Origin of the sequence: Flavobacterium sp. HTF (genome assembly GCF_003105115.1) — a bacterium.
Classification (GTDB): Bacteria; Bacteroidota; Bacteroidia; order Flavobacteriales; family Flavobacteriaceae; genus Flavobacterium.
This window is the reverse complement of record NZ_QETH01000002.1, coordinates 57,672-115,342: the sequence shown is the minus strand read 5'-3', so window position 1 is coordinate 115,342 and position 57,671 is coordinate 57,672. Positions and strand designations below refer to the sequence as shown.

The following is a 57,671-nucleotide window of genomic DNA, read 5'->3' as shown; positions in this document are numbered from 1 at the left end:
GATTTTTTTAGAAGTTGACGATGTGGATCGTTATTATGCAGAACTTTTAGCTTTGAAACTTCCCGAAAAATATTCAGAATCAAAATTAATCCCTATTCAAAATTTAGACTGGGGAAGAGAATGTTTTTTACACGATCCGTCGGGTGTTTTATGGCATTTCGGAGAATTCAAAAAATAAGTTTCAATTATCTCAAACCAAATTCCCCCAGGATTTTGGTATTGCTTTTTCGCTGATACCAGTCATTATAAACGAGTTCCATTTTTTTTACAACCAATTCGCCAAAATCATAATCGCGGAATTTTTCTGTAATCTGCATCAGCTTTTCAGGATTCTCTGGTTTTTCCTGAAAACGCATTACAGTCGAGTGTGCAGCAGAAATGGTGTATCGGCTGTCTATACTTTGTTGTAATGCTGAGTTTTTAAAATTCTCACGCAGCTTATTTCTAAAATCATTGAGAGTTTCATCCGTTGGAAATCCCTGAATCATAATCGCAGACGGAGAAGCGGTAACGCCTCTAAACTGGATTCGGATGCTGTCGATATCAACCATACTTTTGCAGATTGTTTCGATATAGTCATTTGGTGAAATCTGATCCAGACTAAACTCCTCCGAACAGGAAATGATGGACATAACGGTAATGTGAATATCAGAATCCGGATAATAATATTGTGTCGGGTCAGCCTCTTTTAATTCCTCCAAAAAAAGGGCAATATTTGCTTTTATTTCTTCGCTCGGACGAATAAGCAAGGTTATGCCGAACCTGGCATCAGATTCGTTTTTGATGTCAGAATCAATAGTATAATTTCCGGCTAAAATTGCACCGGAAGATTTTTTGTAAAGCTGATCGTAATGTTCGGTTAAGTTCATTGGGATTATTTCTTTTTTCCTTTTTCTAAATTTTCATTGACCCTGAATTTTACAATTTTGGTAATCAGTTCAAAAGGCATTGGTTCTTTTAAAGGAAATTGTACGGAACCTTTTCCTGATTTGTATTTTGAAAGTTCTGCTGCAAAAGCTTCATGTCCTGTTGGCAACGCATATAAACCAATATGGTTCTTAAAAGCCGCAAAATAAACCACAATTCCGTTTTGATCAAAAGCCGGCATCGAATAGCTGATTTTTTCTTTGGCATCCGGCGCCGCTTCCTGAATCGTCATTCTGACCTGTTCCAGAATTTCCTGAACATCATTTGGAAATGTGCCAATATATTCGTCGATATTTTCGGGTTTTCTGATATCCATGATTGTTGTGATTTTGTTTTTTTTGTTTCAGGTTTCAGGTTTCAGGTTTCAGGTTTTTGCTGATGAAACCTGAAACCTGAAACTTGAAACTTGAAACGTGAAACTTTCCCTTCTAAGCAATCCCTTTAGGAAAACGGTCCAAAACGAGATTAAGCTGGATATTATGTTCTAAATAAGCTTTTGCTCCGGCTAAAACCAATGTAAAACCTTCGGTGGAATTTCTTACCTGATCTATAATTTTATCGGTATCGCCTTTTAAACCGGAGTTGGTTATGCTCACAAAAGTTTCATTTTCGTTTAATGGTGTAAAAACCCATTCGACCAAAGTGATTTCATCGGAGTTTCCCCATTCAATAACAATCTTCTGATTTTCTTTGAGCACTTTTGTAGTGACCGTTAGCGAAAAGCCATACATTTCCCAAGTCCATTCAGTAGATTTGTCTTCTTCTAACTTTCCTGAACCTTTGGTAAACCAAAATTTACTGGTGATTTCCGGATCTGTAAAAGCCTGAAAAACTTTTGAAACAGGTTTTCTAATCAGCATTTCGGCTTTTGCGAATTTATTGTTTTCTATTTTCATCTTTTTTCGGGTTAGATGTTCAATAAAATGTGCAGATTTTAATTGTTCCGCCTCAAAATATTTAGAGCTGTAATTTACGAAAAAATGACTGAATAAAACTGAATAAAAAAAGAACTAAGTTTAAAATATACTATATCCAAACACCAGAGAAACAGACTGGTAATTAGATTCCCAATAGATATATGATCCCAGAATTTCTTTTGGTAAATTTATCCTTGCCTCGACGCTGTACTTTTTTTTATAATTATATCCCAGACCGAAAACACAACTATTTCGGGGTTTGATTTCTATTTCGTTATTTCCATACTTCTCTTCAAAAACACCTTTTGAATTTATGGCTTTTTCGAAAACATATTGAGCATTAATAAATAATTTTGAGTTAGTACTCAGGAACATATTGTGTCTGAATCCGATTGGAAATTCGATTGTATTATAATCGAATTCAACGCTTAATCCGTTCGCTCTTGTTTTTTCAGATTTATAAATCTGATAAGTTGGTTCTATAACTATGGCCCATTTGTTTTTATTGAACGGTAAAATAAATTCAGCTTCCAGACCTAACCTAAAACCTATCTGGTTATCAAATTTTGTATTATAGGAAGAGGCTACAGCATTTGTGATATTTAATTTATTACTTGTTATGCCGGGTCTTATTGCTAAATTAAATAAGTCTCTTTTTTGTTCTGTTTTGAAGCTGCTGGATTCTGAATTCTGGCTTGTGTTATAAATTTTGAAGATTTTAATAAGAGGATTTCTTTCGTATTTAAGTCTTGCCAGTTGATTATTTGTACTCTGGTCCCATTTCAAACCTCTTGCCAGCTGTTGTTTATAAAAATTGTTTTCAGCGATTTGTTGTTCCGAAATTTTATATGTTTTATAAATCAACTGATTCGTCTGTATTGTATCGGTTTTGAAAAAGAAAAAAGTTTCATTTTGTTTAGTATATTCAAATAATGTTGCTTTTCCTTCCAGTAAAACTTTCAGTAGAATAGTTTCTTTTTTAAATTCAGGATTTCTGTCATACCCTAAATCGTCAATTGTTTGCGTTGACTGATCTACATCTACAGTAAACTTTTCATATTTGGATTCGTTTTCAATTTCAAACATTTTGAATTGCTGCATTGAAACTGTAATGGGCTGATCTTGTTCATCCAGCTTGTATTGAATTTCAGACGGATTGTTTCTCCAGTCGAGATTTTTGATTAAGCAATTGATTTTCTTATCGTTGTTGTCGATAAAATACCCTTTTTCAAACTTAATTTGTGAATGTACTGTAAAACTTAAAAGAACGATTAAACAAGTAAATAATTTTTTGTGCATTTTTAGATTTATATAATTGGCTATAGAAAAATTTCAGCAAATATATATGGTTTCTATTGTTAAAAAACTTTTTTATTTAAAAGTTTTTTATTTGTTCAGAGTAGTTTAAACTTCCTTTTTATCAATCCATTTTCCAACTGTAGGAGCGACATAGTTTTTCATTTTATCCAATAAATCTTCAATATTATCACTTACCAAAAGCATTTCCTGATTTACACTTTTCAGAAAACCTTTTTCAACCATAGTCCGGGTTAATTCGATTAAGGAATCATAAAAGCCATTGGTATTTAAAACAGCAATTGGTTTTTTATGTAAACCCAATTGCGCCCAGGTAACCATTTCAAAAAGTTCTTCCAGCGTACCAAAACCACCCGGAAGCGCTATCACGCCATCGCATAAATCATTCATTTTGGTTTTTCTTTCATGCATGCTTTCTACCAGAATCAATTCGGTCAAACCCAAATGCGCGATTTCTTTAGAACGCAGAAAATCCGGCAAAACGCCAATTGCTTTGCCTCCTGCATCTAAAACGCCATCTGCCACAGCGCCCATCAAACCTACATTTGCGCCACCATATACCAATTCTATATTTTGCTTTGCCAATGCTTGTCCAAGCAATGTTGCCTGCTCTTTATAAATATCTTCGGTTCCAAAACTGGAACCACAAAAAACGGTTATTCTTTTCATTTTTATTTTTCTATTTCGTATACAAAATTATAACGGGAAGGCTCATTATAATAGGCCACTTCCTGTTCATCTATTTTCTTTGCTCCCAATTTCCCTATAGCTATCTGCGAACGGTAATTTTCTGCTCCAATGTGAAACCTGATTTTATCAACCGCTTTAAAAGAATAATCAAACATCATTTTCTTTACCTGCGGATTAAATCCGGTGCCCCAATATTTTCTTCCGTAAAAAGTATAGCCAATAAAAACACTTTTGTTTTCGGGCTCATAATCATAAAATCGTGTGCTTCCGGCAACTTCATTTGTTTTTTTATCAATGATCAGAAAAGCACCTTTACTTTCCATTGCACCTTCAAAAAAGTTTTTAAAAACCTCTCTTTCATAACGGTTTTTATTCGGATGCTGTTCCCAGATTAAAGGATCGGAAGCAACTTTATATAGGGTTTCAAAATCAGTTTCCTTTAGGGGAACTAACTTTACAGACTCATTTTCCAGTATTTCAGGCTGTAAATTTAAAATTGATGTACTCATTTTTTAGAATTTAAAATTAGATTTTTCTGATCTGAACACAGGAAACATTTTCCATTTTGATTTGTTTCCCTGTCTTTTTAAGTAATCCGGTTTTTGGATTTCGTTTAAAAACGACAATATTTCCCGTAGTGACATTTGTTGCGATTAAAAAATTCCCGCTTTCATCAATCGCAAAAATTCTTGGATGTTTTCCTAAAGTAGATTGATAACCAACGTTCGTTAAAAGGCCGTTTTCAGCAATCGAAAAGATAGCAATATTGTTTTCTTTTCCTCTGTTGGTAGCGTACAAAAACTTTCCGTCTGGCGAAATATGGATATCAGAACTTTCAAAACCTGCTGTTATCTTATCGGGATGCGTATTGATCCTCTGAATCTTTTCTAAAACTCCGTTGTTATACTGATAAGCACTTATCGATCCGGACATTTCTTCAATACAATAACTAAATTTTTGATTGGGATGAAAGGTAAAATGTCTCGGGCCGGCTTCCGGATCTGCTTTTGTAAAGGGAATTTTTGCTTCTGTCAAAGGCTGTTTTTGTGTTTCGTCAAATTGATAACAGCGTATTTTATCGGCTCCTAAATCGGGTAGGAATAGATAATCAAACTGAGGTGAAAATACAGCCGAATGAACATGTGAACGGGTCTGTCTTTCTTTGTGAACGCTTCCGTCCAGATATTGGAAATTCTGCGCAATCGAGTCAATTTTTCCGTTTTCCAAAAGCGGATGAACCGAAACACTTCCTTCTGTATAATTGGCGTTTATAAGCCACTTGCCATTTTTGTGGACAGAAACATAAACGGGATTTTCTCCGCCGCTTGATTGTTTGTTTATAAAAGTCAGGCTTTTTTGCTGCGGATTAAATTCAAAACTGCTAACGCTTCCTGCATTTGGTGTTTTGGTATCGGTACAGGCGTAAACATATTTTCCGTTTGGAGAAACGGTTAAGTAAGACGGATTAATAATATTTTGAATCCCGGTTACCTTATTCAATTTTCCATTTAAAGTATCCAACTGATAAATCTGAACAGATTCGGCTTTTACATCACGATTATATGATCCCAGAAAGACATAAGTATTCTGTGCACTTAAATGAATGCAAAACAGAAGAGTAAATAATAATATTGTTTGTTTCAAAGTTTTTCTTGTTTCAGGTTTCAGGTTTCAGGTTTCAAGTTTCAGGTTTCAGCAAATAAACTCTGAACCTTCACCTCTTTATATCTTGAATAAAATTTATTGCAATCTTTCCCACCATTTCTGGAATCTTTGATTTTCATTTTTCAGTTCGACCAATTCACCAATCATAGGTGTAATTAATGGAAAAGGGTTTGCTTCATTTTCATTCAGTTTTGTGATTCTTTTTAAAGGCTCGTCCCAGGCATGGTTCGCTAATGGGAATTTAGAAGAATGAACAGGGAATAATCTTTTGGTTTTTAAATCTTTAGCGGCCTGAATTACATCTTCCGGTAAATTGTGAATGTATTTCCATTTAATATCATATTGACCGTTATCGATTAGGGCAACGTCAAAAGGGCCGTATTTTGCACCAATTTCAGCAAAATGTGTATCATAACCGGTATCTCCGCCCAGGTACATTTTAAAATCACTGGTTTCTAAGATAAAAGAAAGCCAGAGCGTATTATTACGAACCAGGCCACGACCCGAAAAATGACGTGTTGGCGCTGTATAAAGCGTAATATTCTGATCCAGTTCTATTTTTTCATACCAGTCTTTCTCAATGATATTCTGAACCGGAAAACCCCAGGATTCAAAATGTGAACCAACACCAAGACCGCAGACAACTTGTTTTGTTTTGGGCTTTAATTTCAAAATGGTTTTATAATCCAAATGATCATAATGATCGTGTGTTATCAATAAGTAGTCAATTTCAGGAAAATCTTCAACGGTATAAACATCAGAACCTTTAAAAGATTTTGTCGTTCCTGCAATCGGAGAAGCGTTGCCGCTAAAAACCGGATCTACAAGGAAACGTTTTCCTTCAATCTGAAAATAATAAGAAGAATGTCCAAACCAGACCAAAATATCCTGATTTACATCCAGCTGTAGTAAATCTGTCTTAACAGAAGGAATTGTATTGAGGGGCACTCTGTGCGCTGTTTTTTTAAACAAAAATTCATATAAAACTCCCGGCATCGAGTATCCTTCGGTAAGTTGCGGTGTAAAATGAATGTTTTCAAATTTTCCGTTTTTGTAATGTGGTGATTTCTGAATTTGAGCTAGTCTTTCTCCGGCTGGTGCTTTGCCGAATCTCGGATCTTGCAGAAAAATATAAAGGGCTAAAATAATAAGTATTATAAAAGTTATAGTCATGATTTATTGGGGTGGATATAATTTGTTTAAATTTTTGATTGAAAGTGAAATCAGTTTCTTCAGGATTTCGGTATCAACATCAGTTAGTTTTTTGATATAAATACAGCCTTTAGAAGCTTTGTGTTTGCCTAATTTTGATAGTAATTCGTCTTTGTCTTCTGTTGTAGTATAGCAATAAAGGGAGATCGCGGCTTTTCTGGGCGAAAATGCGACAAGCGGCGCGTCTCCTTCGTGACCGCTGTCATATTTATAATGATAACTTCCGAAACCAATAATAGCCGGCCCCCACATTTTGGGTTCAAAACCAGATTGTTCCTGCATTATTTTTACCAGCTCAAACGAGTCGTTCCTTTTCGTTGTTTCTTCGACAGCATTAATAAAATCAGTAACACTGCTTTCGGTTTCTGTTGTTTTATTTTTAGCCATTGTTTCTTTATTTTTGAATTAGATCACTTTTCAAAAGAAGATTTTTGATTTTAATTCCCGTACTGTAAAACAATTCAGGATTTGCATTCATATTATTTTCCAGTACAATCAAACTCAAATCGCTTTCCGGAAAATACAAATTTAAAGAAGAAAATCCATCGCCCAGACCTGTGTGTCCAATATATTTTGGAGTTTCTTTATCTACAATTCTAAGTCCGTAACCGTAACCTGCTTTTTCCTTTCCGAAAACATTGTGCTGTGCCAGAATATTGTACTGAAGCATCAATTTATAGGTTTCTGGCTTTAAGATTTTTCCTTTATGTAGATTATTATTCCAGACGTTTAAATCATTTACGGTTGAAATAATTCCGCATGACGGTAATTTGTATGGGGATATTAAAGAGTTTTGTGCCTTTTCTAAAGTATTATTATCATTGATATAACCTGAAACCAAATCTCTGTTGTGGTCTTTTAAATAGCAAAAAGTAGATTTCATTTTAAGCTTTTTAAAAAGTGCAGCTGCCATTTCCGGATACGGTTTTTTAGAAACAGCTTCTATGATCTGGCCTAAGACGGGATAACCTTCATTGCCATATTTAAAATCACTTCCGGGTTTAAAAAGTAAAGGTTTTTCTAAATCAACAATTCCATGAGTGTGATTTAATAACTGATGAACCGTTATAGTATCTGTCCAGGTGTGTTTTAAATCGGGCAGGTATTTTTTTATTGGAGCCTGAAGATCAATTTTTCCTTGTTCTACTTGCTGTAAGATCAAAACGGCTGTGATTTGTCTGGTATTCGACATAATTTCAAATTCACTATCCATTTTTAAAGGCGTTTTTTTCTCATAATCAGCAAACCCCACAGCTTTACTGTATAATATCTTTCCTTTTTGGGAAATTACAATAGCACCATTAAATTTTGGAGAAGAAACGGCCAGTAAACTATCTGTCTGAGCAGAAAGAAGAGCTGTTTTTTGTGCAAACGAATTACAATTGGAGAATAAAAAAAGAACAGTTAATAAGGCAGAGAACCTGAAAATTGAATTCATTTATGAAATTTATATTTGTGATTTGATTTTTATTTAAAACATTCCATTCTCGTTGATCATTTTGGCCGGAACTGTTTGTCCTAAATCCCAAAGTTCAACTATTTTACTTTCTTCAAACCTGAAAATGTGAACCACTGCAACTCCCAAATCTGTTTTGTTTTGCTTGACATGCGAATGTATAGCCACAAAATCTTTGTCTCCGATTGCATGATGTATTTCAATAACCTTGTTGGGATTTAATCTGAACGCTTCTTCCATAGCAAGCATTAAAGTATTGGCATCTCCCTTAAAATAAACATTATGATGCTTAAAGTTACTGCCAACATAAAGACGGAATGCTTCGTGTGAATGGCCTTTGGCGGCAAGTTTTAAAAAGTCCTTTGCGATATATTTCCTTGTCATGATTTTAAAATTTTAAAAGCTAACTAAGGTAAGAAATTGTCGCTATCTTTTTTCGTAAAAAAATCCTAAAACGACTGAATTATAAATCTTCTGATTTTATCTGACTGATATCAATGCCCAGTTTTGTAAATTCTTTTTGTCCCAATTCTGTAATGTAAAAATGCTTATCTGTCGGAGTTTTTTTGGCAATCCATGCTTTATCTGCAAAATTTTCCAACAGGAGCTGACCCAGTTTTCCGCCAATATGTTCGTAGCATAATTTTGCCGGTTTTAATTTTGTTGATTTTGTGTTCATCCTGAAAAAAATAAAAAATTTATACTTTTTTACGAAATAGCTTCACTGCCAGATAACTCATTGGTATATAAGCTAACACAAGATCTGTAATAGTAAACCAAACAGGAGAGGGAAGAATAGTAACCATAATGATACCGGCCAATAAAAAGAATGCACCCACAACAAAAGCTAATTTGGTCTGGTTGCTAACTGCAATTTTTATGGCTGTTCCCGATCCGGCAAAAGTGCCTAGTGCATGTGCTAAAAAAGGAAAAATAAAATTCTTTGGTTCAAAAAAAGGCATAGCTGCCAGCAATCCTTCTCTTGTAGAAACGTCTGCGCCATTTGGAGCAGGAATTATGGAGCCGCTTATTAAAATAAGAATATTATTTACAACACCTCCAATAAAAAGGCCGGCAATAACGGCAAGGATATTTCTTAAAATGGGATTCATAATTTTTCGTTTTGTTGAAACGAATTTATGAAATTATTGCACATGAAAATACTTCTTTAATTAAAAGATTGCCTGAATTCTAAAGGCGAAATATTCGTTTTTGTTTTGAATAATTTACTAAAAGACTGATGATGCTCAAAACCGAGTTCAAAAGCAATTTCACTAATGGATAAGTTCGTTACGGAGAGTTTTTCTTTTGCTTTTTCAATTAGTTTATTGTGAATGTGCTGTTGCGTGCTTTGCCCTGTAAGTGATTTTAGCAAACCGCTTAAATAATTTGGGGAAAGGTTCAAAGTTTCGGCAATATATTGTACTGTCGGTAAGCCTTTTTTTGCTAAAGAATCACTGCTGAAATAGTCTTCCAGCAGTTTTTCCAGGCGTGATAAAATCTCGTGACTGCTGATTTTCCGGGTAATAAACTGTCGGTTGTAAAAACGTTCAGAATAGGTTAGGAGCAGTTCTATCTGGGCAATTATAACATCCTGACTGAATTTGTCAATATTAGACTGATATTCTTTCCGGATATTCTGAATGATATCGATAATCATTTTTTCTTCTTTGTCAGAAAGGTGTAAGGCTTCATAAACCGAATACCCAAAGTATTCATATTGTTTTATTTTCTGCGCAAGGGGAGTATTCCACAGAAAATCAGGGTGAATCAATAGCGACCAGCCTGAGTGCTGCAATTCGGCATTTCCTTCTATCGAAAAAACCTGACCGGGAGAAAGAAACAGTAAAACACCTTCTTTAAAATCATATTCCTGCTGACCGTACCGCATTATGGCATTTGCATTTCTCTTAAGTGCAATCGTATAAAAATCGAGAATGAGGCTTTGCGGCTCATTCTCGTTTAAATATTTGATATCTGCAAAATTATAAACGCTGACAAGCGGATGCTCCGGTTTGGGCAGATCGCGAAACTCGTGAAATTCACTGATACTTTTTATCCGGTGCGGTTGAGAATTTGCCATAGCACAAGGTACTTATTTCTGATTATAAATTAAGGCAAATTCTTTTGCATAATCTGCCATTTTTGTTTTTCCAAATTCAGCCGGTTTATTACGATTATAATCTTCGGCCAATAAACCGTTGTAAAGTCCGGCGTACATTTCGATTAGACCTGCTGCAATTTTTGGCTGCATTCCGGCATTTAATAATCCGTTTAAGGATTCTTCGTCAGAGGTTAAAATCCATTTTAAATCCGGTTTTCCGATTGCGTTTCCTAAAATTTGTGCTGTTTCATATCCTGTCAGTTCTTCACTTGTCACATAGCGAATTTTTCTTCCGTCAAGCGGAGCAGTGATTTCTTCGGCAATCGCAGACGCAATATCCAAAGGAGAAACCCACGGAATTGTTTTTTCAGCACCATAATTAACAGCTATAGCACCAATATTCTTAATCATCGGAATATAAGCCAAAACGTTATAAAAGAAAGAGGTCGGTCGCATAAAAGTAATTGATACATCTGTTAGTTTATTCAGTACGGCTTCGATTTCATTATAACGCTGAATAATACCTGAATTTTTTTCTAAATGTGCCCCAATGCTGCTTAAAAACACCACTTTTTTAACACCTGATTTTTTGATGGCTTCGGCATAACTGTTCCCGATGTTGCGGGTAAAAGCGTCTAAATCCATATTAGGGTCAAAATAATTCGCTCTTGGAATCATGCAGTACACAGCGTCTGAACCTTTAAAAGTATCGGTTAAAAACGTAATATCTTCTACAGAACCTATAGCTGCTTTTGCACCTAATTCTTCAATCTCTTTTTGATTTTCAGGATTACTCGAAATTATGGTAATCTCATGTCCTTTCTGCACTAACTCCTGAGCCAGTGGCTTGCTGATGTTCCCTAAAGAACCTGTAATTGTAATTTTCATATATCTATTTTTTGATGATACAAAGTTGTGCAACATCAATATAATAGTTGTAGCCAAATCTACTATTGTCTTAGTCTAAAGCGGGGATGAAGGTTTTTAGATTGTAGATTGTAGACTTTAGATTTTAGATTTTAGATTTTGCCAAACTGTGTCATTGCGAGAAACTAAGAAATCTCACTACCAGGATCCACAAAGTAATCGCAATCTTGTCATTCTGAGGAACGAAGCAATCTTACTAGCAGGATCCACAAAACAACCGCAATCTTGTCATTGCGAGGAACGAAGTAATCTCACTAGCAGGATCCACAAAGTAACCTCAATCTTGTCATTCTGAGGAACGAAGTAATCTCACTAGCAGGATCCACAAAGTAACCTCAATCTTGTCATTCTGAGGAACGAAGTAATCTCACTAGCAGGATCCACAAAGTAACCTCAATCTTGTCATTCTGAGGAACGAAGAATCTTCGTTGCAGGATCCACAAAGTAACCTCAATCTTGTCATTCTGAAGAACGAAGAATCTTCGTTGCAGGATCCACGAAGTAACCTCAATCTTGTCATTCTGAGGAACGAAGTAATCTCACTAGCAGGATCCACAAAGTAGCCTCAATCTTGTCATTCTGAGGAACGAAGAATCTTCGTAAGCAGCTACGCAATCTAAAATCATTTCTTTGTCGATCCTGTAACGAAGATTCTTCGTTCCTCAGAATGACAAAAAAAGAGAACTAAACAAAATAAGTCCAATCCTGTCATTAAGAGTAAATTTTATTCTTTCTCAATTACTCCCAATTATAAAACGATTATAGCAACAGCCCAGAATAAGTGATAAACTCTAATCTTATTTTTTTTCATTTTTAGTAACTCTGTTTAATTTTCTCCACCATATTTTCAATTTCCTTCATATGTTTTTCCATCACTTTTTCCAGTTCCAGGGTTCCGCCCAGAATAAGCATCTCTTTATTGTCGAAACGTTTGCCGAGTCTGTCATCGAGCATAATGTTTTGCATGCTTTGTGCAATTCCGATTTCTTCTAAAAATTCGTTTGGATGTCCTGCTGTACAGATTACGATTCCATTTGGTATGGTTTTCATTTTTTTATAGTTCTCGGTTTGTCCGTAAGCATATCCAACCGAATAAACCCTGTCAAACCAGCCTTTGAGTTTGGCCGGACAATCGCTCCACCAGACCGGATATAAAAAGATAATGCAGTCTGCGTTTTCAATTTTCTGGTGCTCTGCCAGAACATCTTCAGAAACAGGAAGTTCTCTTTTTATAAAACCTTCTCGTTCATATTCATTTTCAGACATATCACTTTCGAAATTCATTTCATACAAATCCGAAATTTCAAGGTTCCAGTTTTGTTTTAGAATTAAGGATTTCAATTGTTTTAAAACCTGAAAAGTATAGGATTTCTGACTTGGATGACTGTAAACTATTAGAATATTCATGGCAATTTTAATAGAAATGTTCCGGAAATTTTTTCTTTGTCTTACGAAAATAAGAAAAATCCCGGTACTAATTATTTTGCCTTATTGAAAGCTGATGTCAAATGGGTTACAAAAGCATTCGTGTATTCTCCGGTTTTGTCTAAATCCGGATCGAGAATCGTTATTTCAAGTCCGGCAAGTTTATTGCTTTTGAACAAGGCTAAAGTCAGTTCATTAAATTCATTGTAAGTTAAACCATCGGGAGTCCGGCTGTCAACGCAGGGCATTATTTCATCATTTAGAACATCAACATCGATATGAAGCCAGAAACCATCCAGATTTTTGTTTTCAATTTCAGAAAGAAACGATGCTGTACATTTTGAGATTCCTCTTTTTCTCAATTCATCAAGGCTGATATACGTTGCGTCTGAGTTGCGAATTTCATTTTCATATTCGTCATCGTACTCTCGGTTGCCCACGCACCAGAGGTTTTCTTCTTTGATGTAAGGAATCAAACCTAAAATATCGGTTAATTTTTTATGACCGTTTCCGGTTACAATTGAGGCTGCCATTCCGCCAACGCCGCCGGTTTCAGACAAGGAAATGTCCATAAAATCGGTATGTCCGTCAAGGTAAAATAATCCGTAATTTCCTTTTTGTTTTAAGGCAATTGCTGCTCCCAGAAGTATGCTGCAGTCTCCGCCAAGAATAAACGGAAATTGATTATTATCAAATGTTTTGCTAATTAACCCGGCCTGTTGAATTGAATATTCGATTAAGGAATCTGAATTAAGAATCTTTGTTTCAGCATCTCTTACATTAGAATAGTCCGGGGCATCAAGCCGCACAATATTCTCCGGATTGAGAATACTATGCAGGTTGTGTTTTTGCAAAAAATCCGGTAAATATTTTACTCCGGGTTCTTTTCCCGGTTGCGGTTCTTTTAAGCCCAGATTAGACGGAAATTCAATAATACAGACTTCCATATTAATTTTATTTTACACGAACATATTGTGACTGATAACAATCGTGGCATTCATCGTTTAAATATAAAACATTGTCTTTAATCTCAAAAGATTGCTTAGGAGCGTCGTTTTTGTAAACGATCATTTTTTTGTCATTGCCGTAAATTGAATTTCCGGTTTCTACAGAAAAGTCATTTTCAGAAATCAGTTTTCCGTTTTCAAATCTTTTAATCGTTGATTTGGAAATCTCAATTGTCATTGTTTTTTTCTCTGAGGCAGGCGTAAGGGTTGAACCTATAAAGCCGCCAGTCGAGCTGACCCAGTTCCATTTTCCGTTTAATGAATTTTCAGAAGAAGCAACAGTCTTTGTACTGCTGCAGGAAACCAAAACAAATAGTGTCAATATATAAGCAAAATTTTTCATGAAGTCGGACTGGATTATAAGTTCGTGTTCTTTTACAGATAACAACTGAAGTAAAAGGTTGCTTAAAATTAAGCATAATTCGTACTGTTTTTGAATAAAAATTTTACTATTTCAAAACTGGAATTTCTTTATAAAAAAACTTTCTTTCCTGTTTCTGCAGCTTTGTAAATGGCATTGATCACTTTAATGTCCTTTAATCCTTCTTCGCCGGTAATGTGATTGGGCAGTTTTTTATTTTCCAATAAGACTTTGCAAATTTCATCGAGTTGCGTTTTTTGCTGATTTATTACCGGAAATTTTAATTCCTTTTCAGATGTTTTACCTTCAAAAGGGCCATAACTTAAGGCCGGACTCAATTGAAAAAAACCTTCATCTGCAGTGGCATAAAATCGATCAATATAAAAACCGCAGGAAGTATTACAATTGGCGGTCGCTCCACCAGGAAATTCCATTTGCCATGATATACTTTCTTCTGTTTCCGAAAACCTGTTTTTATCATTTATATGCCCAAATTGGGCCGTAACTGCAATTGGTTCTTCTCCCAAAACATATCGGCTGGCCTGGATGCAATAAATCCCTAAATCCATTAAAGGACCACCGCCGGATAATTTTTTATTCAATCGCCATTCACTGCGATCATTTTTATCGACAATGGTTTTGGTATCCAGAGTGTCATATGTTTTATAACCAACTGAAGCTTCAATAAATCGTATTTGGCCGAAAACTTTTTGTTGTCCTAATCTTTTTAATTCCAGGTGATAAGGTTCGTAGTGTAAACGATATCCAACTGCCAGTTGTACATTATTGTCATTGCAGGCTTTTATCATTTCTTCGCAGTCTTTTACAGATACTGCCATTGGTTTTTCTGTGATAACATTTTTTCCCGCTTTTGCCGAACGAATGGTATATTCTTTATGCAAACCGTTTGGCATCACGATGTACACCAGATCAATATCGGAATTGTTTTTTATTTCGTCAAAATTCTCATAATTGTAGCTATTTTTTTCGGGGATATTATATTTGGCTTTCCATTTTTCTGCTTTTGAAGGAGTTCCGGTAACGATTCCGGCGAGATGGCAATATTCAGATACTTCAATCCCTTCGGCTAACATTGAGGCATAATTTCCCAAACCGCAGAGCGCGATGTTTATTTTTTTTCCGGTATAAAGCTTTTTAGAACTTTCCGGTGCTGTCAGAAAGGAGGGAAGTGTGGTTATAACAACAGATGCTCCTAATCCGACTCCGAATTTATTAACAAACGAACGTCTTGAAATTTTTTTCATGAATTGCTTTTTTTGTTAAACTAAATAGTTAGTAGCCAACTTCATAAAAAGTTACATACCTAAAAGCAAAGATTGTATTTTCGGAATAATTTTACATATTTATTTATCAGGAACGTATTCCAGAATGTCACCGGGCTGACAGTCCAATACTTTACAAATAGCTTCGAGTGTACTGAAACGAACTGCTTTTGCTTTTCCGGTTTTCAAAATTGACAGATTCGACAAAGTCAGATCCACTTTTTCTGAAAGTTCATTTAATGACATTTTTCTTTTGGCCATCATCACGTCCAAATTTACTATAATGGGCATATTGTATGTTTAAATGGTTAATTCGTTTTCTGACTGAATCTCAATTCCTCTCTTAAAAATCTGAGCGATTACTAACAATACGATCCCCATAAAAATCCAGACATCTGCACCGCCAATATGAAGGTTTTCTATATTTGGCATTTTTACATTTTGATTCACCAACCATTTATTAAAGCTCACAGTCCAGTAAGAAAATAAGCCAATACCAATAGCGAGATAAGAGAGATTAAATATAAAACGCCCCATTTCACTATTAAAGGGCTGTAATACGTTTAGTTTTTTATTGTAGAGGATTTTTACAATCTGATAGAACATTACAGCTTTTATTACTGCTATGATAGTAAGAAGAATCAGTTCCTGTACATAACGTCCGGCATCAAATTCATAAAGATGTAATAACTCTAAATATCCTGCATTCTGCGGATGTACTGTCAATGTAAAAATACCATTAGAGATATAAGATCCGGCTTCGATACACAAGCCTATGAAAATTATCCAGGAAAGGATATGCAATACCATAAGTATTTGCTTGGTGGTAATTTTGATTTCCATGATTGATAAGTTTAGATAATGAAATCAAAAATAATAAAAATTTATTGATAAACAATAAAAATAATTCTTTTATCAATAAAAAAATCGGCTAAGATTTATTCTTAGCCGATTTTACACAGAATGTTTTAATCAAATTAGAATTCTACATCATCAGCGATATTACCGCCTTGCTCGGCAGCAAATTTAGCAGCATATTCTTTTTGTTTTTCCTGCTGATAGTTTGAAAACTCTATAATTTCTTCTGAGTTCCAGTTTTGGTTTTGTTCGGTCATCCATTGCATCGCAACCGATTGAAAATCTGCCAGATTGATTCCGTAGTTTTCCAAAATCCATTGTGCGCCATCGATTCCGTATTCGTAAGCAGCCTGTCTTGCTCCGGCAAGTTCTTCATAGAAATAACGGTCAGTTTTGATTCTGTCAAGATTTGCCTGTCCTTCTGCTGATATTTCTGCTTTAAGGTTTTCTAATTGCGGAACGGTTACGTTCTCTGCATAATACTGACCAAATAAGGTTGTTACGGTAAAAGAAGTATCTTCTCCCATACGCTGAGGCCAGATTGTGTTTAATTCTTCCCAGATTACCGGTTCAAATCCCATTGCTTTACAAACCTCAAGATAATCAACTCCGGCACTTATTTTAAGGCATAATGCGGTGTAAGTTCTTAAATCTACTCCGTGAACCGGTTCTAAAAACGGATTGTTTTCATCTACTTTTACAAATCCGGAAGTTTGTATGCCGGTATATTTTAATGAATTAGCATGCTCAAATCGGATCATTTGGTCAGAATCGCAGTTATTCCATTCTTTATAAACGTCTCTTCTGTAGTTAAAATAGATGTTTTGAATGTCTTTTTCATCCAGGTTTTCACCATTGTCACTTTCGTCCTGAATCCATGCTTCGGCTCTTCTGGCTACTTCATTATCAAAATCTTCTACTTCATAATGAGTTCCGTGAAGTGTTTCAGGATCGTATTCTGCTTCCTGATATTCGTTTTCATAATCATCTTCGTAACTATCGTTTGATGTTTGTGGCTGCTCGTAATTTTGATTTTCCTGTTTATTGTCTCCTGTTAGAGATCCAAAAAGTTTTTTAAACATTTGTTGATTTTTAAGATTAATAAATTATAAACTGTGTAATTGATTCTGATACATTTTTTCGTTGTGTTCTTTTAAATCCGGTGTGATTTTGTTCCACTCGTCATACATTGCCCTCAGATAAATCTGTTTTAATTTTGGAGCATTTTTAATAGCAAACTGCCTTTGCTCTTCGAGTTCATCCATTTTTGCCTGAATTTCGCTCAGCACTTTTTTGTCAGATTCGCGAATTTTGCTCAGGCTTAGTTCATGACGCTGGTGGTACAGGTCTCTTTCTTTGTCGTTTTCGGTTTCAAATTCTTCATACAAATGTGCCGTTCTTTGTTCAGCAAGGCCCCGTGCAATATTTTGTAAATTTCGGCCCTGGGTACTTGGAGCAAAAGTATTTTGCGTCTGGCAATATGGACACGTAATATAAGTTTCGATTAAAAAGATCTTTTCTATTGTAATATTTCCACTGCATTGTGTACAGTTGAATTTGTCTTTAATAGTTTCAAATTCGTTTAGGATCTTTTCATATTCGATTTCAAGATCTCGTTCCTGCGTTTTTTCGATCTGCTTCCTCCAATAGTCATATTTATTTTCAAATTCATCATGATAGCGATCTCCGCAGGCACTTCTAAAATCCGATAGTAAACTGTGATGTTTGCTCAGGACAGAAACCTGAGAATCGTATCTGTAATAAACGTCATTGATTTTTTCTTCGTAAGTGTCCCTGGCTTTTTCCCTTATATTGTTCAATTGACCATTGACACCGGAATATACTTTATGAAAGGTTCTTTTATAAAAATCATCGTCGTCCTCTAAAAGCTGTTTTAACTCCGGAATTGCCGCCGTTGCCAATTCTTCCATTTTAGATTCCAGCTTTTCTAAGAAAGTAAACCATCTTTGCTGAGATTCCTGAAGCTCCGGGTACCATTCGGGAAAAGCTTCTTCTTTTTCATTTTTTTTGTTATTGAATAATCCGAACACGTTATATGATTTTTAAATTGAATTATCTTCTTTTTTAATATAAACTCCGTCTGTAAGTTTTACGTTTAGAAACTCATATCCACAGTAAGCGCAATGCGTTACACCATCTTGCTTGGCTCTTCCTGCGCCACAGCCGGGACAGTCCCTTACATTTATTTTGGCCTCGTTAATTTCTATGGCTCCGCCATAATTTTCCTGTTTTTTGGCGCTTTCTTTTAATTTATCCAGAAAAGAGCTGACTTTCTTATTTTCCATTTTACAACTGACTTAAAATTTCTGATTTCTTTGTTTTAAATTCATCTTCATCAATCAGTCCGGCATCAAAAAGGGATTTTAATTTTTGTAATTTTAGGGTAAGATCGTCTTTGACTTCTTCTTTTGCCTGAGTATTATTTTGTTGCATTTGGTTCATTATAATTCCCAGACCCAGAGCATTTTGGGTAGCATCATGTGCCGCAGTTCCTTTCTCTGAAATGGCATTTGCGGTATTAAATCTGGTAAACTTATCCATATCAGTAACCATATTCATACCGGTGATTTTGTCATAATGTGCCAAAACTTCTTCGGGAAGGGTAACGCTGGTAATGATAAACTGGGTCAGTTCAATTCCTAACTGCAGGAAATAAGGTTTTAATAAAGGCTCAATTTTTTTGCTTAACTCAGAAATACTTCCGGCCACTTCTGTTACAGGAATGTGTTCATTTGCAAGGATTTCTCCGAATTTCGGAGCAATAAAATCTCTTAGCTGTTGTTGTAATTCAAAAATGGTCAATTGCTGGTAGGTACCGGCATATTCTTTAAAAAAGGCTGCGGGATCTGTAATTCTGATATCAAAACTTCCGAAAGCACGAATTCTTATTTGTCCAAATTCCGGATCCTTCATTAATATCGGTGCCGGAGTTCCCCATTTGTTGTTAATAAACTGATGGGTATTAAAAAAATAAACATCAGCCTTAAACGGGCTTTCAAATCCATATTTCCAGCCTTTGAGACTACTTAGGATTGGAATATTTTGTGTTGATAATGTATGAAGCCCGGGTGCATAAATATCTGCAAGCTGTCCTTCATTCAAAAGCATTACATGCTGGCTTTCGCGGACTGTCAGTTTTGCACCGTTTTTTATTTCTTTGTCTTCATCAGCAAACTTCCACATCAGTAAATTTGGATCGGGAGTTACTGATTCTATTATTTCTATAAAAGGTAAGGTCATGGTTATGTATTTTTAGCTTTATGCAACAATTTGATTTTAATCGGTTATCCAATCAAAAATATAGCTTTTTTAGTATTAAATACAAGATTACGATAAATTTGATAATAAGAAAACATTAAATTTTTATTTTATCGGTTCCGGTTTTTATTTGGTAAAACAAAAAATAAATAATGGGTATAGGAAATAAAAAAACCGATTGTTATAGCCAACAAACGGTTTAGAATATCTACAAAAAGTATAGTAATAATTATTTGAGCCGGATTAAAATTCCTTTTCGTTTAACAAGATTTTTATAATCCCACTGAATGTCTTTTGCTTTTTCGAGCCATCTTTTTAAATCGTCTTTATTAATTTGCTCTGCGGCTGTATAATGCATTTCTGCAGCCTTAAATGATCCTTCGTTCAGAAGTTTTTCTTCGTCAAAAGACTGACCGCTCCAAAACAGTAATCGCACATCTTTTTTCAATTTGCTGTATCCAACAATCGGATTTCCGTCTAAAAACCAAACCGGGTGCGCATGCCAGATTTTACTTTCTGCTTCAGACAGGTTTTCATTTATAAAATTATAAAGCTGACTGCAGATTTCTTTATCTGTATCTGACTGCAAATTATTATAGGTTTCAATATCCTTGTTCATACTATTTTGAATTTAATTTGCTAAAGATAAGATAATTACAAATAGTTTTTATTTTCTGTTAAGGTCGGTAATCAGTAAAGGATTGTTTTCTTTTAATTTAGTTACAATTTCTTCAACCGATTTGCGGCCTTCTTTAATATCCTCAAATTCAGCAGAAGTTATTCCGACTATCTGTAGAAATGAAACTTCACCATGAGGCGTTTGTTTTTTTTCGATTTCAGGATCTGCTACCAAAACCAAAGCGGTAATTTCAGTTTCTGTATCCAGGCGGATTGGCCCGTTTGCGGGCATGTAATGAAATTCTTCAAACCAGTTTCCGCTGCTGAAAACATATTTGGCAATGTTTTGTAAAAGAGCAATTGCCCAAGCGGGATTTCCGTTATCTTCTTCAAAAGGTTTTAACCTGAAAGTAAGTTCAAATCCCCATTTGCTAAATTCTCCGTTTACTTTTTCTTCATCATAATACAATTCAGAAAAACCATAAGTTATAAAATGAAAATGTTCTTCCTGTTTTGTACTGTCATAAATGCTTACCCCGTCAAGCGGATGTTCTCCTCCGAGCATATAACTGATGGCTGGGGCAAAATGTTTGGGTTCCTGATCTGGATAAAGGCGTTCAAATTCGGTATCGATCGATAACCAGCCAACGGCATCATCTTCTGAAAATTGTTTTTTATATTCTTCTACTGTCATCTGTTTTTATTTATGGGTAAAACAAACTACAATATAGCGTTTTTTGGTTCAAAAAATAAATCTTGTATTTATGTAATTGTAAATTTTCAGGAAGTTTTGCAATTACAGTTAAGTGTCAACTGAAGTGTCGGGAATAGTATGTTTTTATTTTTGGCAAAAATTTAGAAACGCATGAAAAAATACAAAATTCTAATGGCAGCTTTTTTCCTGACATTTTTCCAGACAAATTCACAGAATGCTAAAATTACAGCAAATACAATAAATGATATGGAAGTTATAAAAACCCAAAGTCATATTGACAATTTAAATATTGCAATACATTATAAGCAAGCCATAAAAAAGTCTGCTGATTATCCTGTTCTTTTTCTTCATGGTTCTTCATTTCCGACGGCGCTTTCTTTTGGTTTTAAAATGGATAATTCATCCTGGATGTCAAACTTATCAGAAAATGGATTTGATGTTTTTTCATTGGATTTTTTAGGTTACGGAAATTCAGACCGATATCCGGAAATGGAAAATAATATTACAAACGGCAGACTAACGGGCAGGGCAGAAGAAGTGGTTTTGGATGTTGACAAAGCCGTAAATTTAATTATGGAAAAAACAGGCAAAAATAAAGTATATCTAATTGGTCATTCCTGGGGAGGAAGTGTGGCAGCCGCTTATGCTTCAAAATTTCCTGAGAAAATAAAAAAGCTGGTTTTGTTTGCCACAATAACCGTTAGAAATGAAAAATCAAAACGGGAAGAAATGGAAGGCTCTTTTGTGGAAATGACATCCGGACAGAGAATCGATGCCATGAAAATGCTTACTCCTGAAGGTAAATCATGCGAGTTAGAAAAAGAGATTTTTACAAATTGGGGTAAAATTTGGGAAGAGAGTGATCCGTTGTTTAAAAAAGAAAATGGAAATGTCCGTTTCCCTTACGGGCCAAATCAGGATGTTGAGGATTTATTGCACAACAAACCTTATTATAATCCCGAAAAGATAAAAACGCCAACATTGATAATAAGAGGCAGCCGGGATCAATATCCTAATGATACAGATGCCAAAACATTATTGAAATCACTAAAAAATGTAAAATCGAAAAAATATGTAATTCTTGATACGGGCACGCATGTTGCCCATTTAGAAACCAGCCGAAAACAATTGTATGAGGAAACGTTGTTTTTCCTGAGAAGTAAATAAATTAGTTTTTGCTTTCAGGATACGATTTCCATTTTGACAGGATTTCTGTAAAATCCTGTTGCATACTATCAAAATCATATTTAAATTTTTTCTTTTTTAGTTTGTCAATAACAGTATTTAGTGATTCTGAAATATGTTCGCTGATTTTTTCTTTTTGACTGATAAAATCCAGATCTGCCAATTCTTTTTCAAAATGAATAGTTATTTTAATTACTCCGGTATCCAATTTAAAAGGACCGTATTCATATCTGTTTCTTAAAAAATAGCCATTTGATTCAATTTCTTTTTTGGAATACATTTTAAGGAGTTCCGGATAAAAATCTTTTGATTTTAAGTTTTGTTTTTCGTCAGCAATAATGTAATTTGTTTTGCATCCAAAATCATCAAAACTATAAGAACAATTAAAAATCATGCGATTAACAATTGTCCCGTATTTTTCCGGTTTCATTTTTGTATCCAGCTCCGGCTGAAGTTCTTTTTCGATGCTTTCAATAACTGATTTTGAACTTTCGTAACAGTTGCTTATTGATCTTGTAATTAAGATTGGGTTTCGTGGTATCCAGTTTCTTTGGTTGTTTAAAGTCAAATCCTGTATGTCTTCTGTAACGGGATAATCATGAAGGATTGTGTTTTTGCTCGGAAATAACGGACTTTGATAGTAGGTTGTTCTTCCCGGTTCCATTGTATATCCGTTTTTTCTTTTTGACCATATGGCATCAACAAAAAAGGGTTTGCGAAACTTATTCACAAATAGAGTGGTTGGATTTCCGTTAAAAAAGATTCCTTTTACAGCCTGCAAAGGTTCATGTTCGCCCCATCCGATTATGGTTAGGCTTTCACAGATTTTTACTGCTTTATTCCATTCACTTACATTTTTATAATCTACATAAATTAAAAGATCAGAAAACAGTTTTTCCCTTAATGATTTCTGATCTTGTTTGCTGAGATATTCTTCCAGTTTATCTAAGGTTTCTATGTCGAATATTTGATTCATTATGTGATTTTTATAAGTACTATTTGCAGAGTAAATATAGTTGTTTACATTTTAAAATAAAAAATCCGGCTTGTTTTCACAAACCGGATTTAAAATAAAAATGGTAATAAATTATTTTTTAGGACCTTTTACATTTTTATCAGTATCCATCATTTCCATTAGTTTTAATCCTAAAAGTCCACTGATAGAACCATCAGAACCACCATTTCCGGTAATTAATACATCAGGAATTACTTTGATGTTTCCTTTACCGATTTCTTCGGTTACTTTGTATTTGGTGAAATTATCACCACCCATCGCAGTAACTTGTAATTGATAAGCCTCGGCAGTTGATTTACCAATTGCCATGATTTTTTCAGCTTCTGCCAAACCTGTTTTAGAGATTCTTTCGGCTTCGGCACTTGCAGTAAGTTTTGTAGCTTCTGCCTGCGCCCCCGCTCTTGCTTTTGTAGCTTCTGCTTCTGCATTTGCACGCATTTTTGTAGCTTCCGCTTCTGCATTTACGTTTAGTTTTAAACTGGTGGCATCACCTTCTGCTTTTTTAACGGTTGCATCTGCAGTACGTTGTGCGATTTCAACACTTTGTGAAGCGCGAACAATTTCTTTCTGCATATCGGCAATGGCGGTTTCTTTTTCCATTCCCTGACGCTGTTCCTGCGCCATTCTTTGGGTTTGATATGTTTTTTGCTCTTCTTCGGCCAGTTTTCGGTCTGTCAGAGTTTTCATTAATGAATCCGGCGGAACGATATCTCCAATCAGGGTATCTACAGCATTTACGTTATATTCATCCAAAACCAGTTTGATATGGTTTTTAGCTGATTCCTGACGCTCTTTTCTGGTTGATAAGAACGAAATTACATCGCTGTCCTGAGCTGAGTTTCTGAAATAGTTACCAATAGTTGGCTCCAGAACCTGAGAAACAAGATTGTTCATGCTTCCGAAACGCGCAATTACTTTTGGTGCTTCATTAGCAGGGACGTGAATAATTTGCGCAACATCCAGATTAAACGGGAAACCATCTTTAGAACGAACGGTAATTGTAGACAGATTTTTATCTAAATCGTGCGATTCGCTTCTGGCATTTGCCCAGTTCAGAACTAGGTTTGTTGTCGGAACGGCTTCCAGTTTGGTTGTATATTTGTTTAATGCATATTTTCCGGGACCGAAAGGTTCCATCCAAACACCGCGTTGTCCTTTTGAAACGATATTTCCGTGTTTAAATGTATCTCCGGTAACGTCTTGTCCGTCTTCACCAATATATGAAATGACAACACCCACGTAACCAATTGGCACATCTGTCATTGGATTTTGTTCAATAAGGATTCCCCATGTATTGATGTAATAAGAACCGGCAAGCATAACCTGAGGCTGAAGACCACGGTTTCCGCCTTTGTCCAGAAATTTATCAAAATCCTGAAAGTTATTATGTCCTTCAACAAATTTTCCGGCAATCTGACCCTGCGGAATTGGTTCACCATCAAGAGCGGTAACAATACCAATCATGTTTTCGTAAATCTTAATCTGGTCTGCAATTATAATTTCAAACAGGAAGGTATTTATACGATAGGAACCTGTTGTGATAAAGGCAGTCTGACGACCTTTCTGACCTCCATTGTTTAAGAAAGCGGTTGCGTCCTGAAAGTTGTCACTGTCAACTTTTCTCGCAAGGATTCGTCCGGTAGGAATTTCTTTTCCGTCTTTACTCAGGACTAGTCCGATTTTGCCTTCCGGAATAAGCGTAAAACTGGTCATGTCAACAGTATACTGCCAGATCCACATTCCCCAGTATAATCCCGGAGCAAGAGTTTGCGCCTGATAACCGGCTTCACCTTTTGTAGCGATAATTCTGCCATCCGGTAGTGATTTATCGGCACCAAACAAAACGAATTTTTTGGTCACAAGACCAATTTTGTCTTCGGGAACGATTACCATTCCGAAGAAAACACGAAGTACAAATTTGTAAAATAAGATGGAAAATACAATCAGTATGATCCACCAGTAAGAAGTAATTTCAGTCATAGGTTTTATAGTTTATACTACAAACGTAATAGAAATGTTTCGTGTTAAAATGAAATATTTAAAAAATTAACATTTGACTGATTTTGATTGAAAATGTTAAAAAATACCTCGATTTTAAATCGTTGGAATTGTCAGTTTGTGACACGATTTTTTGCTGTGTCAACTATGATTGGTATTTTGGGTTTTAACAATTTAAAAGGGCAATTGTTTAATTTTGGATGAGGCTGGGAGGGAATTGCCTGGTGTGAAATAAAAAAATCCGGCTTGTTTTCACAAATCGGATTTTGTCTTATTTCTATTCCAGTTTTTTTATGATCTGGGCTGTTCCTGTTTCCAGGCCTTTATAATAATCGCCTTTTTTTAATTCAGGAACGACAAAGGTGTTTACAATATTTTCTATTTCCTGATTGCTTAATTTATCACTTATTTTATTGTCTCCAAGAATTTGTATCTGCCTTAAATCTTTACTTATGACAAATAAAATGGAAGGCTCTATTTTTAAACCAATATTTAAATATCGGTGCAGGTCTTCAGAATAATTTGATAAATCCCTGTACGAAGGAGTAGAAGATATAGTTACGACAATAATTTTTTTTCCTGTTTTGGTTTCAAATGATTTTAAAGTTCCGTTTAAGGTTTTTACCTGATTTGGATTCAGGATTTTTTCAAAATCATTTACGTTGTCGTAAGAGTTGGCAAAGATGTTTTTTGCTTCGGTTTTGGTTTGGGCAAAAAAACTATTAGGCGCAAACAGGGCAATGGCAAAAATGAAAAATATTTTTTTCATAAGTAGATTTGGTTTTTGGGAGCTGCAAAATTAGCACTTTATTATTAGAAATCATGCTGTAATCTGATACCAAAAAGTTAATGTTTGCTTAGAGAATTTATTTAATAAAAAAAATCCGACTTGCTTTCACAAACCGGATTTTTAAGGTTGAATTTTATAAGAGCGGGAGTAAATGTTCCCATTTTAGCTGTTTTGCAAAATCTAAGGCTGTTTTTCCGTCAACGGTTTTGGCATTTATATCGGCACCCGATTCTATTAAAATTTGTACAGAGGTACTATTTCCTGCAATTGCTTCACGATGTAAAAAAGTATAGCCCGATTCATCTTTACTGTTAATTTCCCCGGGATTATTTTTTAAAAAGTCAATCAGGCTTTCTTTCATGTTTTTACTCATAGGATGCTCGATTAGGTTTTCGGGTTTTTCTTTTTGTTCAAAAGCCACCAGAATATCATTGTAATCACCAAAATCCATTCCCCATGCTTCATCGTGCGCTTCTCTTTCGTCTTCGCCCATTTCTGACCTCATAGCCTGTATTGTGAAACCTCCGTAGGTTTTTCCCTGGTTTGCAAATAACCAGTCGCTAATCTGACTGATGGGAATTTTGACTTCATCTCCGTTATTTACATCGGTTAATTGACCAGGATCATTTACTAAAGTGCCGTATATGTATTCGCCATCAAAGTGTATTTCGTTAATCCACATGTGTTCAACCACGGTTTCATCTTCTATTTCCTGAGTAAAAGCAAGTTTTACGCAGGCAACGTCAAGTGCCGGAATTATTCGACGGTATTCCCATGATAATTCTCTCCAAAAAAATTTAAAGGTTTCTTGTGCTTTTTGAAAAGCTTCTATCATCTTTGGATTTTCTCCATCAGCAAAGAATATTGGTGTTTGTTCCATTATTTTATTTAGTTTTTAATTTCTCCTGAAAAAAATAAAGCCAGCAACAGCAGTTCTATTTTTATATAAGATAGTTTGATAAAAAGATCATTGAAAAATAAAAATAAGTATTATTGAAGAATAACGAAACTTCTTTAAGTCAATTTTATATTAAATCAGGATGAATATAAATTTCTGGTTTTGTGATAGAAACAAAAAATCCGGTTCGTTATAAACAAACCGGATTTTTTTAATTGAAAATTATATATAACTGTAGACGCACAGCAGTGCGTCTCCTTTTATTTTATTTTTACAAGTGAATTACTTCGCCGTAAGCATCAGCAACAGCTTCCATAACAGCCTCGCTCATGGTTGGGTGAGGGTGTATAGATTTTAAGATTTCATGACCTGTAGTTTCAAGTTTACGTGCTACAACTGCTTCAGCAATCATATCGGTAACTCCTGCACCAATCATGTGGCATCCTAACCATTCTCCGTATTTAGCATCGAAGATTACTTTTACAAATCCGTCTGCATTTCCGGCAGCTTTTGCTTTTCCTGAAGCTGAGAATGGGAATTTACCGATTTTTAAATCGTAACCTTTTTCTCTTGCCTGTTTTTCTGTTAAACCAACAGAAGCAATTTCAGGAGTTGCGTAAGTACAACCAGGAACGTTTCCGTAATCGATTGGATCTACGTGTAAACCTTTAATTTTTTCAACACAGTTTATTCCTTCAGCAGAAGCTACGTGAGCTAAAGCTTGCCCCGGAGTAATGTCTCCAATTGCATAGTATCCCGGAATATTAGTTTGGTTATAAGCGTTTACCAGAATTTTATCACGGTCTACAGCAATACCTACTTCTTCTAATCCGATATTTTCGATGTTTGTTTTGATACCAACTGCAGAAAGTACAATGTCAGCTTCAAGGATTTCTTCTCCTTTAGCAGTTTTTACAGTTGCTTTTACTCCTGCTCCTGAAGTATCCAAAGATTCTACAGAAGAGCTGGTCATTACTTTGATACCTGCTTTTTTCAGAGATTTTTCAAATTGTTTTGAGATATCTTCGTCTTCTACCGGTACAACGTTTGGCATAAACTCTACAATAGTAACCTCAGTTCCCATTGAGTTGTAGAAATGTGCAAATTCAACACCAATTGCACCTGAACCTACAATAATCATAGATTTTGGTTGTGTTGGTAATGTCATTGCCTGACGGTAACCAATTACTTTTACACCATCCTGAGGTAAGTTTGGTAACTCACGTGAACGTGCTCCTGTAGCAATGATAATGTGATCTGCACTATATTCGGTAACTTTATTGTCTTTGTCTGTAACGTCAAGTTTTTTTCCTGGTTTAAGTTTTCCAAAACCTTCAATAACGTCAATTTTGTTTTTTTTCATAAGGAACTGAACACCTTTGCTCATTCCTTCTGCAACATTACGGCTGCGTTGTACAACTGCCGGGAAATCTTTATCAAATTCAGAAACTTTTAATCCGTAGTCAGAAGCGTGTTTCAAATAATCAAAAACCTGAGCTGATTTTAGTAATGCTTTTGTTGGGATACATCCCCAGTTTAAACATACACCCCCTAAGTTTTCTTTTTCAACAACAGCTACTTTAAAACCTAATTGTGAAGCTCTAATTGCTGTAACATATCCGCCAGGACCACTTCCTAAAACAATAACGTCGTATTTCATTTTTTTTGCTTTTAGTATTTACTACCGAAAATGAAGTTTATAAATCCGAAACTCATTTTCAATGGCATTGTTATTTGTGATTGCGAATTTAAGGATTTATTTTAATTCTTGGTTTGTTTTGTTTCAAGTTTCAGGTTTGAGGTTCCTAATTGTAAAAATTTTTGCCACGAATCACATAATTTGCCACAAATTAAAATTCGTGTAGATTCATGTAATTCGTGGCAAAATAATTTGAAACCGGAATAGAAGTTATACCTGAATATGTCCCCAGTTTTCTCCGCTGGCAATTCTTCTGATCTGCATTTCGCTTACGCCAAATTGTTTTGCAATCATTTTAAGACGGGTTTTTTGTTCTGGTCGTGAAAGGATTTTCTTAATCAGCATTACTTTTGTAGTGGTGAGTTTTCTTCCGTCGGCTTTTAGGTTGTGCTCTACGAGATTCTTTTTGGCCTGGATCACACGCGGGCTTTTGCGGCTATGTGCCATCATTTCGGCTTTTGTAGCCCATCTCAGATTATTGACATCATCATTACTTCTGTTGTAATCCAGATGAAGTACATAGGTCTGATCTTCTGACTTTTTTGGAATAAAATACTGGGCAACTAATTTGTATAAAAACAGATATTTATTGACAATTTTGTCATCTTTTTTTATTTTAAACCTGAAGGTTGGGTAACCATCGCTCAAACCTCCTTTTAAGAGGCGGCCATTTTCTATTTCGTCTGTAAAACTTACTAAACGGCCTTTGTTTGAAATGGCATATCTAAGCTGCAATGAAGCGTTTATTTCTAGTTCTTTAAATTCTTCGTTTGGATAAAATCTAATTTGTGGCATACTCTTTTACATTTGATTATATTCTCAAATATAAAAAATCAAAAATGGAGAAAAGCTATTTTACTGGTAATGAGGAGCAATTTTATGATTCCTATAACGCTAATTTAACTTTTTTAAGAACTTTTTTAGCATTTGGAATTTCAATTTTAGAAGATAAAACTGAAATTATTGAATTTATAAGACAATGTAAAAACAGAAAGCTTTTACTGATTGAGCCAGTTTTTAAAGTTATTTATTTCTTTTTTACTAATAATAATCGGATCTGTTTCTACAGCGGGAACTGTCAGTTTTAGCTCAATTTTTTGGGCTGAATGTTTGATGACTTCCTTTATGATATTCCGGCTGACAATATATTGTCTGTTTACCTTAAAGAATAGTATCGGATCCAGATTGTGAATGACGTCTGTAAGTGTATTATTATATAAGTAACTGTTTCCTGAATTTGCATAAATAAAAAGGTGCTTGCCGGAAGCTGCAAAATAGGTAATGTCGTTTTCGTTTATCGAAATAAGTTTGTAACCGTGATTAACCAAAAAGTGACGTTGTACTTTGCTGGCTTCAGGATTTTCCAGAGCAACAAGAGATTGTATTGTGGTGTCGCTGTTAAAATTATCTTTTATGTTTTTGAACTTTGTAAGCGCATCAAATAATTCTTGTTCTTCAAAAGGCTTGAGGAGATAATCTATTGTAAAGTGTTTGAAAACAGATATGGCATACGAATCATAAGCGGTGACAAAGATAACAGGGCAGGAGATAGTAGCCTTTTCAAAAATCTCAAGACTTTTTCCATCACCAAGGTGAATGTCCATAAAGGCCAGGTCAACAGCATTTTCTGTAAAGAAAATTACAGCTTCTTTAACCGATTTTAAAACTGTGATTTCAGAAACGGATATAATGCTTTGCTGCTCTAAAACAGATTTCAGATAATTTGAAGCAAGATATTCATCTTCAACAATGGCAATTTTCATTCTTTTTGGACGTAAAGTTACTAACACTTCTACAGGAAGAAGCAATTATTTAATTCTGCAAATATATTAGTTAAGCTTAATAATTACTTAAAGTAGAATTTTTTTTTATCCAAATTTCGATTATAAACAAAAAAGGGCCCAGTTTTTCAACTGAACCCTTTTTAAAAAAAACAATATAGGTATTATAGATTGGGATTGTTTAATCTCGCGTTTGCCGGGTAAATAATGGTATATCGCGGATCGTTTTGTATCAAAGTGTAAACATCACCGTCAAATGTGTGAACGATTTGTTTTTGAGAAGTTCTTCTCAAATCAAACCAACGCTGTCCTTCAACAGCAAACTCACGGTGTCTTTCTTCTAAAATGAAGTTTGTCAAATCTGCTGCATTCATTGCATTAACATCAATTTCAAGCTGAGTGTATCCTGCTGCAGTATATCTGTTTTTGATGAAATCTAAAATTGTTGTTTTAGCGTCAGCTGTATTGTTCAATTTTAATTGAGTTTCAGCTTTTGTTAAAAACAATTCAGAAGTTCTGAATGAACATTTTTGATCATCATTTCCTCCTTTTTGAATTCTGAAACGGCTTCCGCTTGCTGAAAAGTAAAGTGGGAAACGCAAATCAGTAGTTTTGCTGTAAGCAGCAATTAAATCAGGAGAAGCATATGAAGCTCCTTTAAGTCCATTAATATATCCGTCTTCAAGAGCTAAAATAGATTCTTTTGAATCGAATTTTGTAGCAAAAACAGAAGTTGCTTTTAAGTCAATAAGGTTGCTATTGATTGCTAAAGCTTTATTGGCAGCATCTAAAGATTTTTGCCATTGTTGCTGGTAAAGGTAAACACGGCTTTCTAAACTGTATAATGCAGCTTTAGAAAAACGGTAATTCATACCTTTAGTTTGAGAATCAACATTGATGTAGTTTTTAGCTTCGTTAGTATCAGAAATAATTTGATTGTAAATTACTTCAACACTTTGAGGAACAAAAACCTGCTCTAAATCAATCTCCAATGCCAATGGAACTCCTTTGTCTGTACCAGCGGTTGCAACATTGTAAGGTTTTCCAAAAAGGTTAATCAAATCAAGATAAGCCATTGCTCTCAAAGCATAAGCTTCACCAACTAATTGGTTTCTTTCCGGAGATTCTGCTAATTTTTTTGATGCTTCGTTAATGATAACGTTTGTATAAAAAATTACAGTGTATAAATCCTGATATTGAAAAGTAGCCGTAAAACTATCCGGATTAGTATCTTTCCAAATGTAAATGTCTCTGTAAAGGTTAATTTCGTCACTGAATTCATTCATTGTCAATTCGTCTGTACGAACAGCAGTCAATGATTTGTGTTCTGGGTAAGTAGCATATCCTTGTGTTAAAACTGCACGATATTGCTCTAATGTTTCCGGGATAACACGACCAACAGGTGTAATGTCCAGATAATCGTCACAGCTGCTTACTGCAATTGCTGCAACAAAAAGTAATATATATATTGAGAATTTTTTCATCTTTGATTTTATTAGAAAGTTACATTACATCCTAAAGTAAATGACTTAGGAACTGGTTGTGCATAAATGTTTCCGAAAGTTTCCGGGTCAAAGTAACCTTTGTAATCAGAACTAATTACGAATAAGTTTCTTGCCTCAACGTTAAATCTGATACTTGCAATATTGATCTGATCTGTAAACGCTTTTGGGAATGTATAACCTAAACGTACACTGCTTAATCTCATATAACTCATTTCACTAACCCATGTATCTAAATAATTCATAGTTGGAATTTGATTTCCTCCAGAATACCATAGGTATGCCATATATGAATCTCCTGTTCCAGAATCCTGACCGTTGATTCCAGGTAAGTTAGAAGATGTGTTTGTTGGTGACCAGGCATTTAAAATATCTCTGCTATAGTTTTGTCCTCTGTCAACCTGAGTTCCGTTATAAGGAGCATTTCTAACAACAGTTTGTTTGATGTTGAATGAAGCAGCGATTGCAAGGTCAAAATTACTTACTTTGAATGTATTTGTGATACCTCCGGTAAATTTAGGATCTCTGTCTCCTAAGTATGTAAATAAGTCTCTAAATTCAGCTGCAGTTAATTTTGACTGAGTCAGTAATCCAGGGAAGAAATCAGCATACGGATCGAATAAGCCAAAGAAAGTCTGAGTATTTACAGTTTCACCTTTTTTGTTTACAAATAATGGGTATCCATTTTCGTCAATTCCGTTTGTTTTAAATCCAAATACAGCATTTACTGCATAACCTTCCTGATTTGGTAAATAGCTGTTATCTCTAACTTGTAAACGGTCTATGTTACTTTTGTTATGAGAAAAGTTAATGCTAGTATTCCATTTAAAGTTTGGACGATCAATATTTTTTGTAGACAAAGTAATTTCGTATCCTTTGTTACTTACCTGCGCCCAGTTCATGTTTGTGAACTCAAAACCATTTTCTAAAGAAAGTGCTTTAGTACCAATTAAGTCAGTACTTTTTCTTCCGTAAAAATCAGTTATAATACTAATACGGTTGTTGAATAATCCGATATCAGCACCTAAGTTGATATTTGATGTTTTTTCCCAACGCAATTTATCATTTGGTGGACTTTCAACAACAATTGTTGGTTCTGTCTGCCCAGGCAGGATGATTGATGTACCGTTTTTACCTACTACAAAAGGAGAAGTGTTTTTGTCAATATTACCTTGTAAACCGTAAGAAGCACGAAGTCTTAAGTTAGATAATGTTAAGTTATCTTTTAAGAAATCTTCTTCAGAAACAGCCCATGAAGCAGATGTTGACCAAAGTGGTAAATATTTGTATTTAGGATCTACACCAAATAAATCTGAACCATCGTATCTAACACTTCCAAATACGCTATATTTTCTATTGTAAGTATATGAAGCAGTTGCAAAGAATGATGCAAAAGCGTTTTCATTTTTAGTTTTAATGTATGTTTTCCAATCTGATTCCTTAGCAAAACTAGTATTTGGGAAAACAATTTGCTCAGTAGTTAAATTATTCTCGTCAAAACCAAATCCTTTTGTTGAAACAAAAGTATTGTAGTTTTTTCTTAACTCATTACCAACCATTGCTTCAACTTCGTGTTTTTCTCCAAATGTTTTAGAGTAGTTCACCATTGTTTTCAGGTTGTACTGAAAAAAGTCTGTATTTGAATTTTGGATAACACCACCAACCGGAAGGAAATATTGCTGATTTCCACCACTAAAATAACTTGATTTTTCTCTAAGATTTCTAGTGTAATAGGTGTCTTTACCAGCGAATTTTTCACTAGATGCATTTTCTAATTGCAAACCTAACTGAGAAGTTACTTTTAAATCTTTAGTAACTTTGTATTCAGCATCTAATAAAGCTTTTACGGATCTTGTTTTTAATTCGTGAGAAGTATTTGCTCTTTCTTCTAAGAAATTAAAAGGTACTTTACGATCTGAATATCCTACAATATCCTGATCATATTTGTAACTTCCGTCTTCATTATATGGAGTCAAATATGGATTAACATTTCTTGAGTAATTTCCAGGATTTGTAAAAGCATATGAATCTGTTAAGTAAGAAGTAGTTTTGTTTTCTGCACCAAAAATACCAACACCAACTTTAAATTTATCTGTAATTTCATAGTTGTTTTTGAACGTTAAGTTGTAACGTTTGAAACCTGTTCCAACAGCTGTTCCTTTTTCATCATAGTACCCTAAAGAGAAATAGTAATCAGATTTTTCTCCACCACCAGATAAGCTTAAACCATGCTGCGTATTAATTGCAGTTTGGTATAATAAGTTACCCCAGTTTGTGTTGTTACCTCTCAAAGTATTAATTGATTGTTGCGTAGCAGGGCTCAAAGAAGAGAATCCACCGGCTCTGTATGCCGCTAATTCATTCGATCCGTTAAGGATACGGGCAATATCACCACCGGTGTCTCTGTATGTTAAATCTGCACGGCTTGCCATGTTAAGTTCTAAATCAACTTTTTCACTTGCGTTCATTAAGTTCAATTTATCAAAATCAGGCCTTTGTGTAATAAATGTATTTGTATTAAAACTTACTACCATTTTACCAGCTTTACCTTTTTTAGTTGTAATAACAATTACACCATTTGCAGCACGTGCACCATAAATTGCAGTTGCAGCGGCATCTTTTAAGATGGTAATATCTTTAATATCGTCAGGGTTTAAACCTGCAATAGAATAATTAGTAAGATTATCGATATTATCTTTATCGAAGTTTTTAGGAACATCATTGTTCTCTAATGGTAAACCATCAAGTACCCATAAAGGATCTTGTGTACCGTTAAGAGAAGCAGTACCCCTGATTCTGATTCTTGCAGGTGCTCCAGGTGCTCCAGATGGAGTACTTACAGCAACTCCGGCAATTTGCCCAACTAATAATTGGTCAATACTCGAAACCCCTGTTTGCTGGATAGCAGCCATATCAATTTTGGTAACGGCAGCAGTAAGTTTTCTTTTCTCAATTTTTTGGTAACCTGTTACAACAACCTCCTGAAGTTTTGCAGTTTCAGATTTTAAGTTAATTGTATAGTTTTTTTGAGCATCCAATTCAAGAGTATACGATTTGTATCCCATGAAAGTAATTCTTAAAGAAGTAATGTTCTTTGCTATTTTTAATGTAAATTTTCCATCAAAATCAGTCGTTGTTCCGATCCCTTCACTTTGGATAATTCCGGCATATGAAGTTTTATTCGAGATAGAATTGTTCTCAACGAAGATCGATGCACCAGGGATTGGTGACAAATCAGCTTCGTCCTGAATGATTCCCGTAATAGTGCGGGTTTCCTGCGAGTATCCTGCAATGGCCAGGAGGAGCAGTAAGGCATGTAAAATTTTTCTCATGTTTTGGGTTGTTGTTTATTAAAAGGTTGTGTTATTTAATGCTTTTTCGATTCGTTGAATTAAATCGTTATAATGATTTCGGGTCGATTGATCGCCGGTACTCTTTTTTATTTTTAATAACTGAAGCACTTTTGTAAGCTCTCCTTTTTTATCAGATGTTACTTCTGTAACTCTTTTTAAAAAGGACTGGTTAATTTTTCTTACCATTACCTCTTCATGTACATAATTGCATAAATGTGGCATGCTCAGTGTTTGTTGTATGTCAAGAGTTTTTTTAGGATCTGTTTTTTCAAATAATTTATTAGTAGAAACAATCAGGACATCTACATAATTCTTTTGTGTCATGCGCTCCAGAATCGATAATGATTTATTTAAAATCGTTGGAGCAAAAACCTGTTGATGTATTTTACCAAATAATTCATTTACGGTAAATACTTTCTCTTTGGTTTCATTTCGCTGATATAACTCATTTTCAGTCATTCTTAACAAACGATCATCGCTTAATAAATTATACAAAACATCGTATTGCATTTCTCTTGATAAAGTATAAGGTGTATACTCATATGGTCCAAGAGGAGTATCTTTAAGCGGATTCGTTTTATCCAAAATCGAATTAAAAAATAACCATTGCGGAATCGTAATAACATTTTTAATCAAATAATCCGTAGCTCTTTTTTGCATCAAAGCAGGAACCGGAATATAGCTTTGTTTGTTGTCACCGTGAACTGTTACATTCAGGTAAACTCCACCAATGTTATTCATTACGTGACGGTTGTATAATTGCCACTGGCCAATAGTCCCGATGTATAATTTTGCAGTTTCATAATAAGACTGATCTTTTTCGTATGTCCAGTCCAGAATATTACTTACTACACGTTTCAGATTTTTCAAACCATATTCACTTGCTTTTACGGCATCGTTTCCTAAATCTTCAGACTGAGAACGCGGATCAATTAAGTTACTTCCGTCCTGTTGCTCTCCATAAAAATAAATTGGATCATTTTGGTGAGAAGCAATCAGGGCATTCAGTTTTAATTTCTCGTTATCATTGTTACCGTACCATCTGTATCCCCATTCGATAGCATATTTATCATACTCACCAATTTTTGGAGTAATAGTAGTAACACTATCTTCTGGTTGTGCTACATAATTGTAACGGGCATAATCCATGATAGAAGGAGCAGTTCCGCCCATTTTTGCCGTAAATTCCTTAGAACGCAAAGACTCAACATCATAAGCAAAAGAAGAACCCATATTATGTTTTAGACCAAAAGTATGACCAACTTCGTGAGATGATACAAAACGAATTGCCTCACCCATATGTTCATCGCTAAAAGTATTTCCTCTTGCTTTTGGGTCAATAGCACCTGTCTGAATACGCATCCAGCTTTGCAGATACGTCATTACATTATGCCACCAGATAATATCGGCTTCAATAATTTCACCACTTCTTGGGTCAACAACCGAAGGGCCCATCGCATTTGCTTTTTGCGAAGCAGCATAAGTAATAACTGAATAACGTACATCGTCAATATCAAAATCCAAATCAGCTTCTGTTGGCTCTTTGGCAATAATTGCATTTTTAAAACCGGCTTTCTCAAAAGCAACCTGCCAGTCGTGAACACCATCGATAATATATTTTCTCCATTGTTTTGGAGTCGAAGGATCGATATAATATACAATTGGTTTTTTTGGTTCAACCAATTCTCCTTTTAAATATCGTTCTTCATCTTCTTTTTTAGGCTCAAGTTTCCAACGGGTAATCAGTTCTTTTTCAAGTAATGCCTGTTGCGCATCGGCAAAATACCAGTGTTGTTCTGTAAAATAACCAATGCGGTTATCAGAAAAACGAGGTTTCATAGGAACTTTATCCAACAAAACAATATTACTTGTTACCCCAAGGGTTACAGGTATTGGAATCCCGTTTTCGAGAACAGAAGTCGTTAACTGCGATTTTACCACAATATTTTTAGGAAATGCTTTTGAACTTTCTATATAAGACAAGTCCGATTTTATAGAACTTCCTAAGCCAATGTTGCTCAAAACATCATTAAAACTCTTTTGTTTTCCGTCAAAAATCTTATTTGCCTTAATAACTATCGAAGTCGAATCGTTATTTTTAGTTTCAATATCAAAAACTTCAATAATAGATTCAGAAAAATTATCTTTTACAGAAGCCGTTATAGCGTCATCTTTAGGAGAAGAAACTTTTGGTAAATAAGATTTTACCCAAACTTTCTTTGCAAGTGTATCTTTATAAAAGCTGATTACTTTATTTTCATAATTCATTCCTTTATTAAGTCCGTACTCATTTGCCTCAAAAGGAACCTGTGATATTTTGTTTACGACTAAAAACTCTCTGCCGAATAAACTGTCCTGAATTTCAAAATAAACATCAGTTTTAACCTGAATAATGTTGAACAACCCTTTTTTTAATGTTCCTTTTTTTACAAGGTCATTATATTTTTTTCCTTTTTTAGCAGAAGTAGTGTCTTTTGCTGTTTCAGTAGTATTTTCTTTTTTCTTATTCTTTTTTTGAGAATAACCAGAAATCGGGCCTAATAAAAATAAAACTAATACTAATGTAGCTATTACTTTTACGTTATACAGGATTGCCTTTTCCTTCATTTTTCTGTTAATTTTAGGTTAATTTTTGTTCGAAAATATATGGTTTTCGGTCAAAAAAAAAAACAAAAGGAGTGAATGGCTTTTTTTTAGGAGTGAATGACAATTAAAGGCAAAATACATACGAATTTATCCTCTTTTTCTGTAGCCGTAAAATCGCTTTTAGAATAGTATTTATAAATGCTGTTAAGATAATTTAATCCAAACTTAGTGCTTGGTTCGCTAACCGTCTTTTTTTGCAGATTGTTGGTGATAACAACATGATCGTTTTTAATGATTATGCTGGTAGTCAGTGGTTTTTCACCTGTTGCCTTATTGTGTTTAATGGCATTTTCGACCACAATCTGAAAAGCCAGATACGGCAGGAATTTTTCCAAGGCGCTTTCATCTTCAATTTTAATAGAAAAGAAAAGTTCTTCCTTAAAACGGGTTTGCTGCAAAAAGATATATTTTTCTATAAATAATAATTCGTCCTTAAGAGGTACAATGTTTTTTTCAGGCGGATCGATTAAGTAACGATAAATACGGGACAAATTTAAAGTAAACTTCTGCGCCGTTTTTACATCACTGCCCACCAACATATAAAGTGAATTAAGCGAATTAAATAAGAAATGCGGATTGATCTGCTCCTTTAATTGCTGCAGCTGAATCAATGCTTTTTCTTTTATGATTTTTTCGTTCTCTACCAGTAATTTGTTTTTTTCCTTAATTACAATTCCCTTCTCTCTGTAAGCACGTCGGTTGGCATACGAGAACAAATAGAAAATCAATAATAACATTACAGTCGTAATCGAATAAATCCAGGTCGAATATTTTCGGATTAAATCGACATTTTCATCCACAAATATTTTAGGAAAACTGACACACACAAACCAATGAGTACCTTTTACATCCATCTTTTTTGTAAAACGGATTACATCCAGTTTCAAAAACTCAGACATGGTTACTCTTTTTACATAATCGGTGTTATTGCTAAAAATAGTATCTGAGGTCTGTATTGAGGAAATTTTATAAATGTCCTGACCAATAAAATCCGATTCCGGATGATAAACGCATCTTCCTTCTCTATCGAAAATAAAAGCATAATTAGAAGGAGACTTGTCACTTGTCGAAAAATAATCATGAAGTTTTTTTAAATTCACATCATAACCATAACGAACAACTGTATTTTTTGAAGTTAGTGTAAAATAAATTCGCCATACCCATTCTTTTCCCTGTGGAATGATAACGTTTGTATGACTGATTTTTTTGTTTTTAAGAATAAAATCTTCAACGTCTTTTTTTACTTCTGTAGAAATTGAATCTGTTCCAAATTGAATTTGATCGTTATTAACCTGAAACCAGTTATCTACAATTAATACATTAGTCGTCTGTACCGAAGATAAAACTTTCAGGTTAGAAGATAAATTACCGGCATTGCTAATCTTTAAAAGATGCTTGATTCTGTTTTCCTGTTCTAAGAGTTTCGAAAATTCCTGAGAAAGAAATTCCTGTTTTTTGATAAAATTACGCTGCGCCATATCCTCATTCGCCTTTTCGGTAAGATCCGTAATTAGGTTACTAAGTACAAATACAGAAGAAACGGTGATTAATATAGAGACGATCAAATAAATGACAAAGGCTCGTCTGGACGTGATTTTTTTTAATTTAAATTTCAAAGAGAATATATTTTAATTGGCAACCGAAAATTGCGAATCGTACAAGTTTTTATAATAACCATTGGTTTTGTTCAGCAATTCCTGATGTGTTCCCTGCTCAACAATCAAACCTTTATCCATAACCACAATTTTATCTGCGTTTACAATGGTTGCCAGTCGGTGCGCAATAATAATCGAAGTTCTTCCTTTGGTAATAGTTTCGGTAGCACGCTGAATCAGTTCTTCAGAATAAGTGTCAATAGAAGAAGTCGCTTCGTCCAAAATCAGAATACTTGGATTACTCACATAAGAACGCAAAAAAGCAATCAGTTGGCGCTGACCCGATGAAAGCATCACGCCCCGTTCTTTTACATCAAAATCATAATTGTCCGGCAAACTCATAATAAAGTCATGTACACCGATTTTTTTGGCAGCTTCCAAAACCTGCTCACGTTTAATTTCCGGATTGTGCAAAGTAATATTATTGTATATCGTATCGGCAAATAAAAACACATCCTGCAAAACCACTGCAATTTGTTTTCTAAGCGAAGCCAGCGTATAATTTTCAATATTATGACCGTCTATATAAATTGTCCCGCTGTTAATTTCATAAAAACGGTTCAGTAAATTAATAATCGTAGATTTTCCTGCACCCGTAGAACCAACAATTGCTATAGTCTGTCCGGAAGCCACAGACAAATCAATTCCCTTTATAACTTCTTCTTCGGGAATATAACTAAAACGGACTTCCTTAAATTCTATACTTCCGTCAAAAACAGGAGCCTCAAGAGTTCCGGTATCCTGAATATGATCCTGCGTATCAATAATATCAAAAACACGATTGGCCGCAATCATTCCTAATTGCATCTCGTTAAACTTATCCGCAATCTGACGCAGCGGGTTAAACAGCATTCCGATAAACATTGTGTAAGAGAACAAATCCCCAAAAGTTGTAAAATGATCACAGTTCAAAATTCTAAATCCGCCATAGACCACAACCAATCCTAAAGAAATAGACGAAATAATATCGGCAATTGGGAAAAATATCGAGTTGTATAAAATCGTTTTTATCCAGGCAACTTTGTGTTTATTATTGATCTCCTTAAAGTTTTCGGCTTCAATTACCTCACGGTTAAAAAGCTGAACAATCTTCATTCCCGTCACGCGTTCCTGCACAAAAGAATTCATATTGGCAATCTGCGTACGCACCTCCTCAAAGGCAACCTGCATTTTGCGCTGGAAAATTCTCGTGATGTACACCAGAATTGGCATAGCAACGATTACAATCCATGTCAGTTTCCAGTTCATGTAAAACATAAAAACCAGCACCACCAGCATTTTCATCAGATCACTAATAATCATAAATAGCCCCTGGCTAAAAATACGGGCAATCGATTCAATATCAGAAACAGCTCTCGTGACGAGTTGTCCAACCGGAACCAGATCAAAATACTTCATTCTGAAACTCAGGATATGCTTAAAAAGTTTCGTACGGATATCTTTTACAATGTCCTGACCAAGCCAGTTCGCCCAGTACACAAAGTAAAACTGGGAAAAAACCTCCATCAGAAGAACGATGCCCATCAATATAATGTACATCAGTAAACCCTGCTTATCATGTGTCTTGATATAACCATCAACTGTTTGTTTTAATAAATAGGGGCGAAGTGCCGCAAAAACAGAAAGTGAAATGGCGAAGATAATAACGCCGTAATAGCGCCATTTGTAAGGTTTTGTATATTTTAAAATTCGTTTGAATAAACGTGTGTCAAATGCTTTTGCTTTCATTTATTTTTAGGAGCTATTCCCGCTTTTCGTTTCAGGTTTTTCTCAAAAATATGTTTTTGTATTGTTTTTATAAGAGCTTCCGCTGGTCGCTTTATAAAAACACAAAAACTATATTTTTTTCAAAAAAGCCTTTCACTGCAATCGGGGCTATTTCGTGATATAATCATAAGATATACCGGTTAAATATAATCCGTGTGCCGGAACCGAAAATCCGGCTTTTTCTCTGCTTTTACTGGCAATAATATTTTCAAAATCGATAAGCGAAATTTTATGCAGGCCAATATTGATCAAAGTGCCTACAATCGCACGGACCATGTTTCTCAAAAAACGATTCGCCGAAATCGTAAAAACAAGTTTGTTGCCTTCCTTCTTCCAATACGCCTCAAAAACCGTGCAGTCAAAAGTATTTACATCTGTATTTACTTTAGAAAAACACTGGAAATCGGTATGATTCAGTAAGATTTTTGCGGCTTCATTCATCAAAGCTACGTCTAATTTTTGATTAAAATACCAGCTCAACTCCTGCAAAAACGGATTTTTAACAGTATTGATATGGTATTCGTAAGTTCGTTTCGTGGCATCAAACCGACAATGCGCATCGTCATGAACTAAAATCAAATCAAAAATGGCAATATCTTTTGGTAAGTAAGAATTCAGTTTATGAACCAGAACCGGAACATCAATCGGAGTTTCAAAATCAAAATGAGCATACATTTCCTGCGCATGCACACCCGTATCCGTTCGTCCCGCACCCATTATATTGATCGGTGAATTCAATAATACCGAAAGCGCTTTGTTTAATGTTTCCTGAACAGAAGAGGCATTCGGCTGAATCTGCCAGCCATGATAATGTGTTCCGTTATATGCAAATTGAATAAAATATCTCAAGGTAAAGGAGCAAAGGTTTTTAGGAGCAAAGGTACAAAGGTTTTTTTGAAGATGCTATCCCGAAATTTTGGGATTTAGTTGCTAGATTCTATCCCGAAGTCGGGACTGAGTTTTTTTTTCAATATTTTTCCGTTGAGACGCACTGCAGTGCGTCTAAGCTCAATTGGAAAGTTTTTAAAAAAGCTACTAAGGTTCTAAGATGCTAAGGTCCTAAGTTTTTTTAATCTTTATTCTGTGAGAATATAGACTACTCGTTATATGCAGAAAAACCTCAGTCCCGACTTCGGGATAGAAACTTAGCATCTAAGAACCTTAGAACCTTAGCACCTTTAAAAAAAAACCTTTGTACCTTTGCATCTAAGAACCTTTGCCCTTTAAAAAAGAATGACCAAAATTCTCCTTCTTTCAGATACTCACAGTCATATCGATGATACCATTTTAAAATATGTCAATCAGGCCGATGAAGTCTGGCATGCCGGTGACATAGGTGACCTTCATGTCACAGATACCATAAAAAAGCTAAAACCACTTCGATGCGTTTATGGAAATATTGATGATGCAAAAGCACGATTAGAATTTCCGTTGCACAATCGTTTTCTATGCGAAAATGTTTCGGTTTGGATTACGCATATTGGTGGCTATCCCGGAAAATATAATCCGGCTATCAGGGAAGAAATGGCATTAAATCCGCCAAAATTATTCATCTGTGGGCATTCTCACATTCTGAAGGTAATGTTTGATAAAAAAAACAACCTGTTGCACATGAATCCCGGAGCAGCTGGAAAAAGCGGATTTCACCAAATGCGAACCATGTTACGGTTTGTGATTGACGATGATAAAATAAAAGATTTAGAAATTATAGAAATCGGGAAAAAGTAAAACTTAAGAAATAGGCACTTTTATCCGTACCGAACAGCCTGTATTCTCATTTGCTCTGGAAATAATCTTAAAATTTCCTTTAAGTTTTTTGATACGCGCCCTTATCCTGTTTAAACCAAAACCTTCAGTTTCCTTTAGTGTATCAGCATCAAACCCTATTCCGTTATCATGTATGATAATTATTAGCTGATTTTTATTTTCGTTTAAGGAAATCCTGGCTTTTGTAGCTTTGCTGTGTTTTATAATGTTGCTAAAAAGTTCAGATGTAATGAAATAAATTTTCATTTCGAATCTCTCATTATATCTTTTATCTGTTGGTACTGAGCTGGAAAATTGAAAATCAATATTTGAATTTGAATTTTTTTCACATAAATCCTCCAATGCATAAATTAACCCAAAACGAACTAAAAGAGTAGGGATCAGTTCATGCGACATATCCCGTAAACGATCGTGCGCTTCCTCTAAAATGATTTTTGCTTTATTGATTTCATCAGACTCAATATTGTTTAAAGCCGAAAATGTATTCAAATGTAATCCGACAGAAGAAAGCAGTGAGTTAATATTATCATGTAAAAACAATGCTATTTTTTTTCGTTCATTTTCCTGTCCGTCAATGCTCGAATTAATGATGTTAAACTGAATTTTCTGCTGAATTGTTTTTTGTTTATTCTTTCTCTTTAATTTATTATTCTGATAATAAAAATAGAACAAAACCATCAGCATAATTACAAGGATAATAAGCAGGCTTACTATTTTTTTATCTGCTATTTCATCTTTTTTTGACTCTATCTCGGTGGTTTCCTGTTTTGTTTCTGTTTGCGAAGCTTGTGACTGACTAAAAATGACATTGCAGTTCAGTGTCAGTAAGAAAATAAAAACAGTTATGATTCTAGGGATAAGCATCTGAAGTTATGGTTTTATTAAATTATTTTTCAAAGCATATTTTACAAGACCAATTACATTTTTTGTTTTTAATTTTTTCATGATATTTTTCCGGTGCGTTTCAACAGTGTTAAGGCTTATAAAAAGCTGCTCACTAATCTCTTTTCCACTGTATTCAAGAGATATTAAGGTAATGATTTCAAGTTCTCTCGCACTTAATATCTGATTTTCAGAAAAGGAACTCTTGTTTAATTTTGGATTATTGTGGGTGAAGCTTGAAAAGATTTTTTCGCGTACATAATCATCAAAATATTCTTCACCAAGATTGACGGTTTTGATTGCTTCAATGATGTTTTCTCCGGCGCTTTTTTTTGTGAGATAGCCTCTTGCGCCCAATTTCATTACTTCTTTTATGATTTTCAGATCGTCATAACTCGAAAGGATAATCACTTTGCAGGGAAAGCTTTTTTGATGAAATTCTTTTAATACACTTATTCCATCCTTATTGGGCATGCTAATATCCAGTAATAAAATATCGGCCTTATTGTTTATGACATCATTATAAATAGTTGTCCCGTCTAAGGAGTTTCCAACTACTTCAAAATCAGAAACAGTACGCAATAAATTAGTAAGGCCGTCAATTAATACCTGATGGTCGTCGGCAAGATGTATCTTTATTTTTTGTGTCATTTTCATCGTCAAATCGGTATTCAAATTTATGTAAAATATCTTACAAATAAAGACTTTGGACGCTATTTTTGAGTGATGATTACATTTGATACTAATTTTTAAACACAAAAAAACCCGGATTAAATTCCGGGTTTCTTCACACAAATAAATTAAGTTTATAGGTTTATCTCAAACGATCCACAGATTTTACGAGATCTTCATCCTTTTTGATGGCCTTATTAGCTAAAACTAATAACACGATAGCAACAATTGGTAGAAACATCCCAATACCTTTCTCTGAAACAGCGTTAACTGTTTCTCCAGATAGATTTAGTGATCGATATACAAACAATCCTAATAAAATTAAGTTTAATATTATATTCAGTCTGCCCATTACAAACTGGTTTTGTCTTTTCTTATATGAAATAATGCTGATAATGCTAAGCATTGTACTTAACCCCAATAAAACAGTGTAAACCTGGTCCTGCATAAAATAGAATGCTTTCCCTGTGTTTAATGTCCAAAGCGGAACAAAAAACATCAAAACCCCGGTTATGATAAAGGTAAGAATTAAATATATGGTCTGAATTCGTTGTATCATTGTCTAAAATTGTTTTACAAAAATATATTTTCTTTTTTATAAATACTATTGTATGATAAAATTTTATTCGTATTATTGCATCATAATACCGTAAGCACTTCATACTGCGGTCAATTGAAAATATATATCTACCTATTCTTTTTACAGTATTTCCTTTAAAATAATTAAATTCATAGAACATTCATGTTTGATATTTCTGCATTAAAAGAAATGAAGCTTGCTGAGCTTCAAGAAATAGCTAAGTTAGCTAAAACAATAAAGATTACTGGTGTTAAAAAAGAGGCTTTGATTAGTCAGATTTTAGCACATCAGGCTGCCAGCTCAACGGCTGAGGAGCCAAAAACTGCTGTGGTGTCAGAAGCTAAAGATGATAAGGCAAAGAGAACGAGAATTGCTCCTGTGAAAAAAGCGGCAAATGCAAAAAATGCTCCGGTTTTAGAATTTGATAGGGTAGAGGAAATTCCACAAAACAATGAAGCTGCTCCGGTTAATGCCGAAACTCCTGAAGTTCAGACGAAAGAAGTTACAGAAGATACCGCAACAAACAAGAAAGAGCCTAAAATTGTAAAATTTAGTAAGTCGGCTTACGAAAAGAAAGTGGCCTTAAAAAAGGAAAAAGAAGAAGTAAAAGATACTATTGTCGAGGAAAGTGCAGAACCGGTTATTTCGGAGCAAAATAAAGACAAACCGGTAATTACGACTGCTGCAAAAAAGATTAATCCTAATCAAAATAAAAACCAGAACCCAAATCAAAACCCGAATCAGAATCAAAATCAGAGTCAAAACGGGAACGGGAATGGAAACACAAATAACAACAACCAGAATCCAAACCATAAAAACAAAAAAAGCAATAATTTCAGGGATTCAGACTTTGAGTTTGACGGAATTATAGAAAGTGAAGGTGTCCTTGAAATGATGCCGGACGGATACGGATTCTTACGTTCATCAGATTATAATTATTTAGCCTCACCGGATGATATTTATTTATCCACTTCACAAATCAGATTGTTTGGTTTAAAAACAGGAGATACCGTAAAAGGTGTGGTTCGTCCTCCAAAAGAAGGCGAGAAATTTTTTCCTCTGGTTCGTGTATTAAAAATTAACGGACATGACCCTCAGGTAGTTCGAGACAGAGTTTCTTTCGAACATCTTACCCCGGTTTTTCCTTCAGAAAAATTCAAATTAGCCGAAAAAGGCAGTTCTATATCAACCCGTATTATTGATTTATTTTCTCCAATCGGAAAAGGTCAGCGTGGTATGATAGTCGCACAACCGAAAACCGGTAAAACAATGTTGCTAAAAGACATTGCCAATGCAATCGCAGCCAATCATCCTGAAGTTTATCTAATTGTACTTTTGATCGACGAACGTCCTGAGGAGGTTACAGATATGCAGCGTAGTGTTCGTGGAGAAGTTATCGCTTCTACTTTTGACAGAGAACCACAAGAACACGTAAAAATTGCCAATATCGTTCTTGAAAAAGCAAAACGTTTAGTAGAATGCGGACATGATGTTGTAATTTTATTAGATTCGATTACACGTTTGGCAAGAGCTTATAATACCGTACAGCCGGCATCCGGAAAAGTTTTAAGTGGAGGTGTTGATGCCAATGCGCTTCAAAAACCAAAACGTTTCTTTGGAGCTGCAAGAAATGTTGAAAACGGTGGTTCGTTAAGTATCATCGCAACGGCATTGACTGAAACAGGTTCTAAAATGGATGAGGTTATCTTTGAGGAATTTAAAGGTACAGGTAACATGGAACTTCAATTAGACCGTAAAATCGCAAATAAACGTATTTTCCCTGCAATTGATCTTACTTCATCAAGTACACGTCGTGATGACTTGTTATTAGACGAAAAAACGCTTCAGAGAATGTGGATCATGCGTAAATATCTTTCAGATATGAACCCGGTAGAATCAATGGATTTCGTAAACGACCGTTTCAAGAAAACCAAAAACAACGAAGAGTTTTTGATTTCTATGAATGACTAATTAAAGGTTCTAAGGGGCTGAGGTACTAAGGTACTAAGGTTTGCTTCTGAAAATCTACAATATAAAAAAGGGATGAGTTTTAAACTCATCCCTTTTTTGTTTTTATCTAACAGGCTAAAAACCTTAGAACCTCAGCACCTTAGAACCTCAGGAACTTACTTCTTATCAACTACCGGTCTCTCAGGTCTGTTTGCCAAATCCCAGGCCACGACAAAAGCTAACTGTGTTCTTTTTGTTAAAGCGTCGTATTCAATTTTTTGAGGTTCGTCGCCTTTACCGTGGTAATCTTCATGAACTCCGTTGAAGAAGAAGACAGCAGGAATACCATGTTTTGCAAAGTTGTAGTGATCAGAACGCTCATAAAAATGATTTGGATCTTTTGGATCATTAAATTTAAAGTCTAAATCTACTTTAGTATATTTTTCGTTTTGGGAAACAACCGCATTATGCAGGTCTGATGATAATCTGTCTGCACCAATTACATATACATAATTATTTGTTTTTGCGTGCTCTACATCACGACGGCCAATCATATCAATATTGATATCAGCAATTGTATTTGCAATTGGAAATAACGGATTTTCAGAGTAATAGCGAGAACCGTGCAAACCGTGTTCTTCACCCGTAACATGCAGGAACAAAATAGAACGTTTTGGTCCGTGGCCGTCCTTTTTCGCTTTAGCGAATGCTTTAGCCATTTCGATAACCGCTACAGTACCTGAACCATCATCATCGGCACCATTGTAAATATCTCCGTTTTTGATTCCAACGTGATCATAATGAGCAGAAATTACCAGTATTTCATTCGGTTTTTCAGAACCTTCAATATACGCCCAGATATTTTCAGAATCAGGAAGGTTTTCGTTACGTTTTGCATTTAAAAACGCTGCCGGAACCGGCTGATAATAATCTTTTGCTCCTTTAGGAAACGAAACACCATTTTTTTTGTATTGCTCAATCATGTAAAGACCCGCTTTTTTCTGTCCTTTCGAACCGGTTTCGCGACCTTCCATTTCATCGGAAGCTACAATATATAACATTGTTTTCAGGTCTTTTTCAGTAATAACTTTTATGTATTTTGTTGGATCTGAGTTATCTCCAGATACAACAGAGTGTGTACTTTCACATGAAAATGCGGAAGCAATTAATAATAAGATTAAAAATTTTCTCATTTTGAGTTTAGTGTAAATTGATAAATATGTAGAAAACATAAAAAGTTAGTAAAAATAAAATAAAAAACGAGTTTATAATGAATAATGTTACACTTTTAACAAATGAGACAATTCTTGGTTCGCCATAAAAACGGTGATGGGCAGGATAAAAATAATAACACATCCAGAGCGTTCCGACAAAGGTAATAATATCTGCCAGGTATGTTAATGGATTATCTGATCCAAATAGACCGGCTATTTTGTTTACAATAAACAAGATTAGGAAAATTAGCAGCAGAAATGAAAAATAATGCAGCGTAAAAATTCCGTGATCAAAATAATACCACTTCTTTTTACTATGAAAAATCCATAAAAAGAACGCGAAAAAAGGCATAATTATAAAGAGGATTTTTGGAATGTTATGAAAAAAAGATTCAATAAACTTTTCAATAATTTCTCTTTGTGTATTGTGTTCCGTAACGTGTACCACCTTTTCATAAGCCCAATACTGAAAATCAGAAAGTTTGTCATTTTCCTTTCCGTATTTCTGAATGGAGTCTATTTCCTTCATTGTCTTTAATTTAAAATACTTTCTTTCAGACTCCACATGCGCTTCTTTTTTTGTCTTTGCGATTTCTTTTGCAAGTGCTTTTTCGCTTTTGTCAATGCCTTCTCCGACTTTGCTTGGAAATATGGCAATCAGGAAAAAAGTGATAAAACTGATGAAGATATATAAACGAACAGGTGCTAAATAAGACAGCCTCTTTCCGGAGAGATATTCTTTGGTTAAAGTGGAAGGCTTAAAAAGTAAATTCTTTATGGTTTTCCAGAAAGCATTTTCATAGTGCGTTAAATCTTCAAAAAAATGAATAAATAAATGATGGAATGTTTTTCTGGAATCACTGTTTTCCTGACCGCAATTTGGACAGAATTTTTGTTCGACAACATGCCTGCAGTTCAGACAGGTTTTATCTTCTCTAATTTTGTTATGTGACATTGGTAATTAACTGATTTGGTTTTGGGTAGTTTAATATTGGGTTTTATTTCTTTAAAACTTCATTCAGGAAAAGCTGTAAATGTTCAAATGATCTTTTTGCTGCAACAGGATTGTAAGCTGCCCCTTTAGAATTATCGCTTCCTGATTCCGGATTGGTAAAGGAATGTACAGCATTAGCATAATAAATCATTTGCCAGTCTGCTTTGGAATCGCGCATTTCCTGTTGAAAAGCGGTTATTTCTTCTTTTGATACAAACGGATCGTCGGCTCCATGACATACCAAAACTTTCGTGGTAATAGGCTCAACTGTTCTTGCAGCATCTCTGCCCAAACCTCCGTGAAAAGAAGCAACGCCTTTTAGGTTTAAGTGCCCGCGTGCAGCTTCAAGAACTCCGGTTCCTCCAAAGCAATATCCGATGGCTACGATGTTATCTGCATTTGCACCCGATTTGATTAATTCCTGCAAAGCAGCATTGATTCTCTTCTGATATTCTGCATAATTCGTTTTATAATATCCGGCTTGTTTTCCGGCTTCAGCAGGATTTTTTGGATAGTTGCCTTCGCCATAGATATCAGCAATAAAAACGTGATAGCCTAATTTTGATAATTCTTCGGCAATTCCTTTTGAGGCATTGTCGATTCCGAGCCAGGCCGGTAAAAGTAAAATACCGGGATTATTGCTGCTTTTTTTGGCAGATTTTATAAACAAACCGTTTAATGCCTGATTTCCATCAGCATATTTTACAGTTTTTAATTGTGCATTTATAGCGTTAGAAAACAGTATAGTAGCAAAGATAAGGAGGGCTGAATTTTTCATGATTTTACAATTTTAAAACAAATATCAGAAATATATTGTTACAAAAAAACCTCGAAAGCTATTTCTTCCGAGGTTTGTGAATATGATAATTTTATTTGTCAATTATTTAGAAATAAGAGGATTATAAGCTGACATTGCGTTTAAAAGCACATCCGAGCTCTACCATTGAATCAGTTTTGGCGATACCCGGAATATTATCTATTTTTTCATATAATATTTTACGCATATGTTCGTGATTTTTTGCCGTAATCTTTAGATACAAGGTAAAAGAACCGGTTACAAAATAGCATTCCGTAATTTCAGGAATCTCTTTTAAGGCCTCTATAATCCTGTCTGAATCAGAATCTTTATTTAATGTAATTCCGGTAAAGGAAGCCCAGTCGTAGCCGATTTGTTTTTCGTTTAATATGGGTTTAATTCCGGTAATAATCCCCTGTTCAAATAAACGGCTGATACGCTGATGCACCATTGTATTTGAAATTTTTAAATTAGTTGCGATTGTCGAATAGGCAATTCTTCCGTCTTTTTCTAACTCTTTTATGATTTTTATATCAAATTCATCTAAAATATCCATGCAACTTTTTTTGGTGTGATTTTGTAAAGATAGAAATAACTCTAATGTAGCCCTGATTATTGCTTAAATTTAAAATGACTTATTTTTACTTGTATAAAAGTGATTTTAATTTTTTAGTTTCTATTTGAAGTTAAAAATAATTATTTTTTAATGATAAATAAATAAATTTTATATTTTTGTTTCAATAAAAAACAAATAGCATGGGACATAAGCAGGAAATTCTTTCATCAAAATCAGAAGTTTTGATTGAAAAAGAAAATAAATACGGAGCTCATAATTATCATCCGCTTCCGGTAGTTTTAGAAAAAGGAGAAGGTGTGTACGTTTGGGACGTAGATGGTAAAAAATATTATGACTTTTTATCTGCTTATTCTGCGGTAAACCAGGGGCATTGCCATCCTAAAATTGTTGGAGCCATGATCAGTCAGGCACAAACACTTAGTTTGACATCACGCGCTTTTTACAATGATAAATTGGGTAATTACGAAGAATACATTACCAATTATTTTGGTTTTGATAAAGTATTGCCAATGAATACCGGTGCAGAAGCGGTTGAGACTGCTCTTAAACTATGTAGAAAATGGGCTTATGAAGTAAAAGGAATTCATGAAGACATGGCACAGATTATTGTTTGTGAAAATAATTTTCATGGAAGAACAACAACCATTATTTCTTTCTCGAATGATGAAAGTGCCCGTAAAAACTTTGGACCTTTTACAGACGGATTTATAAAAATTGAGTATGATAATCTCGAAGCACTTGAAAAAGCTTTAGAATCATCTAAAAATATTGCAGGTTTTCTTGTAGAACCAATTCAGGGTGAAGCAGGGGTTTATGTGCCTTCTGAAGGATATTTGGCTAAAGCAAAAGCACTTTGTGAAAAACACAATGTTTTGTTTATTGCTGACGAAGTGCAAACCGGAATTGCCCGTACCGGGAAATTACTGGCTGTGCATCACGAAAATGTACAACCGGATATTTTAATTCTTGGTAAAGCTGTTTCTGGTGGAGTTTACCCGGTTTCTGCAGTTTTAGCCAATAATGAAATTATGAATGTAATCAGACCTGGACAACACGGATCTACTTTTGGTGGAAATCCTGTTGCAGCAGCTGTTGCAATTGCCGCTCTTGAAGTGGTGAAAGACGAAAAATTAGCCGAAAATGCGGAACGTCTTGGAATAATTTTAAGAAAAGGGTTAAACGAAATCGCTGAACGCAACAACCTGATTACGCTGGTTCGCGGAAAAGGTTTATTGAATGCCATTGTAATAAACAGTGATGAAGATTCTGATCTGGCCTGGGAAATCTGTTTAAAATTCAGGGATAACGGATTATTGGCAAAACCAACACACGGAAATAAAATCAGACTGGCACCGCCTTTGGTAATCACTGAAGAACAAATTCAGGAATGTCTTGAAATTATCGAGAAATCTTTGAACGAATTCAGAAATTAATTATTTCTGCGTAACTTTAATCAAATAAAAAAGGCGTTCGCCGCGGCGAACACCTTCTGGTTATAATTACTTAAAATATCAAAAAAAGTAACTATTTCTTTGAGTCAGTGTTTTTTAAGCACTGACTCATTTTTATTTTATAACCTGACTTTTTTCAGTTCCCACAATGTTTTGATGAAGGTATCAACGTCTTGTGTAGTGTTGTAAAATGCCAGTGAAGGGCGAACAGTGGTTTCAACTCCCATTCGACGTAAAATTGGCTGCGCACAATGATGCCCGGTTCTAACCGCAACACCTTCTCTGTTCAAAGCCTGACCCACCTGATCGTTGGTGTAACCCTGCAAAGTAAAAGATAAAACGCTCGCCTTGTCTTTGGCAGTTCCGATTAAACGTACGCCCGGAATTTCTTTTAGCAAATTCGTAGCATAGTCCAACAAATAGTGTTCGTATTGTCCAATCGCTTCAATTCCTAGTTTTGTTACATAGTCGATCGCAGCTCCGAGTCCAATTGCATCAGCAATGTTTCCGGTTCCGGCTTCAAAACGATTTGGTGCTTTGTGGTATTTGATTTCCTCAAAAGTCACATCCTGAATCATATTTCCCCCAGATTGATAAGGCTCCATTTCATTTAATAAATCTTCCTTGCCATATAAAGCCCCGATTCCCGTTGGGCCAAACAATTTATGTCCCGAAAAAACAAGCCAGTCCGGGTTTAAATGCTGGACATCTACTTTCATGTGCGAGACAGATTGTGCTCCGTCAATAAGAACTTTTGCTCCGGCTGCATGTGCCAGTTCTACTATTTTTTTAGCAGGAGTAACTGTTCCAAGAGCATTTGAAACTTGTGTAAAAGCAACCAAACGTGTCTTGGAATTTAGCAGTTTTACATATTCGTCTAAAAGGATTTGCCCATCATCATCAACCGGAATTACACGAAGTTTTAAGCCTTTTCTATCCGCTAGTCTTTTCCACGGAACAATGTTCGCATGGTGCTCGAGATTACTGACAATGATTTCATCACCAGCAACTAAATTGTTCTCTCCCCAGCTTTGTGCCACGAGATTGATTCCTTCTGTAGCACCGCGGACAAAAACAATTTCGTTTACCGATTTGGCATTCAGAAATGTTTTTACTTTTTCACGGGCCGCTTCGTAAGCATCAGATGCCCTTGCGGCCAGTTCATGTGCGGCGCGGTGAATGTTAGAATTCTCATGCTCATAGAAATACGCAATTCTGTCAATAACCGATTGTGGTTTTTGTGTCGTTGCCGCATTATCAAACCAGACTAAAGGTTTTCCGTTTACGGTTTCCCTTAAAATCGGAAAATCTTTTTTGACTAATTCCGGATTAAAAGGAACCCCTGTACCGCCAAAAATTTCTTTAGAACCAAACGAATTCCCTACGATGGCATTCGTGTTTTTCTGATCAAAAGCAAATGGATTTTGTTCTAAAAAATAATACGAATTTTGAAGATCACTTCCGCCTGACGGGAAATCAGTACGTTTCTTAAAAAAAGTATCAACAGTTTCCAAAGCCAGTTTTAGCTCAGTTTCAAAAGAAGAATTTTCGGTTTGAAAAGGCAGATACTGATTATTCAAAAGCAACGATGAAAACAAGGATTCTTCGTTAAGCTGTGGTGAACCGCTGTTTTTTAAATTCACATCATAAAAACCCGAATGAGGATTATTGATATTGAAAGTATCGTCTTTAGGAACCCCAAATGAAGATTTTTCATTTTGTGGATCAAACCCTGCACCGGCATTTGGATATAAAGCCGATGATGCTCCGGTATTTCCGTAATTAGTGATAGTCGGAGAAACTCCAAAACCACTAAATGAAGATTGTGGAACGGACAATACCTGTACCGGATTTTGATCGGAAAATGAAGTCACGGAATCTAAATTTCCGGCACTCAAAAGCGTTTCTGCAATTTTGGTCGCACGAGGATGTTCGTTTTTGTCCGGACTCAGTGAAATTTCCTTTGGAAACTCATTAGGTAAGGCACTAAACAACTCGTTCGCTAAATTTTGCAAATCGTCTATGTTTGGTAAACCGTTTGTGTTAGTATTTATACTCATGATACTTTCCTATTTCTACATCTTCTAAAACCGCTATAGCATCATCTACTAAAATAGCTAAAGAACAGTAAAGTGAAACCAGATAAGAGGCAATTGCTTTTTCGTTAATTCCCATAAAACGAACTGATAATCCGGGAGACTGTTCGCCTTGTAATCCTGGCTGAATTAATCCGATTACGCCCTGACGGCTTTCGCCTGTACGCAACAAAATGATTTTAGATTTTCCGTTTTTGATTGGCAATTTATCTGATGGAATAAGCGGAATTCCTCTCCAGGTCAAAAACTGTGATCCGAATAGTGAAATTGTTGGAGGCGGAACACCACGACGTGTGCATTCGCGGCCAAAAGCTGCAATTGCTAAAGGATGCAGCAAAAAGAAACCCGGTTCTTTCCAGACTTTGGTAAGCAATTCATCCAAATCATCAGGAGTTGGTGCTCCGGTGCGTGTTTTAATGATTTGTGAAGGCGCAACATTGCTTAACAAACCGTAATCTTTATTGTTGATTAATTCGCTTTCCTGACGCTCTTTTATGGTTTCTATAGCCAGACGCAGCTGTTCAGAAATTTGGTTGTACGGTTTGCTGTATAAGTCAGAAACACGGGTGTGAACATCTACAATAGTCTGAACAGCAGCAAGATTGTATTCTCTCGGATTTTCGATATAATCAACAAAAGTATTTGGTAAAACCCTTTCATCACGAGCAGAACAATCTACTTCGATGTGATTGGCGTTTTTTACTTTGTTTAAACGAAAGACACCCGATTCTACCGGTGTCCAGTGTAATAAATGTGTTAGCCATCTTGGAGTAACAGTTCCGATTTGGGGAACAGTACGGGTTGCAATTGCGAGTTGTCTTGCTGCAACATCGCCTAATGCGGTCTGTTGTGGTTTTGATTCTGCCATTTTTTTTTAGGTTTTTTAGTTGGTTTATAATTTATTTTTGATTCATTAAAGTTATTTATAAATATTATTCAAATAACTCATCTACAGATAAATATCGTTCACCTGTGTCATAGTTAAAAGTTAGGATAACGGCATTTTCGGGTATGTCTTTTGCCCTTTTGGCAATAGCTGCCAGTGCTGCCCCTGTTGAAATACCTGAAAATATTCCTTCTTCCTTAGTTATCCTTTTTGCGTAATTATAAGATTCATTTTTTTCAACAGTTATAATGTCGTCTATGTATTCACGATTAAAAACTTCGGGAATAAAACCTGCTCCAATTCCCTGAAAAGGATGGGGTGAAGGCAAACCGCCGCTTAAAACCGGTGACAGGGCAGGCTCAACGGCAAAAGTCTTAAGGTTTGGAAAATGCTGTTTCAAAATCTTAGAAACACCGGTGATATGCCCTCCGGTTCCAACTCCTGAAATCAAATAATCGATTCCGTCCGGAAAATCGGCCAGAATTTCCAGAGCCGTTGTTTTTTCATGAATGGCAACATTGGCTTTATTGGTAAATTGCGACGGAATAAAAGAATTTTTGGTAATGGAAGCCAATTCCTGTGCTTTTTCAACCGCACCCGAAGTTCCTTTTTCCCTGGGTGTCAAAACGAATTCGGCTCCGTAGGCGTTCAGGATCTTTCTGCGTTCAATACTCATCGATTCGGGGATTACCACAATTACTTTGTACCCTTTTACGGCAGCAACTAAGGCAAGTCCGATTCCGGTATTTCCCGAAGTGGGTTCTATGATAATCGTTTCTTTATTAATCAGGCCTTTTTCCTCGGCATCTTCAATCATGGCCAGGGCAATCCGGTCTTTGATGCTCGAACCCGGATTTGTTTTTTCTAATTTAATCCAAACCTCATGTGACTTAAAAAGCTTATTTAATCTGACGTGAGGCGTGTTTCCAATCGTTTCTAAAATGTTTTGGTATTTCATGATTTGGATATTTAAATAGAATAAAAAATTGGTTCCGGAAAAGGATTATTGTCCTTAATCTTCATTTCGTTTTTATGATAAACAACCGAATTGGAAGGCACCGAATAAGTAAGCCAGACATTTCCGCCAATAATAGAATCCCTGCCTACAGTAGTTTGTCCGCCAAGAATAGTGCTGTTGGCATAAATAATTACGTTGTCTTCAATAGTAGGATGTCTTTTTATAAAAGCTTCTTCTTTTTTGACACTCAAAGCCCCAAGCGTCACGCCCTGATAAATCTGTACATTATTACCAATTATTGTCGTTTCACCAATTACAATTCCGGTTCCGTGGTCTATGGCAAAGTCATTTCCGATTTGCGCCCCCGGGTGAATTTCTATGCTGGTTTTGATGTGTGCATATTCTGAAAAAGTCCTTGCCAGAAGCTTCAGTTCCTGTTGCCACAACTGATTCGAAAAACGATAAATAGCAATTGCAAAAAATCCGGGGTAGGCGTATAGTACTTCTTCTATCGATTTGGCAGCCGGATCTTTTGCAAAAATCGTTTCCGCATCATTTAATATTTTTTTGTACAAAACGGGCAGCGATTCAAAGAATGTTTTCGACTGCTCAGTACTGTTGTTCTTATCTGACGTATAATTCCTTACAATTTCATTAAACTCCTTTTCTAATACTTCAAACTTGTGTTCGATAATAGGTAAGTGTCCAAAAGATTTTGAGGTATTCGAGAATAATACAGAGAACAAATCCTCAATAAACTGATGGATATCTTTTTTTTGCGGGAGTATTAATAAGCTCTGATGCTTTTTGGCTATTTCCTGGTAAAATGAATTCATAACAGATGGTTTTTTGGTTTGTAACTAACAGCTTTATTACGGCTCACTTACTGGCTCCATAATTTTTTTGGATGCCATAAATCCTTTTGATACACGAATGCAACAAAGCAATTTTGTGAGGAACAAAAAGCGGAAAAGTGTTTTGGTTTTAAAAAGATTCGTTTTTTTAAATTTCGATTGTATAAAATGAATAATCGATGAAACGAAGTTTGCGGAATATTAACAACAGATGCACATATAACAAAAGGTGTTATAGGTGTATTTTTTTGAAAGAATGTAAGGCGATATTTTTTCTGTTGTTTTCAAAATGTAGTTCTTTAATTATTTAAACTCTACTAATTCTATAGACAAAGTTATATTTATTATGATAAAAACCAAGAAAAAAATTATTTTTATTTAAAAGTTATAATAAAATATTTTGTAATTATTTGATATTTAAGTTTTTGCGTTTTTATTTTTAAACTAAAAAAGACAGAAAAAATAAGCAGAACCTGTTTTTGGAACTTATTTTTCTGTCTTTTATGTATTGTGAAAATTCAAATCGAATGAATTTCAGCACTTTTAATTATTTCTTTAATGCGGCACCGCCAGGCATGGTTTCAGGTTTCAATTTGAATTTACTGTATTCGACAACACCTGTTTTTTCCGCCCAGTCAAAATACTTTGCAGAAAGATCATTTACAATTCCTGGATTTTGAGCAGCTACATTTGCAGTTTCTCCACGGTCGGTTTCAAGATTGTACAATTCCCATTCGTAAGAAGGATAAATAGAAACCAATTTCCATTTTCCGTCGCGAACAGCCCTGTTTCCGGCTCTTTCCCAAAATAACGGTGCGCCGCGGTTTACTTCAGAAACATTGTCGAATAAAACAGGTAATAAACTTTTTCCCGGAAGCGGATTAGATTTTACCCCGTTTAAGTTTTCAGGATATTCGATTCCCGCCAATTCATAGAAAGTAGGA

General features: G+C 35.1%; 57 protein-coding genes (2 of these 57 cut by a window edge). 5 read left to right on the top strand and 52 right to left on the bottom strand.

The annotated features are described in order from the left end of the window. On the top strand, positions 1–178 hold the final stretch of the coding sequence (locus tag DCO46_RS01300; RefSeq protein ID WP_116750790.1) for a VOC family protein. The gene continues 188 nt to the left of window position 1, outside the view; the window shows 178 of its 366 coding nt (coding positions 189–366); its start codon lies beyond the left edge, outside the window; the stop codon is at positions 176–178. A 7-nt stretch (positions 179–185) separates the two neighbouring features. Here the strand turns inward: DCO46_RS01300 and DCO46_RS01295 are convergent, their stop codons facing one another. The 27 genes from DCO46_RS01295 to DCO46_RS01165 form a co-directional block, all read right to left on the bottom strand. Then, on the bottom strand, positions 186–869 hold the full coding sequence (locus DCO46_RS01295; protein WP_116750789.1) for a 2'-5' RNA ligase family protein: 684 nt from the start codon (positions 867–869) through the stop codon (positions 186–188). A 5-nt stretch (positions 870–874) separates the two neighbouring features. After that, positions 875–1,243, bottom strand: a complete 369-nt coding sequence (locus DCO46_RS01290; protein WP_116750788.1) for an iron chaperone — start codon at positions 1,241–1,243, stop codon at positions 875–877. A 112-nt stretch (positions 1,244–1,355) separates the two neighbouring features. Beyond that, a complete protein-coding gene (locus DCO46_RS01285) occupies positions 1,356–1,823 on the bottom strand; it encodes an SRPBCC family protein (protein WP_116750787.1) in 468 nt (155 codons plus the stop codon). A gap of 120 nt (positions 1,824–1,943) precedes the next feature. Further along, positions 1,944–3,143 (bottom strand): tRNA modification GTPase, encoded by a 1,200-nt coding sequence (locus DCO46_RS01280; RefSeq protein ID WP_116750786.1) that lies wholly within the window; start codon positions 3,141–3,143, stop codon positions 1,944–1,946. A gap of 105 nt (positions 3,144–3,248) precedes the next feature. Continuing rightward, positions 3,249–3,830 (bottom strand): TIGR00730 family Rossman fold protein, encoded by a 582-nt coding sequence (locus DCO46_RS01275; RefSeq protein WP_116750785.1) that lies wholly within the window; start codon positions 3,828–3,830, stop codon positions 3,249–3,251. 2 nt (positions 3,831–3,832) lie between these two features. Continuing rightward, positions 3,833–4,360, bottom strand: a complete 528-nt coding sequence (locus DCO46_RS01270) for a GNAT family N-acetyltransferase (RefSeq protein WP_116750784.1) — start codon at positions 4,358–4,360, stop codon at positions 3,833–3,835. Positions 4,361–4,376: 16 nt separating this feature from the next. Then, positions 4,377–5,495, bottom strand: coding sequence for a lactonase family protein (locus tag DCO46_RS01265; RefSeq protein WP_116750783.1), 1,119 nt, complete (start codon positions 5,493–5,495; stop codon positions 4,377–4,379). A gap of 96 nt (positions 5,496–5,591) precedes the next feature. Beyond that, on the bottom strand, positions 5,592–6,689 hold the full coding sequence (locus DCO46_RS01260; RefSeq protein WP_116750782.1) for an MBL fold metallo-hydrolase: 1,098 nt from the start codon (positions 6,687–6,689) through the stop codon (positions 5,592–5,594). A gap of 3 nt (positions 6,690–6,692) precedes the next feature. Beyond that, a complete protein-coding gene (locus DCO46_RS01255) occupies positions 6,693–7,115 on the bottom strand; it encodes a DUF1801 domain-containing protein (protein WP_116750781.1) in 423 nt (140 codons plus the stop codon). 7 nt (positions 7,116–7,122) lie between these two features. After that, positions 7,123–8,166, bottom strand: coding sequence for a serine hydrolase domain-containing protein (locus tag DCO46_RS01250; protein ID WP_116750780.1), 1,044 nt, complete (start codon positions 8,164–8,166; stop codon positions 7,123–7,125). Between the two features lie 33 nt (positions 8,167–8,199). Beyond that, on the bottom strand, positions 8,200–8,568 hold the full coding sequence (locus tag DCO46_RS01245) for a nuclear transport factor 2 family protein (RefSeq protein ID WP_116750779.1): 369 nt from the start codon (positions 8,566–8,568) through the stop codon (positions 8,200–8,202). A gap of 79 nt (positions 8,569–8,647) precedes the next feature. Continuing rightward, positions 8,648–8,863, bottom strand: coding sequence for an ArsR family transcriptional regulator (locus DCO46_RS01240; protein ID WP_116750778.1), 216 nt, complete (start codon positions 8,861–8,863; stop codon positions 8,648–8,650). 19 nt (positions 8,864–8,882) lie between these two features. Continuing rightward, positions 8,883–9,296, bottom strand: coding sequence for a hypothetical protein (locus tag DCO46_RS01235; RefSeq protein WP_116750777.1), 414 nt, complete (start codon positions 9,294–9,296; stop codon positions 8,883–8,885). A gap of 56 nt (positions 9,297–9,352) precedes the next feature. Beyond that, complete coding sequence (locus tag DCO46_RS01230; protein WP_116750776.1) at positions 9,353–10,267, bottom strand: helix-turn-helix domain-containing protein; 915 nt, start codon at positions 10,265–10,267, stop codon at positions 9,353–9,355. A 12-nt stretch (positions 10,268–10,279) separates the two neighbouring features. Then, positions 10,280–11,176 carry an SDR family oxidoreductase gene (locus tag DCO46_RS01225; RefSeq protein ID WP_116750775.1) on the bottom strand — a complete coding sequence of 299 codons (897 nt, stop codon included), beginning with the start codon at positions 11,174–11,176 and terminating at the stop codon, positions 10,280–10,282. 852 nt (positions 11,177–12,028) lie between these two features. Beyond that, a complete protein-coding gene (locus DCO46_RS01220; RefSeq protein ID WP_116750774.1) occupies positions 12,029–12,622 on the bottom strand; it encodes an NAD(P)H-dependent oxidoreductase in 594 nt (197 codons plus the stop codon). A gap of 71 nt (positions 12,623–12,693) precedes the next feature. Further along, a complete protein-coding gene (locus tag DCO46_RS01215; RefSeq protein WP_116750773.1) occupies positions 12,694–13,587 on the bottom strand; it encodes an arginase family protein in 894 nt (297 codons plus the stop codon). Between the two features lie 7 nt (positions 13,588–13,594). Beyond that, positions 13,595–13,990 carry a hypothetical protein gene (locus DCO46_RS01210; RefSeq protein ID WP_116750772.1) on the bottom strand — a complete coding sequence of 132 codons (396 nt, stop codon included), beginning with the start codon at positions 13,988–13,990 and terminating at the stop codon, positions 13,595–13,597. 128 nt (positions 13,991–14,118) lie between these two features. After that, positions 14,119–15,273, bottom strand: a complete 1,155-nt coding sequence (locus DCO46_RS01205) for a Gfo/Idh/MocA family protein (RefSeq protein ID WP_116750771.1) — start codon at positions 15,271–15,273, stop codon at positions 14,119–14,121. A 99-nt stretch (positions 15,274–15,372) separates the two neighbouring features. Further along, a complete protein-coding gene (locus DCO46_RS01200) occupies positions 15,373–15,582 on the bottom strand; it encodes a helix-turn-helix domain-containing protein (RefSeq protein WP_116750770.1) in 210 nt (69 codons plus the stop codon). Between the two features lie 9 nt (positions 15,583–15,591). Then, on the bottom strand, positions 15,592–16,134 hold the full coding sequence (locus tag DCO46_RS01195; RefSeq protein WP_116750769.1) for a DUF2975 domain-containing protein: 543 nt from the start codon (positions 16,132–16,134) through the stop codon (positions 15,592–15,594). 134 nt (positions 16,135–16,268) lie between these two features. After that, entirely contained in the window at positions 16,269–17,231 is a 963-nt protein-coding gene (locus tag DCO46_RS01190) for a DUF6620 family protein (protein ID WP_116750768.1), read from the bottom strand. A 24-nt stretch (positions 17,232–17,255) separates the two neighbouring features. Further along, positions 17,256–18,200, bottom strand: a complete 945-nt coding sequence (locus DCO46_RS01185; RefSeq protein WP_116750767.1) for a hypothetical protein — start codon at positions 18,198–18,200, stop codon at positions 17,256–17,258. Between the two features lie 12 nt (positions 18,201–18,212). Further along, positions 18,213–18,455, bottom strand: a complete 243-nt coding sequence (locus DCO46_RS01180) for a hypothetical protein (protein WP_116750766.1) — start codon at positions 18,453–18,455, stop codon at positions 18,213–18,215. Between the two features lies 1 nt (position 18,456). After that, positions 18,457–19,410 carry an SPFH domain-containing protein gene (locus tag DCO46_RS01175; RefSeq protein ID WP_116750765.1) on the bottom strand — a complete coding sequence of 318 codons (954 nt, stop codon included), beginning with the start codon at positions 19,408–19,410 and terminating at the stop codon, positions 18,457–18,459. A 247-nt stretch (positions 19,411–19,657) separates the two neighbouring features. Beyond that, the gene (locus DCO46_RS01170; RefSeq protein ID WP_116750764.1) at positions 19,658–20,047 is read right to left on the bottom strand and encodes a DUF1801 domain-containing protein; all 390 of its coding nucleotides are present in this window, start codon (positions 20,045–20,047) and stop codon (positions 19,658–19,660) included. A 48-nt stretch (positions 20,048–20,095) separates the two neighbouring features. Next, positions 20,096–20,740: a suppressor of fused domain protein gene (locus tag DCO46_RS01165; RefSeq protein WP_116750763.1), complete on the bottom strand. Its 645-nt coding sequence runs from the start codon at positions 20,738–20,740 to the stop codon at positions 20,096–20,098. Between the two features lie 171 nt (positions 20,741–20,911). On the opposite strand from DCO46_RS01165, the gene DCO46_RS01160 reads away from it, so the two are divergent. Further along, the gene (locus tag DCO46_RS01160; protein ID WP_116750762.1) at positions 20,912–21,928 is read left to right on the top strand and encodes an alpha/beta hydrolase; all 1,017 of its coding nucleotides are present in this window, start codon (positions 20,912–20,914) and stop codon (positions 21,926–21,928) included. A gap of 1 nt (position 21,929) precedes the next feature. Here the strand turns inward: DCO46_RS01160 and DCO46_RS01155 are convergent, their stop codons facing one another. The 13 genes from DCO46_RS01155 to truA all read right to left on the bottom strand — a co-directional run bounded on the left by DCO46_RS01155 (position 21,930) and on the right by truA (position 41,899). Further along, positions 21,930–22,922, bottom strand: coding sequence for a hypothetical protein (locus tag DCO46_RS01155; RefSeq protein WP_116750761.1), 993 nt, complete (start codon positions 22,920–22,922; stop codon positions 21,930–21,932). A gap of 111 nt (positions 22,923–23,033) precedes the next feature. Beyond that, the gene (locus DCO46_RS01150) at positions 23,034–24,941 is read right to left on the bottom strand and encodes an SPFH domain-containing protein (protein WP_116750760.1); all 1,908 of its coding nucleotides are present in this window, start codon (positions 24,939–24,941) and stop codon (positions 23,034–23,036) included. 295 nt (positions 24,942–25,236) lie between these two features. After that, positions 25,237–25,728: a TPM domain-containing protein gene (locus tag DCO46_RS01145; RefSeq protein ID WP_116750759.1), complete on the bottom strand. Its 492-nt coding sequence runs from the start codon at positions 25,726–25,728 to the stop codon at positions 25,237–25,239. A 154-nt stretch (positions 25,729–25,882) separates the two neighbouring features. Continuing rightward, complete coding sequence (locus tag DCO46_RS01140; protein ID WP_116750758.1) at positions 25,883–26,629, bottom strand: DUF2314 domain-containing protein; 747 nt, start codon at positions 26,627–26,629, stop codon at positions 25,883–25,885. Positions 26,630–26,918: 289 nt separating this feature from the next. Further along, a complete protein-coding gene (lpdA, locus tag DCO46_RS01135; RefSeq protein WP_116750757.1) occupies positions 26,919–28,307 on the bottom strand; it encodes a dihydrolipoyl dehydrogenase in 1,389 nt (462 codons plus the stop codon). A 249-nt stretch (positions 28,308–28,556) separates the two neighbouring features. Beyond that, positions 28,557–29,141, bottom strand: a complete 585-nt coding sequence (locus tag DCO46_RS01130) for an NUMOD4 domain-containing protein (RefSeq protein WP_116750756.1) — start codon at positions 29,139–29,141, stop codon at positions 28,557–28,559. A 203-nt stretch (positions 29,142–29,344) separates the two neighbouring features. Then, positions 29,345–30,109, bottom strand: coding sequence for a LytR/AlgR family response regulator transcription factor (locus tag DCO46_RS01125; RefSeq protein WP_116750822.1), 765 nt, complete (start codon positions 30,107–30,109; stop codon positions 29,345–29,347). Between the two features lie 182 nt (positions 30,110–30,291). Continuing rightward, the gene (locus tag DCO46_RS01120) at positions 30,292–31,611 is read right to left on the bottom strand and encodes a RagB/SusD family nutrient uptake outer membrane protein (protein WP_116750755.1); all 1,320 of its coding nucleotides are present in this window, start codon (positions 31,609–31,611) and stop codon (positions 30,292–30,294) included. 11 nt (positions 31,612–31,622) lie between these two features. After that, entirely contained in the window at positions 31,623–34,961 is a 3,339-nt protein-coding gene (locus DCO46_RS01115) for a SusC/RagA family TonB-linked outer membrane protein (RefSeq protein WP_116750754.1), read from the bottom strand. Between the two features lie 18 nt (positions 34,962–34,979). Then, on the bottom strand, positions 34,980–37,589 hold the full coding sequence (locus DCO46_RS01110; RefSeq protein WP_116750753.1) for a zinc-dependent metalloprotease: 2,610 nt from the start codon (positions 37,587–37,589) through the stop codon (positions 34,980–34,982). Between the two features lie 86 nt (positions 37,590–37,675). Beyond that, the gene (locus DCO46_RS01105; RefSeq protein ID WP_116750752.1) at positions 37,676–39,244 is read right to left on the bottom strand and encodes a histidine kinase; all 1,569 of its coding nucleotides are present in this window, start codon (positions 39,242–39,244) and stop codon (positions 37,676–37,678) included. Positions 39,245–39,256: 12 nt separating this feature from the next. Next, complete coding sequence (locus DCO46_RS01100; protein WP_116750751.1) at positions 39,257–41,011, bottom strand: ABC transporter ATP-binding protein; 1,755 nt, start codon at positions 41,009–41,011, stop codon at positions 39,257–39,259. Between the two features lie 147 nt (positions 41,012–41,158). Further along, entirely contained in the window at positions 41,159–41,899 is a 741-nt protein-coding gene (gene truA / locus DCO46_RS01095) for a tRNA pseudouridine(38-40) synthase TruA (protein WP_116750750.1), read from the bottom strand. 384 nt (positions 41,900–42,283) lie between these two features. Between truA and DCO46_RS01090 the strand changes: the two genes are divergently transcribed. After that, positions 42,284–42,778 (top strand): metallophosphoesterase family protein, encoded by a 495-nt coding sequence (locus DCO46_RS01090; protein ID WP_116750749.1) that lies wholly within the window; start codon positions 42,284–42,286, stop codon positions 42,776–42,778. Positions 42,779–42,781: 3 nt separating this feature from the next. Here DCO46_RS01090 and DCO46_RS01085 read toward each other — a convergent pair whose 3' ends face one another. From DCO46_RS01085 to DCO46_RS01075, 3 genes are all read right to left on the bottom strand, one after another. Then, the gene (locus DCO46_RS01085; protein WP_116750748.1) at positions 42,782–43,681 is read right to left on the bottom strand and encodes a sensor histidine kinase; all 900 of its coding nucleotides are present in this window, start codon (positions 43,679–43,681) and stop codon (positions 42,782–42,784) included. A 6-nt stretch (positions 43,682–43,687) separates the two neighbouring features. Next, positions 43,688–44,350, bottom strand: a complete 663-nt coding sequence (locus tag DCO46_RS01080) for a response regulator (protein WP_116750821.1) — start codon at positions 44,348–44,350, stop codon at positions 43,688–43,690. Between the two features lie 163 nt (positions 44,351–44,513). Next, the gene (locus tag DCO46_RS01075; RefSeq protein ID WP_116750747.1) at positions 44,514–44,930 is read right to left on the bottom strand and encodes a DUF4293 domain-containing protein; all 417 of its coding nucleotides are present in this window, start codon (positions 44,928–44,930) and stop codon (positions 44,514–44,516) included. A 183-nt stretch (positions 44,931–45,113) separates the two neighbouring features. Between DCO46_RS01075 and rho the strand changes: the two genes are divergently transcribed. Next, positions 45,114–46,922 carry a transcription termination factor Rho gene (gene rho, locus DCO46_RS01070; RefSeq protein WP_116750746.1) on the top strand — a complete coding sequence of 603 codons (1,809 nt, stop codon included), beginning with the start codon at positions 45,114–45,116 and terminating at the stop codon, positions 46,920–46,922. 155 nt (positions 46,923–47,077) lie between these two features. Here rho and DCO46_RS01065 read toward each other — a convergent pair whose 3' ends face one another. From DCO46_RS01065 to DCO46_RS01050, 4 genes are all read right to left on the bottom strand, one after another. Further along, positions 47,078–48,094, bottom strand: coding sequence for a M28 family peptidase (locus tag DCO46_RS01065; RefSeq protein ID WP_116750820.1), 1,017 nt, complete (start codon positions 48,092–48,094; stop codon positions 47,078–47,080). Positions 48,095–48,101: 7 nt separating this feature from the next. Then, entirely contained in the window at positions 48,102–49,070 is a 969-nt protein-coding gene (locus DCO46_RS01060; RefSeq protein ID WP_116750745.1) for a DUF3667 domain-containing protein, read from the bottom strand. Between the two features lie 43 nt (positions 49,071–49,113). Further along, entirely contained in the window at positions 49,114–49,887 is a 774-nt protein-coding gene (locus tag DCO46_RS01055) for a dienelactone hydrolase family protein (RefSeq protein ID WP_116750744.1), read from the bottom strand. 121 nt (positions 49,888–50,008) lie between these two features. Then, entirely contained in the window at positions 50,009–50,461 is a 453-nt protein-coding gene (locus DCO46_RS01050) for an Lrp/AsnC family transcriptional regulator (protein WP_116750743.1), read from the bottom strand. Positions 50,462–50,661: 200 nt separating this feature from the next. Between DCO46_RS01050 and rocD the strand changes: the two genes are divergently transcribed. Beyond that, positions 50,662–51,915 (top strand): ornithine--oxo-acid transaminase, encoded by a 1,254-nt coding sequence (gene rocD / locus DCO46_RS01045; RefSeq protein WP_116750742.1) that lies wholly within the window; start codon positions 50,662–50,664, stop codon positions 51,913–51,915. A gap of 137 nt (positions 51,916–52,052) precedes the next feature. Here the strand turns inward: rocD and DCO46_RS01040 are convergent, their stop codons facing one another. The 5 genes from DCO46_RS01040 to DCO46_RS01020 form a co-directional block, all read right to left on the bottom strand. After that, positions 52,053–53,993, bottom strand: a complete 1,941-nt coding sequence (locus tag DCO46_RS01040) for a family 2A encapsulin nanocompartment cargo protein cysteine desulfurase (protein ID WP_116750741.1) — start codon at positions 53,991–53,993, stop codon at positions 52,053–52,055. After that, complete coding sequence (locus DCO46_RS01035; protein WP_116750740.1) at positions 53,977–54,897, bottom strand: family 2A encapsulin nanocompartment shell protein; 921 nt, start codon at positions 54,895–54,897, stop codon at positions 53,977–53,979. The genes DCO46_RS01040 and DCO46_RS01035 overlap by 17 nt, the downstream gene beginning before the upstream one ends. Positions 54,898–54,961: 64 nt before the next feature. Next, a complete protein-coding gene (cysK, locus tag DCO46_RS01030; RefSeq protein WP_116750739.1) occupies positions 54,962–55,873 on the bottom strand; it encodes a cysteine synthase A in 912 nt (303 codons plus the stop codon). An 11-nt stretch (positions 55,874–55,884) separates the two neighbouring features. Further along, the gene (epsC, locus tag DCO46_RS01025) at positions 55,885–56,709 is read right to left on the bottom strand and encodes a serine O-acetyltransferase EpsC (protein ID WP_116750738.1); all 825 of its coding nucleotides are present in this window, start codon (positions 56,707–56,709) and stop codon (positions 55,885–55,887) included. A 565-nt stretch (positions 56,710–57,274) separates the two neighbouring features. Next, positions 57,275–57,671, bottom strand: partial view of an arylsulfatase gene (locus tag DCO46_RS01020; RefSeq protein ID WP_116750737.1) — the 3' end only. It continues 1,256 nt past the right edge of the window; only the last 397 of its 1,653 coding nucleotides appear in the window; the start codon falls outside the window, past its right edge; the stop codon is at positions 57,275–57,277.

What these genes read in the sequence shown, in the direction of transcription:
- DCO46_RS01295 (WP_116750789.1), bottom strand. Translation starts at nt 869, where the DNA reads ATGAACTTAACCGAACATTACGATCAGCTTTACAAAAAATCTTCCGGT.
- DCO46_RS01290 (WP_116750788.1), bottom strand. Translation starts at nt 1,243, where the DNA reads ATGGATATCAGAAAACCCGAAAATATCGACGAATATATTGGCACATTT.
- DCO46_RS01285 (WP_116750787.1), bottom strand. Translation starts at nt 1,823, where the DNA reads ATGAAAATAGAAAACAATAAATTCGCAAAAGCCGAAATGCTGATTAGA.
- DCO46_RS01280 (WP_116750786.1), bottom strand. Translation starts at nt 3,143, where the DNA reads ATGCACAAAAAATTATTTACTTGTTTAATCGTTCTTTTAAGTTTTACA.
- DCO46_RS01275 (WP_116750785.1), bottom strand. Translation starts at nt 3,830, where the DNA reads ATGAAAAGAATAACCGTTTTTTGTGGTTCCAGTTTTGGAACCGAAGAT.
- DCO46_RS01270 (WP_116750784.1), bottom strand. Translation starts at nt 4,360, where the DNA reads ATGAGTACATCAATTTTAAATTTACAGCCTGAAATACTGGAAAATGAG.
- DCO46_RS01260 (WP_116750782.1), bottom strand. Translation starts at nt 6,689, where the DNA reads ATGACTATAACTTTTATAATACTTATTATTTTAGCCCTTTATATTTTT.
- DCO46_RS01255 (WP_116750781.1), bottom strand. Translation starts at nt 7,115, where the DNA reads ATGGCTAAAAATAAAACAACAGAAACCGAAAGCAGTGTTACTGATTTT.
- DCO46_RS01250 (WP_116750780.1), bottom strand. Translation starts at nt 8,166, where the DNA reads ATGAATTCAATTTTCAGGTTCTCTGCCTTATTAACTGTTCTTTTTTTA.
- DCO46_RS01245 (WP_116750779.1), bottom strand. Translation starts at nt 8,568, where the DNA reads ATGACAAGGAAATATATCGCAAAGGACTTTTTAAAACTTGCCGCCAAA.
- DCO46_RS01240 (WP_116750778.1), bottom strand. Translation starts at nt 8,863, where the DNA reads ATGAACACAAAATCAACAAAATTAAAACCGGCAAAATTATGCTACGAA.
- DCO46_RS01235 (WP_116750777.1), bottom strand. Translation starts at nt 9,296, where the DNA reads ATGAATCCCATTTTAAGAAATATCCTTGCCGTTATTGCCGGCCTTTTT.
- DCO46_RS01230 (WP_116750776.1), bottom strand. Translation starts at nt 10,267, where the DNA reads ATGGCAAATTCTCAACCGCACCGGATAAAAAGTATCAGTGAATTTCAC.
- DCO46_RS01225 (WP_116750775.1), bottom strand. Translation starts at nt 11,176, where the DNA reads ATGAAAATTACAATTACAGGTTCTTTAGGGAACATCAGCAAGCCACTG.
- DCO46_RS01220 (WP_116750774.1), bottom strand. Translation starts at nt 12,622, where the DNA reads ATGAATATTCTAATAGTTTACAGTCATCCAAGTCAGAAATCCTATACT.
- DCO46_RS01215 (WP_116750773.1), bottom strand. Translation starts at nt 13,587, where the DNA reads ATGGAAGTCTGTATTATTGAATTTCCGTCTAATCTGGGCTTAAAAGAA.
- DCO46_RS01210 (WP_116750772.1), bottom strand. Translation starts at nt 13,990, where the DNA reads ATGAAAAATTTTGCTTATATATTGACACTATTTGTTTTGGTTTCCTGC.
- DCO46_RS01205 (WP_116750771.1), bottom strand. Translation starts at nt 15,273, where the DNA reads ATGAAAAAAATTTCAAGACGTTCGTTTGTTAATAAATTCGGAGTCGGA.
- DCO46_RS01200 (WP_116750770.1), bottom strand. Translation starts at nt 15,582, where the DNA reads ATGCCCATTATAGTAAATTTGGACGTGATGATGGCCAAAAGAAAAATG.
- DCO46_RS01195 (WP_116750769.1), bottom strand. Translation starts at nt 16,134, where the DNA reads ATGGAAATCAAAATTACCACCAAGCAAATACTTATGGTATTGCATATC.
- DCO46_RS01190 (WP_116750768.1), bottom strand. Translation starts at nt 17,231, where the DNA reads ATGTTTAAAAAACTTTTTGGATCTCTAACAGGAGACAATAAACAGGAA.
- DCO46_RS01180 (WP_116750766.1), bottom strand. Translation starts at nt 18,455, where the DNA reads ATGGAAAATAAGAAAGTCAGCTCTTTTCTGGATAAATTAAAAGAAAGC.
- DCO46_RS01175 (WP_116750765.1), bottom strand. Translation starts at nt 19,410, where the DNA reads ATGACCTTACCTTTTATAGAAATAATAGAATCAGTAACTCCCGATCCA.
- DCO46_RS01170 (WP_116750764.1), bottom strand. Translation starts at nt 20,047, where the DNA reads ATGAACAAGGATATTGAAACCTATAATAATTTGCAGTCAGATACAGAT.
- DCO46_RS01165 (WP_116750763.1), bottom strand. Translation starts at nt 20,740, where the DNA reads ATGACAGTAGAAGAATATAAAAAACAATTTTCAGAAGATGATGCCGTT.
- DCO46_RS01160 (WP_116750762.1), top strand. Translation starts at nt 20,912, where the DNA reads ATGAAAAAATACAAAATTCTAATGGCAGCTTTTTTCCTGACATTTTTC.
- DCO46_RS01155 (WP_116750761.1), bottom strand. Translation starts at nt 22,922, where the DNA reads ATGAATCAAATATTCGACATAGAAACCTTAGATAAACTGGAAGAATAT.
- DCO46_RS01150 (WP_116750760.1), bottom strand. Translation starts at nt 24,941, where the DNA reads ATGACTGAAATTACTTCTTACTGGTGGATCATACTGATTGTATTTTCC.
- DCO46_RS01145 (WP_116750759.1), bottom strand. Translation starts at nt 25,728, where the DNA reads ATGAAAAAAATATTTTTCATTTTTGCCATTGCCCTGTTTGCGCCTAAT.
- DCO46_RS01140 (WP_116750758.1), bottom strand. Translation starts at nt 26,629, where the DNA reads ATGGAACAAACACCAATATTCTTTGCTGATGGAGAAAATCCAAAGATG.
- lpdA (WP_116750757.1), bottom strand. Translation starts at nt 28,307, where the DNA reads ATGAAATACGACGTTATTGTTTTAGGAAGTGGTCCTGGCGGATATGTT.
- DCO46_RS01130 (WP_116750756.1), bottom strand. Translation starts at nt 29,141, where the DNA reads ATGCCACAAATTAGATTTTATCCAAACGAAGAATTTAAAGAACTAGAA.
- DCO46_RS01125 (WP_116750822.1), bottom strand. Translation starts at nt 30,109, where the DNA reads ATGAAAATTGCCATTGTTGAAGATGAATATCTTGCTTCAAATTATCTG.
- DCO46_RS01120 (WP_116750755.1), bottom strand. Translation starts at nt 31,611, where the DNA reads ATGAAAAAATTCTCAATATATATATTACTTTTTGTTGCAGCAATTGCA.
- DCO46_RS01115 (WP_116750754.1), bottom strand. Translation starts at nt 34,961, where the DNA reads ATGAGAAAAATTTTACATGCCTTACTGCTCCTCCTGGCCATTGCAGGA.
- DCO46_RS01110 (WP_116750753.1), bottom strand. Translation starts at nt 37,589, where the DNA reads ATGAAGGAAAAGGCAATCCTGTATAACGTAAAAGTAATAGCTACATTA.
- DCO46_RS01100 (WP_116750751.1), bottom strand. Translation starts at nt 41,011, where the DNA reads ATGAAAGCAAAAGCATTTGACACACGTTTATTCAAACGAATTTTAAAA.
- DCO46_RS01090 (WP_116750749.1), top strand. Translation starts at nt 42,284, where the DNA reads ATGACCAAAATTCTCCTTCTTTCAGATACTCACAGTCATATCGATGAT.
- DCO46_RS01085 (WP_116750748.1), bottom strand. Translation starts at nt 43,681, where the DNA reads ATGCTTATCCCTAGAATCATAACTGTTTTTATTTTCTTACTGACACTG.
- DCO46_RS01080 (WP_116750821.1), bottom strand. Translation starts at nt 44,350, where the DNA reads ATGACACAAAAAATAAAGATACATCTTGCCGACGACCATCAGGTATTA.
- DCO46_RS01075 (WP_116750747.1), bottom strand. Translation starts at nt 44,930, where the DNA reads ATGATACAACGAATTCAGACCATATATTTAATTCTTACCTTTATCATA.
- rho (WP_116750746.1), top strand. Translation starts at nt 45,114, where the DNA reads ATGTTTGATATTTCTGCATTAAAAGAAATGAAGCTTGCTGAGCTTCAA.
- DCO46_RS01065 (WP_116750820.1), bottom strand. Translation starts at nt 48,094, where the DNA reads ATGAGAAAATTTTTAATCTTATTATTAATTGCTTCCGCATTTTCATGT.
- DCO46_RS01060 (WP_116750745.1), bottom strand. Translation starts at nt 49,070, where the DNA reads ATGTCACATAACAAAATTAGAGAAGATAAAACCTGTCTGAACTGCAGG.
- DCO46_RS01055 (WP_116750744.1), bottom strand. Translation starts at nt 49,887, where the DNA reads ATGAAAAATTCAGCCCTCCTTATCTTTGCTACTATACTGTTTTCTAAC.
- DCO46_RS01050 (WP_116750743.1), bottom strand. Translation starts at nt 50,461, where the DNA reads ATGGATATTTTAGATGAATTTGATATAAAAATCATAAAAGAGTTAGAA.
- rocD (WP_116750742.1), top strand. Translation starts at nt 50,662, where the DNA reads ATGGGACATAAGCAGGAAATTCTTTCATCAAAATCAGAAGTTTTGATT.
- DCO46_RS01040 (WP_116750741.1), bottom strand. Translation starts at nt 53,993, where the DNA reads ATGAGTATAAATACTAACACAAACGGTTTACCAAACATAGACGATTTG.
- DCO46_RS01035 (WP_116750740.1), bottom strand. Translation starts at nt 54,897, where the DNA reads ATGGCAGAATCAAAACCACAACAGACCGCATTAGGCGATGTTGCAGCA.
- cysK (WP_116750739.1), bottom strand. Translation starts at nt 55,873, where the DNA reads ATGAAATACCAAAACATTTTAGAAACGATTGGAAACACGCCTCACGTC.
- epsC (WP_116750738.1), bottom strand. Translation starts at nt 56,709, where the DNA reads ATGAATTCATTTTACCAGGAAATAGCCAAAAAGCATCAGAGCTTATTA.